This is a genomic window from Pontibacter silvestris (assembly GCF_020907275.1).
GTDB classification, from domain to species: Bacteria; Bacteroidota; Bacteroidia; order Cytophagales; family Hymenobacteraceae; genus Pontibacter; species Pontibacter silvestris.
In genome coordinates this window covers 172,144-216,383 of sequence record NZ_JAJJWI010000008.1, presented here as the reverse complement: position 1 = coordinate 216,383, position 44,240 = coordinate 172,144, and the positions used below count along the sequence as shown (strand labels likewise).

At 43.4% G+C, this 44,240-nt stretch carries 34 protein-coding genes (1 of these 34 running past the window's edge); 22 read left to right on the top strand and 12 right to left on the bottom strand.

Features of this window, described 5'->3' with window-relative positions; genetic code table 11:
* The 9 genes from LN995_RS09680 to recJ form a co-directional block, all read left to right on the top strand.
* Positions 1-887, top strand: an 887-nt coding sequence (locus tag LN995_RS09680; protein ID WP_229960741.1) for a pseudouridine synthase, incomplete at its 5' end; no start/stop codon positions are given.
* A gap of 6 nt (positions 888-893) precedes the next feature.
* Positions 894-1,610: a type III pantothenate kinase gene (locus tag LN995_RS09675; protein WP_229960739.1), complete on the top strand. Its 717-nt coding sequence runs from the start codon at positions 894-896 to the stop codon at positions 1,608-1,610.
* On the top strand, positions 1,603-2,898 hold the full coding sequence (locus LN995_RS09670) for a hypothetical protein (protein ID WP_229960737.1): 1,296 nt from the start codon (positions 1,603-1,605) through the stop codon (positions 2,896-2,898). Before LN995_RS09675 ends, LN995_RS09670 begins: the two co-directional genes overlap by 8 nt.
* Before the next feature lie 169 nt (positions 2,899-3,067).
* Positions 3,068-3,607: an LPS export ABC transporter periplasmic protein LptC gene (gene lptC, locus LN995_RS09665; protein ID WP_229960735.1), complete on the top strand. Its 540-nt coding sequence runs from the start codon at positions 3,068-3,070 to the stop codon at positions 3,605-3,607.
* Entirely contained in the window at positions 3,607-3,777 is a 171-nt protein-coding gene (locus LN995_RS09660; RefSeq protein WP_229960733.1) for a hypothetical protein, read from the top strand. The genes lptC and LN995_RS09660 overlap by 1 nt, the downstream gene beginning before the upstream one ends.
* A gap of 21 nt (positions 3,778-3,798) precedes the next feature.
* Positions 3,799-5,097 (top strand): hemolysin family protein, encoded by a 1,299-nt coding sequence (locus tag LN995_RS09655; protein WP_229960732.1) that lies wholly within the window; start codon positions 3,799-3,801, stop codon positions 5,095-5,097.
* Positions 5,098-5,177: 80 nt separating this feature from the next.
* Entirely contained in the window at positions 5,178-7,289 is a 2,112-nt protein-coding gene (locus LN995_RS09650) for a peptidylprolyl isomerase (protein ID WP_229960730.1), read from the top strand.
* A 153-nt stretch (positions 7,290-7,442) separates the two neighbouring features.
* Positions 7,443-9,266 carry a tetratricopeptide repeat protein gene (locus LN995_RS09645; protein WP_229960728.1) on the top strand — a complete coding sequence of 608 codons (1,824 nt, stop codon included), beginning with the start codon at positions 7,443-7,445 and terminating at the stop codon, positions 9,264-9,266.
* 358 nt (positions 9,267-9,624) lie between these two features.
* The gene (gene recJ / locus LN995_RS09640; protein WP_229960726.1) at positions 9,625-11,331 is read left to right on the top strand and encodes a single-stranded-DNA-specific exonuclease RecJ; all 1,707 of its coding nucleotides are present in this window, start codon (positions 9,625-9,627) and stop codon (positions 11,329-11,331) included.
* A gap of 104 nt (positions 11,332-11,435) precedes the next feature.
* Here the strand turns inward: recJ and LN995_RS09635 are convergent, their stop codons facing one another.
* On the bottom strand, positions 11,436-12,254 hold the full coding sequence (locus tag LN995_RS09635; RefSeq protein ID WP_229960724.1) for a glycoside hydrolase family 25 protein: 819 nt from the start codon (positions 12,252-12,254) through the stop codon (positions 11,436-11,438).
* A 193-nt stretch (positions 12,255-12,447) separates the two neighbouring features.
* On the opposite strand from LN995_RS09635, the gene lptB reads away from it, so the two are divergent.
* A complete protein-coding gene (gene lptB / locus LN995_RS09630) occupies positions 12,448-13,179 on the top strand; it encodes an LPS export ABC transporter ATP-binding protein (RefSeq protein WP_229960722.1) in 732 nt (243 codons plus the stop codon).
* Positions 13,180-13,445: 266 nt separating this feature from the next.
* Positions 13,446-14,933 carry a GH3 auxin-responsive promoter family protein gene (locus LN995_RS09625; protein WP_229960720.1) on the top strand — a complete coding sequence of 496 codons (1,488 nt, stop codon included), beginning with the start codon at positions 13,446-13,448 and terminating at the stop codon, positions 14,931-14,933.
* Positions 14,934-15,055: 122 nt separating this feature from the next.
* Here the strand turns inward: LN995_RS09625 and LN995_RS09620 are convergent, their stop codons facing one another.
* The 4 genes from LN995_RS09620 to LN995_RS09605 form a co-directional block, all read right to left on the bottom strand.
* Positions 15,056-16,228, bottom strand: a complete 1,173-nt coding sequence (locus LN995_RS09620; RefSeq protein ID WP_229960719.1) for an endo-1,4-beta-xylanase — start codon at positions 16,226-16,228, stop codon at positions 15,056-15,058.
* 26 nt (positions 16,229-16,254) lie between these two features.
* Positions 16,255-17,013, bottom strand: a complete 759-nt coding sequence (locus tag LN995_RS09615; protein ID WP_229960717.1) for an SDR family NAD(P)-dependent oxidoreductase — start codon at positions 17,011-17,013, stop codon at positions 16,255-16,257.
* Positions 17,014-17,035: 22 nt separating this feature from the next.
* Entirely contained in the window at positions 17,036-19,201 is a 2,166-nt protein-coding gene (locus LN995_RS09610; protein WP_229960715.1) for an alpha-glucuronidase family glycosyl hydrolase, read from the bottom strand.
* Positions 19,202-19,277: 76 nt separating this feature from the next.
* Positions 19,278-20,345 carry a LacI family DNA-binding transcriptional regulator gene (locus LN995_RS09605; RefSeq protein ID WP_229960713.1) on the bottom strand — a complete coding sequence of 356 codons (1,068 nt, stop codon included), beginning with the start codon at positions 20,343-20,345 and terminating at the stop codon, positions 19,278-19,280.
* Between the two features lie 498 nt (positions 20,346-20,843).
* On the opposite strand from LN995_RS09605, the gene LN995_RS09600 reads away from it, so the two are divergent.
* The 7 genes from LN995_RS09600 (at position 20,844) to LN995_RS09570 (ending at position 33,660) form a co-directional block, all read left to right on the top strand.
* A complete protein-coding gene (locus LN995_RS09600; RefSeq protein WP_229960711.1) occupies positions 20,844-23,978 on the top strand; it encodes a SusC/RagA family TonB-linked outer membrane protein in 3,135 nt (1,044 codons plus the stop codon).
* Positions 23,979-23,989: 11 nt separating this feature from the next.
* Complete coding sequence (locus LN995_RS09595) at positions 23,990-25,936, top strand: RagB/SusD family nutrient uptake outer membrane protein (RefSeq protein WP_229960709.1); 1,947 nt, start codon at positions 23,990-23,992, stop codon at positions 25,934-25,936.
* 152 nt (positions 25,937-26,088) lie between these two features.
* On the top strand, positions 26,089-27,258 hold the full coding sequence (gene uxuA / locus LN995_RS09590) for a mannonate dehydratase (protein ID WP_229960707.1): 1,170 nt from the start codon (positions 26,089-26,091) through the stop codon (positions 27,256-27,258).
* 35 nt (positions 27,259-27,293) lie between these two features.
* On the top strand, positions 27,294-28,616 hold the full coding sequence (locus tag LN995_RS09585) for an MFS transporter (RefSeq protein WP_229960706.1): 1,323 nt from the start codon (positions 27,294-27,296) through the stop codon (positions 28,614-28,616).
* Between the two features lie 156 nt (positions 28,617-28,772).
* Positions 28,773-31,628, top strand: coding sequence for a glycosyl hydrolase 115 family protein (locus LN995_RS09580; protein WP_229960705.1), 2,856 nt, complete (start codon positions 28,773-28,775; stop codon positions 31,626-31,628).
* 39 nt (positions 31,629-31,667) lie between these two features.
* Entirely contained in the window at positions 31,668-32,393 is a 726-nt protein-coding gene (locus tag LN995_RS09575; protein ID WP_229960703.1) for a sialate O-acetylesterase, read from the top strand.
* Positions 32,302-33,660 carry a sialate O-acetylesterase gene (locus LN995_RS09570; protein ID WP_229960747.1) on the top strand — a complete coding sequence of 453 codons (1,359 nt, stop codon included), beginning with the start codon at positions 32,302-32,304 and terminating at the stop codon, positions 33,658-33,660. The genes LN995_RS09575 and LN995_RS09570 overlap by 92 nt, the downstream gene beginning before the upstream one ends.
* 38 nt (positions 33,661-33,698) lie before the next feature.
* On the opposite strand, the gene LN995_RS09565 is transcribed toward LN995_RS09570, so the two are convergent.
* From LN995_RS09565 to gltX, 3 genes are all read right to left on the bottom strand, one after another.
* Complete coding sequence (locus LN995_RS09565) at positions 33,699-34,466, bottom strand: TIGR00266 family protein (RefSeq protein ID WP_229960701.1); 768 nt, start codon at positions 34,464-34,466, stop codon at positions 33,699-33,701.
* A gap of 127 nt (positions 34,467-34,593) precedes the next feature.
* Positions 34,594-34,953, bottom strand: coding sequence for a hypothetical protein (locus LN995_RS09560; RefSeq protein WP_229960699.1), 360 nt, complete (start codon positions 34,951-34,953; stop codon positions 34,594-34,596).
* 219 nt (positions 34,954-35,172) lie between these two features.
* Positions 35,173-36,714 (bottom strand): glutamate--tRNA ligase, encoded by a 1,542-nt coding sequence (gene gltX, locus LN995_RS09555; protein WP_229960698.1) that lies wholly within the window; start codon positions 36,712-36,714, stop codon positions 35,173-35,175.
* 192 nt (positions 36,715-36,906) lie between these two features.
* Here gltX and LN995_RS09550 point away from each other — a divergent pair, with 192 nt between their 5' ends.
* Positions 36,907-37,920, top strand: coding sequence for a YihY/virulence factor BrkB family protein (locus LN995_RS09550; protein ID WP_229960697.1), 1,014 nt, complete (start codon positions 36,907-36,909; stop codon positions 37,918-37,920).
* Between the two features lie 77 nt (positions 37,921-37,997).
* On the opposite strand, the gene LN995_RS09545 is transcribed toward LN995_RS09550, so the two are convergent.
* The 4 genes from LN995_RS09545 to LN995_RS09530 all read right to left on the bottom strand — a co-directional run bounded on the left by LN995_RS09545 (position 37,998) and on the right by LN995_RS09530 (position 42,573).
* Entirely contained in the window at positions 37,998-38,378 is a 381-nt protein-coding gene (locus tag LN995_RS09545; protein WP_229960696.1) for a RidA family protein, read from the bottom strand.
* 146 nt (positions 38,379-38,524) lie between these two features.
* The gene (gene glmS, locus LN995_RS09540; protein WP_229960695.1) at positions 38,525-40,360 is read right to left on the bottom strand and encodes a glutamine--fructose-6-phosphate transaminase (isomerizing); all 1,836 of its coding nucleotides are present in this window, start codon (positions 40,358-40,360) and stop codon (positions 38,525-38,527) included.
* A 67-nt stretch (positions 40,361-40,427) separates the two neighbouring features.
* Positions 40,428-41,780, bottom strand: coding sequence for a DUF4270 family protein (locus tag LN995_RS09535; RefSeq protein ID WP_229960693.1), 1,353 nt, complete (start codon positions 41,778-41,780; stop codon positions 40,428-40,430).
* A complete protein-coding gene (locus LN995_RS09530) occupies positions 41,764-42,573 on the bottom strand; it encodes a glycogen/starch synthase (RefSeq protein WP_229960691.1) in 810 nt (269 codons plus the stop codon). The genes LN995_RS09535 and LN995_RS09530 overlap by 17 nt, the downstream gene beginning before the upstream one ends.
* Before the next feature lie 133 nt (positions 42,574-42,706).
* Here LN995_RS09530 and panC point away from each other — a divergent pair, with 133 nt between their 5' ends.
* The 3 genes from panC to LN995_RS09515 all read left to right on the top strand — a co-directional run.
* A complete protein-coding gene (panC, locus tag LN995_RS09525; RefSeq protein ID WP_229960690.1) occupies positions 42,707-43,561 on the top strand; it encodes a pantoate--beta-alanine ligase in 855 nt (284 codons plus the stop codon).
* Positions 43,562-43,656: 95 nt separating this feature from the next.
* Entirely contained in the window at positions 43,657-44,004 is a 348-nt protein-coding gene (panD, locus tag LN995_RS09520; RefSeq protein WP_229960688.1) for an aspartate 1-decarboxylase, read from the top strand.
* A 9-nt stretch (positions 44,005-44,013) separates the two neighbouring features.
* On the top strand, positions 44,014-44,240 hold the beginning of the coding sequence (locus LN995_RS09515; protein ID WP_229960686.1) for a lysylphosphatidylglycerol synthase transmembrane domain-containing protein. It continues 823 nt past the right edge of the window; the window shows 227 of its 1,050 coding nt (coding positions 1-227); it begins with the start codon at positions 44,014-44,016; its stop codon lies off the right edge, out of view.

Here is a 44,240-nt window from a genome sequence, read left to right as displayed (position 1 = left end):
AGAAACGCAGTTTTGGTGGCGATAGAAAGCCTTTTAACTCTAACCGTAGCGATAAATTTAGCAAAGGTTCAGATAATAGTAGCTCTGGAATTGATCCCAAAACGCCAGATTATAACTTGAGCCGCTATAAGGATAACCCACGCATCAAGAAAACCAACCGTAAAGACGACGAAGACGATGGTACTATCCGTTTGAACCGTTTTATTGCCAATGCCGGAGTTTGCTCCCGCCGCGAAGCCGACAGCCTTATCGAAGCTGGCGAAATCAGGGTCAATGGTGATGTGGTAACGGAGATGGGCTTTAAGGTGAAACCAGAGGATACGATACAGTATGGCAAAAAAGTACTAAACCGTGAGAAGCTGGTGTATGTGCTGCTGAACAAACCAAAAGACTTCATCACAACTACAGACGATCCGGAAGGAAGAAAAACAGTTATGAGCCTGGTGGAAAAAGCTTCAACAGAGCGCATCTTCCCGGTAGGCCGCCTGGACCGTAACACGACTGGTTTACTTCTTTTTACAAACGATGGCGAACTGGCCCAAAAGCTAACTCACCCATCTAACAATGTGAAAAAAATTTATCAGGTAGAATTAGATAAACCTATCACAAAAGAAGACTTTAAAAAAGTTGCAGAAGGCGTAGAACTGGAAGACGGTAAAGCGGAAGTAGATGATGTCGCCTTGATCGGTGAATCTAACAAGTTCCTGGGGTTAGAGATACATATTGGGCGTAACCGCATTGTGCGCCGTATTTTTGAACACTTAGGCTACGAGGTAGTAACGCTGGACAGAGTACAGTACGCTGGTTTAACCAAAAAAGACATTCCACGTAGCGACTGGCGTTACTTGTCAGAAAAAGAAGTTATCAGACTGAAGTTCTTTATGTAATTGCACATGCGGAGCGTCGCCATTGATATAGGTAACACAAGCATAAAGTATGGCATCTTTGAAGATGATGCTTTAGTAAAACAAGGCTTTTTTGCTTCGACGGAGCAATTGCCATCTATTTTGCTACAGCAGTTCGATCATGCTATTGTTGCCTCAGTGGCTGAAAGTTCTCTGAATATAAAGTCAAGGCTGGATGTAGCTGGAAGCATTTTAGAGCTTTCGGCACAGACAGCCTTGCCTGTTTCTAACTTATATAAAACACCGCAAACGCTGGGTGCTGACAGAATTGCCGGTGCTGTAGGTGCTAATTATCTTCATCCCAGGCACAACTGCCTTATATTTGATGTAGGAACCTGTATTACACACGACTTTATAGATAGCCTTGGCAATTATCATGGCGGCGGTATCTCACCAGGGCTGAATATGAAATTCAGGGCGCTGCATACTTTTACAGAACGTCTGCCGTTAGTACAGCAAATTACCCATGATTTTCCGCTTACAGGACAAACCACACTAGAGTCAATTCAGAGTGGCGTACTGGCTGGTACAGTTGCTGAGTTAAATGGATTTATTCAAGCTTATGCCGAAAAAGCAGCTGATCTGGTGGTTATACTTTGCGGAGGCGACGCAGGATTTTTTGAAAGTAAATTAAAAGGACGCATCTTTGTAATTCCTGAATTGGTCTTGATCGGACTTCACAGAATATTAGCACATAATGTATAAAATACTAAAAGTACTGATGGGCTTTGCCGTACTATGCCTGCTGGTACAAAATGCACAGGCACAAGGTATGGGTAATACTCCATACTCCCGATATGGTTTGGGGGAAATGAACTATAATTTGGGCGGCATTAGGAATGCAGGTATGGGCGGTACAGGCGTGAGCGCTGGTAATAGCTTCCAGATTAACACTGCTAACCCGGCTTTACTGTACTACAATAACATTACTATTTTTGATATGGGCATTGCCGGGCAGGTTAAAACCTTGAACAACGGCAGTAATACACAAACTGACGGAGATGCTAACCTGGCTAATGTAACGTTGGGAGTACCTCTTTCTAAACGTTGGACCTCAGCTATCAGCCTTAGGCCATACAGCGCTATGGACTATGAAATTACAGGTGCTGCTGAATCTCTTCCGGGATCACCAGCGGTCGTGCAAAGGCTTTACTCAGGTGAAGGCGGCTTGTCTGAAATTTACTTTGGACATGGTTTCAGAGTGGCAGGAGGACTTACCATAGGTGCCAGTGCTTCTTATATATTTGGTAATCTAACACAAGAGTCTTCTTCTTATGTGCAGGATACGACATTATCTGGCCTTAGTACAGAGATGCTTGTGTATAGTGAGCGGACGCATTATAGCGATTTCCTGTTCAGGGCCGGAGCGAACTATAGAAAAAAAATAACTGACAAGTTAAACTTAAGTGCAGGCGCAGTTTATAGCTTTCAGAGAGACTGGAGTGCAGAGCATACAAGTTCTTACCAACGCAGATCAATTTATGATGAACCTGTAGGTGATGAAGTGCTGTCAGATAGCACCAGTGGCAGTGTAAATGTGCCGCCGAGCTTACGAGTTGGGGTAAGCATTGACAATGGCTCAAATTTTACTGTTGCTGCAGATTATTATACGCAGAAATGGTCTGAGTTCAGAACCGTTGATGGAAGACAGGACCTTGCTGACAGCCATCGTGCTGCGGTGGGTGCTGAGTTTACACCCAATGCCAATGCCATTGATAGTTACTTTAAGCGCATTACGTACAGAGGCGGCTTATATTATGAGAACACTCCATATCAGATTAATGGAGAACAGGTTAAAGACAAGGGTATAACTGCAGGTTTTACCTTACCTATAGGTATGTCAACTATTTACGACATGTATCAGTTGAACCTTGCTTTTGCTTATGGGCAGCGTGGTAATACTAGTAATGACCTTATCAAAGAAAATTACCTGAAGTTTAATATAGGTGTAACCATAAACAGCAGATGGTTTATTAAACGAAGGTTAGAATAAACTTTTGCATGTTAAAAAGCATTAAATAATAAAAGAAGCCGTTCTTGGAGCGGCTTTTTTTATGGCAGGAATATTGCTTTAAAAATGCTTAGTTTAAAGTGTAAAGTCTTTAAGGTTAGGCTTTTAAATTATATTGTTATCTTCAACAACTGAAAACAAAAATTGTTCTATGCGCAAAGCGTGGATAGTAGGAATAATAACAATACTTGCCTTTACTGGTTTTGGGTGCGAGAAAGAGTTAAAGGATCCTGATAAAGAGATCAAGTATTCAGGGCCGCTGATGGAGAATAAAGATGTTGTTACGCTGTATAGCGATTCAGCTAAGCTGCTCATGAAATTACAGGCACCTGTACAGCAACAGTTTGAAAATGGGAATATCATATTTCCGGATGGCTTGTATATAGAGTTCTATGATAAACCAGGCCAGCTTACTTCAACCTTGCGTGCAAACTATGGAGAACAGCAGCAGAACAAGAACTTTTATATTGTTCGGGGCAACGTGATAATGGATAATCTGGAAAGAAAACAAAAGCTCGAAACAGAGGAACTGTTTTGGGACAGAAATAAAGATAGGCTTTATACAGAAAAGTTTGTGACAGTTACCACGCCTGAAAAGGTAGTGATGGGACATGGCTTAGAGACTAACCAGCAGTTCTTCCCTTATACCTTCCATAAGGTTACAGGTTCCTTTTATCTTGACGAAGAATAATGAATCAAAAATTACTTAACACAGTTTTATTATCGTTGGCGTTTGTTGCCATGGTTATTGGTATCCACAGAAGCATTGAAGAACAGGATGTGGCCGGTAACTACTGGATCTTTATGATTATGCTTATACTGTGTATTATCTACTGGTATCGCAAAAAGAGGAGCGCCTAAACTTATAGTATCAATCAATACATGATAGACCCCAGTCAAATACTGTTGTTATTGGTAGCTTTGCTGTTTTCAGCTTTTTTTTCTGGCATAGAGATGGCTTTTCTAGCGGCCAACAAATTACAAATTGAGCTGAGTGAGAAGAACGGAGAATTGTCGGGGAGAATCTTAATGCACCTACTGCAACGGCCTTCCCGCCTGATGGGTACCGCGTTAATAGGAAATATTCTGGCGCTGGTGCTGTATGGTTTCGCCATAGCCAGCGTGTTACATGCTTTGCTGACACATAACCTACCACCTACATTGCAGTTTAGCCCTGGTATATTGGCAATTCAGGTTGTTATTGCCTCCGTAGTAGTTTTGTTCACTGCCGAATTCCTTCCACGTAGTCTCTTTACCATTAATCCCAACCGCATGCTGCAGGTATTGGCAGTGCCCATTCTGCTGATTTATTACCTGCTGTACCCTGTGGTGTACATGATGGTACAACTCAGCAAATGGATGGCAGAGAAAGTATTTAAAATTGAGTTTTCGGAGCAAAAGCCTGTATTTGGCTTTACAGATCTTAATGCCTTTCTGAAAAACCGTCTGTATCATCCGGAGCGGGAAGATGTGCCGGAGGTAGATCCTGAGATTTTTCATAATGTGCTGGAGTTTAAAAACGTGAAAGTACGGGAATGTATGGTGCCGCGAACAGAAATTGAGGCTGTAGAGGTAGAGGAATCGGTAGAAACACTCAGAAAAGCATTTGTAGAAACAGGGCACTCAAAAATATTAGTTTACAGAGAATCAATTGATAACATAATTGGTTATTGTCATCAGTTAGCTATGTTTAAGCAGCCCAAGGCTATAGAAGATATCCTGGCACCTGTTAGTCTGGTGCCAGAAAGTATGTTGGCTAGTGAACTGTTTGTTAAATTTGTTTCGGAACACCGGAGCGTAGCCGTGGTGATAGACGAGTTCGGAGGTACATCAGGTATTGTTACAGTGGAGGACGTTATTGAGGAAATATTTGGTGAAATTGAAGATGAGTATGATGTTAATGATACATTGCTAGAGCAGGTAATACCTGATAAAGGTATCTACTATCTGAGCGGTCGCCATGAGATTGATTACTTAAACGAAAAATATGAACTAAATCTTCCGGAAGGAGATTATGAAACTTTGGGAGGTTTGGTACTATCAGTTTTTGGGGAAATTCCTCTGCCTGGTGATGAGGTAGAAGTGTCTCCTTATAACATAACAGTACTCACCATGGATGAGAATAGAATTAATGCGGTGAAGCTTGTTAAAATCCCAGATTTTCAGGCAGATGCTGATTAATAAACTCAATCACACAAAATTTTGAATTTTAGCACGATTAACCTTATTTTGCACAATCCTTTTATAAGTTAAAATAGATAATGGCATTAATTAACAAGATTAGAGAGAAGTCTGGTTGGGCAGTAGGCGCCATTGCCATTGGGCTTGGTATATTTGTAGTGGGTGGAGACCTGCTTGGGCCAAACTCAAGGCTTTTAGGCAACGACGCAAACACAATAGGCGAGATTGCCGGTGAAGAGATAGATTATCAGGAGTTTGATCAGGTATTCCAGCAAATAAGAGCTAATTACGAAGGACAAACTGGCCGTTCCGCTACTGAAAACGAACTGGCTATGCTTCGGGAGCAGGCCTGGAACCAGCTAATCTTTAAAATTGCCTTACAAAAGGAGTATGATCGCCTTGGCATTAAAGTAACCGAAGAAGAGCTGGTTGATATGGTGCAGGGCAATAATATTCACCCGGCGGTAAAACAAGCGTTCACCAACCCGGAAACAGGGGAGTTCGATCGTAACCAAGTGGTGCAGTACCTGCAGAACATGGACCAGATGGGACCAAATGCGCGTCCGATGTGGGCAAACTTTCAGGCAGGTATTCTGTCAGACAGGCTTCAGACAAAATATGCAAACCTGCTTAGTAAGTCTGTTTATGTAACTGACGCAGAGGCTAAAAGTTACTACAATGCTCAGAATGCCACAGCTTCTGTAAACCTGTTGTACGTTCCATATTACGCCATACCTGATTCTTCTGTACAGGTCACCGATGCTCAGTTAAAAGATTATTATCAGCGTAATAAAGAACTTTATAAAGTAGAAGAAGGTCGTTCTATTGAGTTTGTAACCATCCCGGTTGCTGCTTCAAAAGAAGACAGCACTTTCTATCAGCAGGAAGTAGCTACTGTTGCACAACAGTTTGCTAATGCAACCAACGACTCTGCTTTCGTAAATATTAACTCTGACGAGCCTTTCGATGGTTCTTACCGTACTCCGGGCGAGTTGCCAGAGCAACTGCGTTCACAACTTCCATTGGAGGAAGGTAAAGTATACGGGCCTTATACAAATAACGGCACTTTTGCGGTTTATAAAGTAATGGATGCTAAAGAAGGTGATGCAAGCGTAAGAGCAAGCCATATTCTGATCAGACCTGAAAATGATACACCGGAGGCAAAAACCGCTGCAAGGGAAAAAGCACAGGATGTATTATCACAAATTAAAAGTGGTGCTGATTTTGCTCAAATGGCAGCTCAATATGGTTCTGACGGTACTGCATCCAACGGTGGTGACCTTGGGTGGTTCTCAAAAGGCCGTATGGTTCCAGCGTTTGAAAATGCCATTTTTGGAGCATCCACTGTTGGTTTGTTACCAAACCTGGTAGAGACAGAATATGGTTTCCATATTGTAAAAATAACGGCTCCTAAAACAAACCAGTCTTATAAAGTTGCTGCTGTGCAACGTGCCATCGAGCCAAGCGAGACTACTCGTGATGTTGCTTATGGAACTGCCGATGAGTTGTCTGGTACAAGTGATGATTTGGAAGGATTCAGAGCAAATGTAGAGCAGAATAAAGCATTAGCAAGACAGGAAGCTGCTAACATTGGTAAAAATAACATCTTAGTAAATAACCTGAATAATGCCCGTGAACTTGTGCGTTGGGCTTATGCTAAAGATACTGATGTTGGTGATGTTTCTCCTGTATTCGAAATAGAAGATCAGTTTGTTGTAGCAGCTCTTACTGGTAAACGTGAGAAAGGGTATGCAGCTATCGAAGATATCAAAGAAGAACTGACTGCTGCTGTTCGTAACGAAGTAAAAGCTCAGCAGATCATTGAAAAACTTAAAGGCACTAAAGGTACTACCTTAGATCAGATTGCATCAAGCTACGGTCCGGAAGCGATGGTAAAAACTGCTGACGATGTAACATTTGCTTCTGCTACAATACCAGGTGTAGGGGTGGAGCCTGTTGCAGTTGGTAAAGCTTTCGGCTTAAAGCAAGGTGGCAGAACTGCTCCATTCGAAGGACAGAGCGGCGTAATGATTGTAGAACTGGCTCAACTGAACCAACCTGTAGAAGCAGCAGACTTAGCGCCTGTGAAGCAACAGTTAGTTAATGCTCGTTCTGGCCGTACTGAGAATAATGCTTTTGAGGCCATCAAAGAGAAAGCTGATATTAAAGATAACCGTGTAAGATTTTTCTAAATCTCCGGAAGAGAAGAGATTTCATAAAAAGGAAGAGCCACTCTGAATTAAGGGTGGCTCTTTTGTTGTTTATAAGTATATTAATCTCCGTTATAAATTCTAAAACGTAATTAAATATCAACTTTGGTGCTGCTTACGTTCTAATCAATACCTATGGCTGTTAAACTACATTATACCTTACTACTCTCTTTTCTGCTATTGTTTGTGGCACCTGCTGTTGCTACTGCACAGGCACAGGACCTGGAACTAGCCCGGGAGTATTTCCGCAAAGGAGACTATACTAAAGCTGAAGACATCTATAGCAAAATTATAGAACGAGAGCGGCTGTTTAATGTCGTATACCCCGATTACCTGAAAACTTTGCTTGCTCAGCGAAATTATAAGGAAGCGGAAAAGCTGGTGAAGAATACTATGAAACGTAACCCTGGTGCAGTTAATTATGCTGTCGACCTGGGGCTGGTGTACCAGGCGGCAGGAGATAAATCTGCTGCAGAAAAACACTTTGATAAGTTACTAAGTCAGATGAAGCCAGAGGAAACGATAATGGTAGCTAGTGCCTTCATACAAAATGAATTATATGACTATGCTGAAAAAGCTTATTTGCGGGGACGGGAGCTTAGTGGAAACCCTTTAGAGTACAACAGGGCACTTATAGCCCTCTATACTTACACACGCAAAAGTAACTGCTTAATTCCTGAGGCCCTGAATATGTTGCAGGAGCGGGAAGAAGAATTGGGTTATGTACGGAACATGTTGCAGAACACGCTACGCGATGAAGATGGATATGATGCTTTAGAAAAAGAGCTTATTCTGAGAGTGCAGGAGCAGCCGGATAAAGTTGCTTTTAATGAGTTGCTGATTTGGCTCTATATACAGCGCAAAGATTTTTACGGAGCCTTAATGCAGGCGCGTGCCGTGGATAAGCGAACGCATAGCGGCGGAGCGCGTGTAATGGAGCTAGGAGCAATAAGTGCTAAGAATAAAGACTATCAGGGAGCTGTTGAGGCTTACGAATATATTGTGAATGAATATCCGGAGGGGCCATATTACCTGGTAGCAAGGCATCGCCTGATAAATGCCCGAGAGGAACAGGTGGAAAATACGTTCCCTGTTGATATGGATAAAATACGTGCTCTGATTGCAGATTACGAGGCCCTGTTGTCAGAAGTAGGCAAGAATGATCAGACAGTGGAAGCTCTGCAGCACATGGCAGATCTTTATGCTTTTCATCTGGATGAAAAAGACAAAGCCATTGAACTACTACAGGAGGCTATTAGTATGCCCCGGGCAAAACCTGATTTGGTGGCGGATGCTAAACTTACGCTTGGTGATATTTACTTGTTGAAAGGCGAACCCTGGGAGAGTACACTGTTATATTCGCAGGTAGAGAAATCTCATAAAGAAACAACTATAGGGCATGAGGCTAAGCTGCGTAATGCGCGGCTAAATTATTACAAAGGAGACTTTGAACTTGCACAGGCATATCTGGATATCCTGAAACTTGCCACCAGCCGCGAAATAGCAAATGATGCTATGGACCTGAGCCTGCTTATTACCGATAATACCGGTTTAGATACTTCAACGGTGGCAATGCAGGAATACGCAGCTATCGATTTACTGGTGTTTCAGAACAAATTAGACGAAGCGTTGACAAAGCTGGATGAAATGCTGCAGAAATTTCCGGGCCATAGCCTGACAGATGAAATTTATTTACAGAAAGCAAGTATTTACGAACGTGTTGGTGATTTTAATCAGTCGGTGGCAAATCTGGAGAAGATCGTAAGCAATCCGCAATATGATATTTTAAGCGATGACGCTTTATATAAAATGGCTTTTATTTACGAGGAAAACCTACAGGATAAGGAGAAAGCACAGCAACTGTATAACGATCTGTTAGTGAAGCACCAGGGAAGTATTTATGTAGCGGAAGCACGCAAACGCTTCAGGAAACTACGTGGAGACGCTGTTGTAAATTAGTTAGTTAACAACAGATAAAGGATTGATAGACTGTTTAAAAGAGTGTTTCTGAAAGCGGAAATATTTAAGGTATTCTTAGGTCTAGGTTCTTCTATGCCTTAAAAAATATCAGCCAAAGAAGACAAACAGCAAAAGAAGAAAAAAGAAAAAGAAGCCGTACATGATTAAGTCCAGCGAATAGTTTCCGTACTTTTCTAGAAGGTCCTTAAGTTTTTTCACGTTCTGGTTTAATTAAGCATTACAAAAATATAAATTTTAAACGAATGGTTGGCTAGGCTTTGTTCCCGTGCCCCAAAATCATCTTAAATTAGCTACCTTTGCAGGAACAAGTAAGATTAGCTTAGTGTAGCAGAAATATATGGAGAAAAGGTGGGTATATAATGAGGAGGCTCCGGCAGAGGTAGTTGAACAACTGGCTCAAAACCTTAAAATTAGTCCAACCCTTGCCGGTATTCTGTGCCAACGTAAGATATGTACTTTTGAAGAAGCAAAAGCTTTTTTTCGTCCTAAGCTAGAAGACCTCCATGATCCTTTCCTGATGAAAGACATGGACCTAGCTGTAAATCGCCTGAATGAAGCGCTGCACAACTCTGAGAAGATACTTGTGTATGGAGATTATGATGTAGATGGCACTACCTCTGTAGCGCTTATGTACAGTTTTCTGCGCAAGTACACCCATCAGGTTGATTTCTATATTCCAGATAGATATAAAGAAGGCTATGGCGTATCACAGCAGGGTATAGACTGGGCTGCCGAACAAGGCTTTTCTCTTATTGTAAGCCTCGACTGTGGTATTAAGTCTGCTGATAAGGTAGCTTACGCATCCAGCCTGGGCATCGACTTTATCATCTGCGACCACCACTTACCGGACGAGGATATCCCTAAGGCAGTGGCTGTGCTTGACCCAAAGCGTCCGGATTGTCTTTATCCATTTAAAGAACTGTCAGGCTGTGGAGTGGGTTTTAAACTGATACAAGCTTTCTGCTTTCAGAATGATATAGATCAGGAAGAAGTGGACCAGCTACTGGATTTATCAGTGGTAAGCATAGCCGCCGACATTGTACCTATTACGAGTGAAAACCGGATTCTGGCCTACTATGGCCTGTGCCAGTTAAACGGCCCACAACCTATGCGCCCTGGTTTAGCAGCGTTAAAAGAACTGGCAGGGTTAAACAGTGAGATGGATATTTCCTGCATTGTGTTTGGCTTCGCACCGCGTATAAATGCGGCGGGCAGAATGGGAGATGCCAAGAACTCTGTGCGCATGCTACTGGCACAGACAAAGGAGCAGGCTTTCCAAATGGCAGACATCATTAATGAGTCTAACAAGGAGCGTCGCACGAAAGACAGCAATATTACTAAAGAGGCACTGCAGATGATAGAGGAAGATGATTTTCTGCGCAGTTCTACTTCTACAGTACTTTATAAAGATACTTGGCATAAGGGTGTAATTGGTATTGTAGCCTCACGCTGCATAGAGAAATACTACAGACCAACTATCATATTAACAGAATCGAACGGGAAAGCTTCTGGTTCCGCACGTTCTGTGCATGGCTTTAATGTGCATAGTGCCATTGAGAGTTGTGCCGATCTGCTCGATCAGTTTGGAGGGCATATGTATGCAGCAGGTCTTACCTTGCCAGTAGAGAATATTCCGGCCTTTCGGGAGCGCTTTGAGAAGGTGGTGGCCAGCACCATTACCGAGGAGCAGAAGATACCTCAGATAGAGATAGATTCTAAAATTAAACTAAGCCAGATTACCCGAAATTTCTATAACATCATTCGGCAGATGGAGCCTTTTGGCCCGGGTAATATGCGCCCTGTATTTGTGTCAGAATGTGTTTATGATACGGGCAGTGTGCGTGTGGTGGGGGATTCGCACCTGAAGCTTCGCCTGACACAAGACGGTTTCTCATCCATAGATGCCATTGGCTTTGGCCTCAGTGATTTCTATAAGCCTATTTCCAAGGGTATTCCTTTTGATGTTTGCTACACAGTAGAAGAAAACGTCTACAGAGGCGTTATTACACTGCAGTTACGGATAAAAGATATCAGGATAAATTAAAGAGTACTTACCTGTAGGCTTTGAGCCTGCGAAGTAGTATTTCTCTTCTTGTAGTTGTTGGTGTGTTATTCTTTTCAGAATAATTAGTAGCGCAGATATCAATACTAATAAGGTAAAGGCTGCATATGCTTAAGCTGCTTAAGCGGGCTTACTTCCTCTGAAGAAAAAACCATTTCAGGCATACAAAGCTGGCTTAAAGAGTCCCAGTCACCGACAAAGAAATTCATATCTACAGCCGTGTTAATGCCTGGTATAGTGCCTCTGTCGGAGTACTGCCAAAACATCCACTTTTCATTATGGTGTACCTCCGGAGCTACATCGCTGTAGCGGGCAATCCAGAAGTGGAAGTCCTGAAAGTGGCCCTGAAGCCAGCGCCGGTAAAAATTCTGATTGGTGTAAATAATTGGCTTTACGCCATAATGCTGCTGTATCGTCTCCAGCCAAAGGCGCATGTTCTGGCGCAGCTGCTCGCCTGTCATCAAAGGGTCAGCTGTTTCTACATCAAGCACAGGAGGTAAATCGCCAGCCTCCAGTGTAACAGTGCTTTTAAAAATCTCTATCTGCCCTTGTATGGGAGCGCTTGGAATAAAGAAATGATAAGCGCCGCGTTTTATGCCGACACGCTTGGTGGCTTCCCAGTTAGCAGGAAAATAAGGATCTAACCTAAAATCAGCCTGGGTGGCTTTTACAAAAGCAAAAGTTATGTCTGCTTCCTTAACACGGTGCCAGTCTACCTCTTTCTGCCACCGCGATACGTCTACACCTTTTAGCACAGAAGATGCAACTGCCGTGTTACCGCCGTTGTTGTTTGTACTACTACCTCCTTCAGGCTGACTAATAAAAGAACTTGCCACACTCATATAGAGTAGCAGGCTTAGTTTGGCAAGATGTTGGTAAGAAGATATAAGTAAATGAAACGCCATAAAATTGTGTGCTCGGAAACTCTTACAAACTATGCATAGAATCGTTTAAAAACAAGAGCCTGTAGTAACATTTATATATTTTGTTTCTCAAATTAAATTACAAATTGCAGGCAACAGCCTGGCAATATTTTATATAAAAATGAGGCTGTGTTGTTAATTGTAGCACGTACCTTTAATGCGTAAATTAGCCCCGATGATACTGCGAGCAGAACACTTATTTAAAAAGTATAAATCGCGCACTGTTGTAAATGACGTGAGCGTGGAAGTGAACCAGGGAGAGATAGTAGGTTTGTTAGGCCCAAACGGTGCCGGTAAAACTACGTCTTTTTATATGATAGTAGGCTTGGTTAAGCCCAATAGCGGCAAAATATTTCTTGATAAAGAAAATATTACAGACCTGCCTATGTACAGACGCGCCAAGCGGGGAGTAGGTTATCTGGCACAGGAGGCATCTGTATTCCGGCAGTTAACTGTAGAAGAGAACATATTAGCCGTGCTGGAGATGACAAATCTGCCTAAAAAAGCACAGATAGAAAAAGTAGAAGAGTTGCTGGAAGAGTTTTCGCTCACGCATGTGCGTAAAAATAAAGGTATAGTACTCTCTGGTGGTGAGCGCCGCCGTACCGAAATAGCCCGTGCACTTGCTGTAGATCCGAAGTTTGTGCTGTTAGATGAGCCTTTTGCCGGCGTAGACCCTATTGCTGTAGAGGAAATTCAGGGTATAGTTGCGCAGCTTAAAAATAAGAACATCGGAATTCTAATTACCGACCATAACGTAAATGAAACACTTTCCATTACCGATCGGGCTTATCTTTTGTTTGAGGGAAAAATTCTGAAAGCAGGTACTGCCGAAGAACTGGCTGCCGACGAACAAGTGCGACGTGTGTACCTTGGTAAGCATTTTGAGTTGAAACGGAAGATTTAAGTGTTTTGCCTGCCAACTTAATCCTCACTTGTTAAACGTGTAAAGGGTAGTTGTAGTATAAATGTTTTCTAAGAACCTGCCTGAAAATAATGGCTAGTTTATGTAGATAAAAGACAACCAAATTTTACCTAAAATAAGCTGCATCACGTATTTAGGGAGCTGAAAAGTTTACGAAGGTAAAATTAGCTTCATTCAATTCACAAACATTAGTTTAACAGTTTAGCTACCAAGCTTTGGAGATAATAAATTCAATAGTAACGTGGGTAATGAAGAAGCGGATCCACCAGATTGATCTGTTTAAAAAGTACCCGCACGAGGTGCAGGAGGAGTTGTTTCATAACCTGATCGAAACAGCGAAAAATACAGAATGGGGTAAAGCTTATGGTTATAAAGACATAAGCTCTGTTAAAAATTTTCAGGAGCGTGTGCCTGTCAGCACTTACGAAGACCTGTTTCCCTACATAGAGAGGGTGCTGAAAGGGGAGCAAAATATACTGTGGCCAAGTAAGGTAGAGTGGTTTGCGAAATCATCAGGTACAACTAATGCACGAAGCAAATTCATTCCTGTAACACCTGAATCGCTGGAGGACTGCCATTACAAAGGAGGCAAGGATATGCTCTCTATCTATGTAAATAACTACCCAGATACGAAGCTCTTTTCAGGCAAGGGCCTTTCTATAGGCGGTAGTCACCGGCCCAGTGAATATAACTCCAAGATATCCTGTGGTGATGTGTCGGCAGTGATTATGCAGAACCTGCCTATTTGGGCAGAAGCTATGCGTACTCCTCCCTTAAAAATTGCCTTAATGGATAAATGGGAGGAGAAGATTGAGAAGATGGTAGAGGTAACAGTGTCTGAGAATGTTACCAGCTTTAGTGGCGTGCCAACATGGACGTATGTTCTGCTTAAGCGCATACTGGAGGTTACAGGTAAAAGCAACGTGTTGGAAGTGTGGCCAAATCTGGAGCTGTTTACGCATGGCGCAGTGGCTTTTGGGCCTTACCGGCAGTTGTTCAGGGAGATCATTCCATCAGACAGGATGAATTACCTGGAGGTATATAATGCATCGGAAGGCTTCTTTGGCATACAAGACCAACGTGACACAGAAGATGAAATGCTCCTGATGCTGGATTACGGTATTTACTATGAGTTTATTCCTGTAGATCAGTTTGAGGTGGAGTATCCAAAAACGCTGACACTGGATCAGGTGGAGCTGGGAAAAAATTATGCGCTCCTTATTTCTACTAACGCAGGCTTATGGCGCTATAAAATTGGTGATACCATCCGGTTTACCAGCCTGAGTCCTTTCCGTATCAAGATATCCGGACGTACTAAGCATTTTATTAATGCTTTCGGAGAGGAAGTGATTGTAGAGAACGCGGAAGTAGCCATCACGAAAGCTTGTAATGCAACAGGGGCTATAATCTCTAACTTTACAGCGGCGCCTATATATATAGAGAGTGGAAAGCGTGGGGGGCATGAATGGCTGATAGAGTTTGAGAAAGAGCCGGATAGCCTACAGCGTTTTACTCATGTGCTTGATGATACACTTCGGGAGATTAACTCTGACTATGATGCCAAGCGACAGAACGATATAGCTTTACAGGAACCAGTTGTGCATGCTGTTCCACAAGGAACCTTTATGAAGTGGCTTAAGCAGAAGGGTAAATTGGGCGGTCAGAATAAAATTCCTCGTCTTTCTAATACACGGGAGTATCTGGAGGAAATAAAGAAAGTGAGCTGTATTAAATAGTTTTTATACTGGAGTAGAGGAAACTACGTGTGCATGCATAAACTTATTTTATGATGTACATAACAAAACAGGCGAGCATAAAATGCCGCCTGTTTTGTTAGAGGATAATTTGCTTCAGGAGTTTATTGCTGCTTTTTAGCAGCAGTGTTTATAACCGCATTAAAAGCAGGCTTAGGCTGGTAATTCCGGTCAAACAGCATCGGATAGCTTGTACGACCCTTAATAGGCCAGTCGTTCAGCCAGGAATCATTGTCTGTTACACCCCAGAAAGTTATTCTGCTTATTTTATCGCTGTGCTTGCGGAACAAATCAAATATATCGGTATAGCGCTGCGTCAGTTTTTGCTGTACAGAGTCAGGTAAACCAGTGGTGTAAAGGTTATACCTTTCATCAAATTCAAAAGTAGCATCAATGTCAGCGCCTTGGCGGTTGCTTGGGTTTGGCAGTACATCTATATCCAGCTCTGTAATCATTACTTTAACGCCTGCTTGGGCTATTGCCTCAATGCTTGCCTCAATCTGCTCAATAGAAGGGTTCTCAAGCCCCCAGTGGCCCTGCATACCAATGCCGTCTACTTTTATGCCTTTATTCTGAAGGTTGCGCACGATGCGGATAGCGCCATCTCTTTTTTCAGGCTTCCACATGTTGTAGTCGTTGTAGTACAGTTCTGCATCCGGAGCAGCCTCGTGTGCAAACTGGAACGCCTTTTCCAGAAACTCCTCACCAATAATGTTAAGCCACTTGCTCTGGCGTAGTGTACCATCATCGTTAAGGGCTTCATTTACCACATCCCAACCGTTTATTTTTCCTCTGTAGCGTCCGGCTACTGTGTCAATGTGTTCTTGCATGCGTTGCAGCAAAACCTCTTTACTTACAGCGTTTCCCTGTTCATCTTCAAACACCCACGTAGGCGTTTGGTTATGCCACACCAGTGTGTGCCCCACTACAAACATATTGTTTTGCTGCCCTAGAGCTACGTATTTATCAGCGGGCTCGAAATTAAAGATTCCTGGCTTTGGGTGTACCGACTCCCACTTAAGCAGATTCTCAGGGCTAACAGTATTAAACTGCTCTTTTATGATTTCAGTAGCCTGAGGGGCATTCCCATTCGCTTGCCTGTAGTTTAAAGCTGCTCCAACATAAAAGTCATCCTCAAATGCTTCTTTTAAAGTTTGAGGAGATGTTTCTGCTGCCTGATTTGTAGCACTCTGGTTTGTGGAATCAGAGTCTGTGCAGGAGACGGTTAAACACGCCACTGCCAGAAAAGAAGCAATAAATGCCTTATGTATTTTCATCCTTAGAGTTTAGTTCTGATTTATTATTAAAAGCCTATAGAATTACCGCCATCCACAGGAAGCACGGTGCCTGTTACATATTTGGCTGCATCGGTGGCGTAGAAATAAACAGCTTCAGCAACATCGGCAGGTACACCTAACTTGCCCATTGGCGTTCTGGAGAGCACTTTGTTTTTTCGCTCTGGGTCGTTATTTAAAGCTTTGGCCGACATATCAGTGGCAATAAACCCAGGAGCAACGCAGTTTACCCGAATTCCTTCTGGAGACAAATCTACGGCCATAGCTCTAGTCATACCCTCAATAGCAGACTTAGAGGCCGTATAAGCTATAACTTTCGGGAGACCATATTGTGATGCCATAGAACTGATATTGATGATGGAGCCTTGTTGCTGTGGTAGCATCACGTTTACCACTTCTCTGCTTAAAGAAAACACAGCGTTTACGTTGGTAAGAATGATCCGTTGGAATTCATCGTCAGTAACCTCAGTAAAAGGCTTCTTCATGTTAATTCCAGCATTGTTTACCAAAATGTCTATTTTGCCATACTCCTTTACAATATCATTTACCAAGTTAGGTATTTGTTCCAGTTTATTAAGGTCGAAAGAGATGCAGGAGCAAAGCTCTCCGAAAGCGTTCTTGGCTTTCTTTAGTTTTTCTTCATCTCTGCCAATAATAATGGTACGGATGTTATTCTGCACAAACTTCTCAACAATGGCATAACCTAATCCTGATGCTCCTCCTGTTACAATAGCTATCTTAGATTCTGAGGTAAGGTATTCGTTCATATATAAATTTGTTTAGTTTTGATTAAATGCCTGGCACAAACTGAGGGTCTAACTGCATGTAGTAGTCTAACGATTCGGCTGGCTTTTCTAAATCTTGTGGTATTGGTCGTTTAGAGAATGTCTGGAAGTAAAGCAGACAGGCATCGCGCCACCACTTTGCTTCTTTCTCCTGAATTTTGAGAAAAGATTGTACCTGATCAAATCTTTCCTGGTCAATAAGTCCTTGTACAGTGTTCCATGTTTGCTGCATCTGTCGCACAGAGTCTACACCACCACTGTACCTATGGCATAGCTCATCCCATAGTATTCTGCCTGAGTCCATCTTACGGTTCCACTTTACATGATGAAACCACAGCAAGTATTTTTCAGGACATTTCTTAATGACCCTGAATTGCTTTTGCACTGGCGGAAAGTACTGCGCTATGGCGTTGCTACCTGTAGCGGTGCGGTCAAAGCCTATACCTTCTTCATCTGCACGATGATAGTAAACGGATGTCCAGTCAGCGCGGTGCTTATCTTTAATCCAGGGGCCGGGGCCGTAGTGGTGGCTCCATCCCATAATGTGGTGCAGGCCAAGTGGAGTCATATAGTTAACAAGTGCCTCATGTGAGCCTAACATCATATTTTTGACAGGAGCTACAAACTGGTTGTTATTCGTGAAAGTCATTTTAAGCCACTCGTCTGCTATAGCTTCAGAAGAAAGGGTGTGGTCCCATGCCAGGCGGCCAAAGGAGTACCAGTTAGCTTGCCCGAATTGGTGGCCTGTCCAGTTTCGGTCGTTGCCAATGTTGCTTACACCGGCAATACCCGTTAAGGTATGATTATCTAAAGTACCGTCTATTACTTTGGCTACTGTAGAGCCTTTGCCTTTGGCGTAAGTATCTGAAGTTAAAACCTCCTTAAACAAAGGGGAAAGATAAGCCAGGTGAGTACCCTGCCCCAGATACTCCTGCGTTATCTGGAACTCCATCATAATCGGAGTCTGTGGCATAGCCCCAAACAGTGGGTGAAACGGTTCTCTAGGCTGAAAATCAATCGCACCGTTTTTAACTTGTACCAGCACGTTTTTCCTGAACGTGCCATCCAGAGGCTTAAACTCATTGTAGGCTTGCTTGGCCCGGTCGTCTGGCTCTTTGTCATCATACACGAAGGCGCGCCACATGACAATACCACCTCTTGGGGCGACAGCGTCTGCCAGCATGTTTGCTCCGTCGGCATGGTTTCTGCCGTAGTTTTGCGGACCGGGCTGTCCTTCAGAATTGGCTTTCACTAAAAAGCCTCCAAAATCAGGTACATAGCTATAGATTTCTTCTGTTTTATCTTTCCACCAGGCCTGTACCTGCGGGTCCAGTGGGTCTGCCGTTTTCAGACCGCCTAGCTCTATCGGAGCGCTAAACCGGGCTGTAAGGTATACTCTTAATCCATAAGGGCGGAAAGCATCTGCCAGGGCTGCTACTTTCACAAGATATTCTTTTGTCAGAACCAAAGCATTGGCATTTACATTTGTAAGTACGGTACCATTGATGCCTATGGAGGCGTTTGCTCTTGCATAATCAATATAGCGCTGGTCTATGTAATCCGGGAGCTTGTGCCAGTCCCAAAGCGAAAAGCCTGCATAGCCACGTTCTACTGTTCTGTCGAGGTTATCCCAATGGTTCAGCACCCGATGCTTAATTTTAGGAGCACTGGCTATAGAGAGATTGCTTATGCTTTGTTGTGTCTGAAGAAGCCTTAAAAAGTGAAATGAACCATATAGCACACCAATGTCGGTATTGGCGGCAATTACAGTACTCTTTTTACCGTTAGTGTTTGCTGTAAGAATCAGGTAACCTTCATCTCCCAGGCTATTTAACCTTTCAGCCAGATTGAGAGAGGCAATAAGTGCAGAGTTAGCTGGCGTTCCTGCCACTACTGCACTTTGCTGCGTTAACCGTTGAGAAACAGGTACAGCTTTACCGAGTAAACCAGTAAGGCCAACGGTCAGTTCTTTTTGAGCTACAGAAAGAGTAGGAGAGTTACCTTCGATGACAAGCTCAGAGACAGATTGCTGGTAATTCTTTAGCTTTTCTGCATCCTGGACTTTATCGTACCGTTGCCACAGCCTATAACCATCATCTCCATACGAATAGTTGTTTGTTAAAATAAGCAAAAGTAGGATCAGCAAAAGATTAAGACTCTTTCTTTCCATAGTTTATAATATTACCTAATAATTTTTTTAAGCTTCTCAGGTGAGCAGATAAGCTATACTGTGGCTAAAAACTTGGTTACTTTGTTTCTGGTAGCAGGGCTAAAGCTTTGCCTTTGTTGTTCTCTTTTCCTTTCCTTAAAGATGAACTTCTTATAATTAACTCTGATCTTAAAGTAATACGGGTAACACTGGTATCAGCTAACCCACTTAAATAGTGTATGAGGCTCCTTACAGCAACCTCACCCATCTCATAGCCAGGATAATCTATTGAGCTCAGGCTTGGCTCAACAACTCTGCAAATAGGGTCATTATTAAAGCCAACTACGGCAATCTCATCCGGAATGGAGATACCTGCATGAGTTAGTGTTTTCATACAATGTACAGCACACGTGTCATTAGACACAAATAAGCCATCCGGTCTGGAGTCCATCTGCAAAATTTGTTGGGCAGCTTCTACTCCTGCGTCTTCACTAAGGTTATTGATGATGACAGAAGCATCTGAAAAAGGCAAATCGTTGTCTAAAAGAGCATACTTGAAACCTTTTAGCCTGTCGGCGTACACATTTCGGCGGAGGTTACCCGTAATATGGATTATATTCTGACAGCCTTGCTCTATCAGGTGAGTCGTAGCTTCGTAGGAAGCTTGTACGTTATCAATTACAACACCAGCAAACTGTTTATGGTCTGACACTCGATCATAAAAAATAACAGGGATATCTTTGCTAATGAAAGGTTCAAAGTGATCCATGTTCTCTGTGTCGAAAGCCAAAGAAACCAACAAACCATCTACCCGGCTGTTAAACATGGTTTTTGCATTAGCAATTTCTTTCTCAACAGTTTCAAGAGACTGGCTTATAATCAGGTTGTAGTCAGCCTCATTGGCAACTTTCTCCATGCCAGCAATTACAGAAGACATAAAATTACTGTTCAGCTTAGGCACAATCACGCCAATAGTATTCGTGCGTTGCCTTCGAAGGTTACTTGCGAACATGTTAGACCGATAGCCAAGCTGGCTTGCCATACTGTAAATCTTCTGCTTGGTGTTTTTGTTTACGGCAGGATGATCGTTTAAGGCCCTGCTAACCGTAGTAGGGGACAGATCTAACTCCTTAGCTATGTCATAAATAGTTATGTCCTTGTCCATGTTGATTGTATGATGTATGAAACAAATTAATGAAATCGGTTTCAATTTTGAAAGCCTTTTTAACATTATAATATAAGATAGGGATAAATATTAAAAATATCTCTTTGATCGCTTATAATGCATTGTATCCAGTTATATTATTGTATTATTTAGTATAGAGTGTATATAAGGGCTCTCTGTTTACCTAACTGCTATTTTTTACAGGGCTAACTAATATAATAATAGCAAGTCTATATTTTGTTTTATCAAAGAACTTTTGAAAAAAATATGCAATCGGTTGTAATTGTCAAAATATCTTCTCATGTTTATGCTTGCAAACAGTTGTTAGTGTCTGGTTGCTGTTTGTGACTGCGTCAAGTTGGTCATATTTAGTACTATAAAACCCACAGAGGAAATGCATTTAATATAGTCTTGGCTTCATAATAGCAGTTGTAAAAGGCTAATACTGAATCTTTTATATCTAAATAAAGCAATACATAAATCCAAACATTCGCTCTTATGAAATGTGATTTTACGCAAAGTCCAAAACCGACGAAGACAGCCGTACGCGTGCCCGATGTCTTCAAACTGGCTGTGCTTTTTGCTTATCTCCTGATAAGTATACAAGCAGTAGCCCAAACCGGAGCAACTACAGTGACTGGTCGTGTTACAGACGCAGAAACAGGAACAGGCTTGCCTGGGGTAACGGTGGTTCTGAAAGGTACTACAACGGCAGCCCCAACAGGTGCAGATGGTAACTATACGATTAATGTGTCGGATGGCACTGGCACGCTAGTGTTCTCTTACATTGGCTACGAAAGTCAGGAAGTGCCTATAAACAACCGCTCTACTATTGATGTGCAGTTAGGCACAGATGCTAAAGCCCTAGAAGAGGTAGTAGTAATAGGTTACGGTGCCCAGCGGGCTGAAGCTGTAACAGGCTCAGTTGCTTCAATAGGTGCAGAAGAGATTGCCGAAGTGCCGACAGGTAATATCACGCAGGCTCTGCAAGGGCGTTTGCCAGGAGTAGAATTTACGCAGTCATCCTCTCAACCAGGAGCCTCCATGCAAATCAGGATTCGTGGTACGCGCTCTATCAGTGGTAGCAATGATCCACTGGTGGTGCTGGACGGTATTCCCTTTCCCGGGGCTATCTCCGATATTAACCCGAATGATATTAAGAGCATTGATATTTTAAAGGATGCCTCAGCAACTGCCATTTATGGTTCACGTGGCGCCAACGGTGTTATATTGGTTACTACCAAAACAGGAAAAGCGGGGCAAAAGCCACAAATAAGCTACAATGGCTTTCATGGTATAAAAAATGTATTTGCCAGGTATAACATGATGAGCGGGCCAGAACTTTATGCGCTGCGTCAGGCAGCTGGCCCCGGACAGTTTGCAGGCCAGATGGGACCAGATGAAGCTGAGGGTGTAGACACAGATTGGCAGGACCTGTTATACAAAACCGGTATCACAACAAACCATAATGTAGGTGTTTCTGGAGGTGCCGAAAAGGGTAGCTACAACTTTAGTGCAGGCTACTACAAGGATGAAGGTGTCATTCCTACGCAGCAATACACCCGTTACTCCCTGCGTGGTAGTCTTGACCAGGGAATAGGTGAGCACATTCGTGTCGGCTTCTCTACATACAACAACTACAGCCTTACGGAAGGCTCCAACGTAGGCTTGTACAACATTCTAAGTTTGTCACCTCTTGCCAGTCCCTATAATGCAGATGGCACTTTAAAGAGAACCATCCGGATGCCGTTGGATGAAACGTGGTTATATACAAGAGACATGTTAGAAGATGGTGGTTTAGATGATCAATGGCTGAACCAAAACAGAGCGTTTGCCACCTACAACACCCTCTACGGCGAAGTAAAGATTCCTGGAGTGGAGGGCTTGAAGTACCGTGCCAACCTTGGCTTAAACTACCGCCAGAGTCAGGAAGGTGCCTACACGGCAGCAGGTATAAACGCTGTTGAACCAACCACTTTTTCTAATGCTTCTGTAGATAACAGGATTACTACTAACTGGACCATTGAAAACCTGCTGACTTACGACCGCACCTTTGCAGGAAAACATAATGTGAATATAGTAGGCTTGTATTCTGCCTCGCAAGAGCAATATAACAGATCTTTCATTGAGGGAAGAGATATTCCTTCTGACGCCTTTCAATTTTACAACATAGGACGAGCTGCCGAAGAAATCATAGTTAACCCTAACAACCAGGACTATAGACAGTGGGGCTTGTTGTCGTGGATGGGACGCGCCATGTACTCCTACGACGACCGCTATATGCTGAGCGTTACCCTGCGCTCCGATGGCTCCTCAAGGCTGGCACCGGGGCATAAATGGCATACTTATCCTGCCGTGTCTGCTGGTTGGAACATCGCCAGAGAGTCGTTTATGGAAAATATTGACCTTATAAACATGATGAAACTGCGTGTAGGCTATGGACAAACCTCTAACCAGGGTATCCCTCCCTATTCTACACTTGGGCTTTTACAAACCAGGCCTTACAACTTTGGCCCTGATAACTATGCAACCGCATATTATGTACAGGAACTGCCTAACCAAGATCTGGGATGGGAGTATTCGAAGACATGGAATTATGGATTGGATTTTTCTATCCTGAACGATCGCTTATCAGGTACAGTAGAGTACTATGTAACAAATACAGAAGATGTTCTGCTGAATCTTGATCTGCCTCAGACATCAGGTGCGGACAGCTACACAGCGAATATAGGATCCATACAAAATAAAGGTCTTGAATTCTCTCTCAACGGGTTAATCCTGGACGACGTGAATGGCTGGACATGGGAAGCTGGTGTTAACATATATGGTAACCGCAATAAAATTACATCGCTTGCTTCTGGACAACCGGACGATGAAATCAACTGGTTGTTTATGGGCCATCCTGTTAATGTCATCTACGATTATGAGAGATTAGGCCTTTGGCAAGAGGGAGATCCATACCTAAGCATTCTGGAGCCAGGCGGCAACGTAGGTATGATTAAAGTGAGATACACCGGAGATTATAATGACGATGGCACACCTGTAAGACAAATTGGACCTGAGGATAGACAAGTTCTGAATGCGAATCCTGATTTTCAGGGAGGCTTCAACACTCGTGTAGGGTATAAAGGTTTTGACCTGACCGCTGTGGCAGCCTTTCAGCACGGCGGAATTCTTAACAGCACGCTTTACGGGGCGCAAGGCTACCTTAATATGTTAAGCGGACGCAGGGGGAACGTTGATGTGGACTATTGGACACCAGAGAACACCGACGCCAGGTATCCAGACCCGGCAGGCTTAAGAAGTGGCGACAACCCTAAATATGCCAGCACCCTAGGTTATTTTGATGCCTCGTACCTGAAGATACGCACCATTACACTTGGTTATAACTTCAACAACAGCAACTGGCTAGAAAAAGCTGGCATCAGCAATCTGCGGCTTTATGCTACCGCGCAGAATCCATTTGTGCTGTTTTCGCCTTACCACCGGGAATCAGGTATGGACCCTGAAACTAACTCATATGCCGACCAAAATGTGGCGGTAGCTGGTGAAACTCCGACCCGTCTGCTGACGATTGGCACTAACGCACCCTCCACGAGAAACTACCTGGTTGGTCTTAATGTCACATTCTAAAAAAGAGAAAGATGAAATTTATAAAAAATAAAGCTTTTATAGGAACAGCCTTAATGATGGCGCTTTCCCTATCGTCTTGTGAGGATATCCTGGAAGAGCAGCCGCGTGCTACTTATACACCCGAATTTTTTCAAACTGAGCGAGGTGTTCAGGGTGGAATAACGTCGATGTACGCCCACCTGCGCTACATATACGGGCAGGCCTATTACTATAATACCACCGAAACCGGTACAGATGAAGTAACCTATGCGCAGAGTGCAGACCAAAACTTTCTGGTTATGGATATTTCAGGCCGAGGTGAAATTACTCCCCAGGACAGTCGTGCCGATGTGTTGTGGGGAGCTGCATTCTCTAATATTAACACCGCCAGTGGTGTTATTGAAAATGCTGCCGCTGTAGGAACTATTTCAGATGCGTTAATTGCTGAAGCAAGGTTCTTCCGTGCGTTCGACTACTTTCAATTAGTCCAAACGTTTGGCGGCGTACCTTTAGATCTAGGCGCAGGAGAGCTGAAATTTAATATAACTCCTTCAAGAACTTCTGTGCGCAACACAGTACCGGAAGTTTATACCAGAGCCATATTTCCGGATCTGCTCAGAGCGGTAGAAGATTTGCCGGCAATGCCCCGTGTAACCGGAGGCGCAACTAAAACACTAGCACGTTTGTACTTGGCAAAAGCTTACCTGACCTACGGGTGGTGGCTGGAGAACCCTAATAATATTCCTACATATCCGGAGACTACGCGAACCAATCCTGACGGACATGATGCGCAGTGGTATTTCCAGCAGGCATACGATGTGGCATTAGCTGGCATAGACAATCCAGGTCCCTTCCGTTTACAGGAGACATATTATGATGTTAACCTAGGATCCAACGACCGCAATAATGAAATTATGCTGTACGCTGACCACACCGAAACAAGTGAGTTTTATAATGCATCCAGCCTTACCTATAGCAACGGTGCCGCCCCTGAAAACTTTGCCGGTTGGATGATGACGTGGAATTATACCAATATCAGAAGCGCCTTAGATCCGAACTGGGAAGAAAATGTTAGCTCTGTTCAGCGTGAAGCATCACAAGACCTGGGCCGCCCTTGGACACGTATGGCTCCTACGATCGGTGCGATAACAAATACCTTTGCTGATAAAACGAACGACTCCCGCTACGATGGCACCTTTACAACTGTTTACCGTGGTAACTGGCCTAAAGGAGGTGTAAGTGCAGATGTGTTGTATAATGCAAATAGCCTACCAGTTACTCCAGGCGATGCCATTCTAACTTTCCTGAACGAAGAACCAGCTACGCCTATCACTTATCCTAATGGGGCAGGTAAAAGTAATATAGGTGCAGGAGAACTGCCTGAAAGATCAGATTTTGTAATATCACCGCGTGGAATAAGCAGAATAGTATATCCGGGGCTTTGGAAGCTTGGTCCTTACCGTACTGACAATGGCGATGGATTGGGACAACCGAATGCTGCCAGTACCCGTCCTTTCAATATTGCCAAATTCTCGGAGTTGTACTTTGTAGCCGCCGAAGCAGCTGTCAAGGGAGCAACAGGAGGTAGAAGCGCCAGAGAGTTGATCAATGTTATTCGTGCACGGGCCGGCGTATGGCGTTGGGACAATAATGGCAACACCTCCAAAGTAGAAGACCATAGCGCAGAGATGATCGCAGCTACACCAGCTACAATCGATATCAACTATATTCTGGCAGAGCGTTCACGTGAATATTATGGCGAAGGTTACCGTTGGTTCGATTTAACACGTACTCAAAAATGGGAAGAACTTGCTGGCACGTATGAAATAGCTGGGAATGAGTTCGGACAACATACACCTCAAACAGTAACACGTAACATTCAGCCATATCACTATCTGCGTCCTATTCCACAAAGACAGCTTGATGCTATGGAAATGACCGCAGCAGAGAAAGCTGAATATCAAAACCCAGGCTATTAATTTATTCTAAGCATCATGATTAGAAGATTGGCTGCTCATTAGGGGCAGCCAATCTATCTTTTTTATGTGCAGTGGGATTTTATAACTCGCCACTTAATACATTAAATTTTTTAAACATACATAACAAACACATCTTTTAAGAAGCACTATATATGTCACTATTGCAAAGTTGGAGATGGTACGGCCCTAATGACCCTGTTACGTTACAGGATGTAAAACAGGCTGGTGCTACCGGTATTGTAAGTGCATTACACCATATTCCTCACGGAGCCGTTTGGCCTTTGGAAGAAATTCAGGAACGTAAACGCATTATTGAAGAAGCTGGATTAAAGTGGGCTGTAGTAGAGAGTGTACCTGTTCACGAAGCCATCAAAACCAGAAGTGCCGAATGCGAGAAATACCTTGAAAATTATCGTCAGTCGTTGCGTAACCTGGCAGCTTGTGGCTTAACTACCGTATGCTACAACTTTATGCCCGTGCTGGACTGGACCAGAACAAACCTGGCATTGGAGATGTGGAATGGTGCCAAAGCTTTATATTTTGACTGGGCTGACCTGGCTGTGTTTGACATCTTCATCCTTAAAAGAAAAGGAGCTGAGCAAGACTATACTGATGAGGTGGTGCAACAGGCAAAGGAAAGGCACTCTTCTTTCTCACAGCAGCAGTTAGACGAACTAAGCGAAATTATTCGAATGGGCGTTCCGATGGAAGGCTTTATCACCTTAGAGCACCTGACTGCAAGCATTGAAATCTATAAAAGCATTGGGCATGAAGGCTTACGTGATAATCTGGCGTACTTCCTGGGGTCTATTATGGATGTTTGTGAGGAGACCGGTATTAAAATGACAATCCACCCGGATGATCCGCCTTACCCAATTTTGGGGTTGCCCCGCATTGCCTCCAATAAAGAAGATCTGTTATACATAATTGAAAGGGTAGATCGTGCTCCTAATGGTATTTGTTTCTGCACTGGTTCTTTGGGTGCCGGTCCACATAACAATCCAGTGGAAATTTTGAAGGCAGTAGGGCACCGTGTATATTTTGCCCACCTACGAAATGTGAAAAAAGACCAATCAGGGAACTTTTATGAGTCTGATCACCTGGCTGGAGACGTAGATATGTATGGTGTAATGAGAGAGTTAGTGGCTATTAACCGTGAAAGAAAAGAACCAATCCCTTTCCGGCCAGACCACGGCCATCAGATGCTGGACGACCTAAATAAAGTTACCAATCCTGGCTATTCTGCTATAGGCAGGCTGCGTGGCCTGGCAGAGCTAAGAGGCCTGGAAATGGGTATCGAAAAGTCTGTTTACAGCAGCTAGAATAGTTTATAATAATTAAGAAATAATCATCTGCCATGATGAAACCTACCATGACTGAACCTGAAAGCACCTCCAAGGTTAAAATCGGGACATACCGCTGGACAGTTTGCGCACTACTTTTTGCTGCCACCACCATTAATTACCTGGACAGGCAGATAATAGGTCTGTTAAAGCCAGTGCTGGAACAGCAGTTTAACTGGTCAGAATCAGATTATGGTAACATTGTAATGGCCTTTACCGCTTCTTATGCCATTGGCCTGCTCTTCTTTGGGCGGTTTATTGATAAGATCGGGACAAAAGTAGGCTATTCTCTTTCCATCATTATCTGGAGTGTGGCGGCAATGGCACATGCTGTTGCCAAAAGCACATTAGGCTTTGGTGTAGCCAGAGCGGCCTTAGGTTTAGGTGAAGCAGGTAACTTCCCGGCTGCTATTAAAACTGTTGCCGAATGGTTTCCTAAAAAGGAAAGAGCACTGGCAACAGGCGTTTTCAACTCTGGGGCAAACATTGGGGCTGTTGTTGCTCCTATTGCTGTGCCTTGGATTTTAGGCGTGTACGGTTGGCAAGAAGCTTTCATTATAACAGGAGCCGTAGGTTTTATATGGCTCGTGTTCTGGTGGATCTTTTATGAGATTCCTTCAAAGCAAAAGCGCCTTAAACAGCCAGAATATGAATATATCCATAGTGATAATGTAGCTTCTGACGGAGAGGAAAACGTTAAGGCGGTTAAATGGTCGAAACTACTGTCAGTTCGCCAGACCTGGGCATTTATGTTAGGTAAATTTCTGACAGACCCAATCTGGTGGTTCTTCCTGTTCTGGCTACCGTCTTACTTTAGCAGCGTGTTTAGCCTTGATTTATCTAAGCCTAGCCTGCCATTAGCAGTTGTTTATACTGCTACTACCATTGGCAGCGTTGGCGGGGGCTTTTTGTCATCTTACTTTATACGCAGAGGCTGGCCAGTGTTCAAAGCACGTAAAACAGCTATGTTTATTATTGCTTTATGTGTGGTGCCTATTATGGCAGCCCGTTACACAACGGATATTTGGGTTGCAGTTGGCTTAATTAGTCTTGCAGCGGCGGCCCACCAAGCCTGGAGCGCCAACATTTTCACAACAGCCTCTGACATGTTTCCAAAGCGGGCTGTTAGCTCAGTAGTGGGTATAGGCAGTATGGCTGGTTCTTTGGGAGGTACACTTTTCCCACTGCTGATTGGGTTCCTGCTGGATTATTATAAAAGCATCGGCAACCTTACAGGTGGCTATAATGTCATCTTTACTATTTGTGGTTGTGCTTATCTGCTGGCATGGGTGGTGATGCACTTCCTTACTCCACACATGGAAGAAGTGGAACTATAGTTGCTTAAATAAAATGTACAGGGGCATGTCCTGATAAATAACAGTATAATGAAACAAATTACTACTAACCCTGCCTTTTTTAAGGTTAATCAATTGCTTTGTCTTTCATCGTTAAATCGGTGGGCAAAGCTTTTTTGCTTATTAGTACTCTTGGCTATGGCTGGCGTACAACCTGCCTTAGCAATAGACAGTACGTCCTATATCACCTCCACTAAAGGGAAAGATTACTTTGCACTGTCTGCAGCTGGCAAGTCTGCTCATATGTTTATCAGTTCAGATGACTATCCGGGTGTAATTCGAGCCCTTAAAGATTTAAAGGCAGATGTAAACCGGGTAACAAAGGCCGAGCCAAAGCTATATATAGATAAGAAAGCTCCTAAGCTAAAGGAGATGGTGCTGGTGGGAACATTGGGCAAAAGCCCGGTTATTGATAAACTGGTAAAAAGTAAAAAGCTGGATGTATCTGGGGTGGCAGGTAAATGGGAAACATACCTGGTGCAGGTGGTGAAAAAGCCAATGCCTGGTGTAGACCAGGCGCTTGTAATAGTAGGTAGTGATAAACGCGGTACTATTTTCGGTATTTATGATGTATCGGCACAAATAGGGGTTTCTCCGTGGTACTATTGGGCCGATGTGCCAGTAAGGCAGCAGCAGAACCTTTACGTAATGCCAGGTCGCCATACACAGGGTGAGCCAGCCATAAAGTACAGAGGCATATTTATCAATGATGAAGCTCCTGCACTGGCAGGCTGGGCTGAAGAAAAGTTCGGCGGGTTTAACCATAAGTTTTATGCAAATGTATTCGAGCTGATTCTGCGCATGAAAGGCAACTACTTATGGCCAGCTATGTGGGGCAGAGCTTTTTATGTGGATGATCCTGTAAACCCGAAGCTGGCAGATGAATATGGAGTGGTGATCGGTACCTCTCACCATGAGCCACTGATGCGTGCCCACGCCGAGTGGAGCAAGTTTGGAGAAGGTGCCTGGAACTATGATACCAACAAAGATAACTTGCAGGAGTTTTGGAAAGAAGGCATTAAGCGAATGGGCTCTAATGAAAGCATCGTAACCATAGGCATGCGCGGCGACGGCGATGAGCCCATGAGTGAGGAAAGTAACATAGCCTTACTTGAAAGAATCGTAGAAGATCAACGGAAAATTATAGCCGATGTAACAGGTAAGGCTCCTGCTGAAACACCACAAATGTGGGCGCTTTACAAAGAAGTGCAGGAGTATTATGACAAAGGTATGCGAGTGCCCGACGATGTTACGCTGCTTCTTTGCGATGATAACTGGGGAAATATCAGAAAGCTGCCTAAAGCAGGAGAGAAGCAGCATGCTGGCGGTTACGGCATTTACTATCACTACGACTATGTAGGCGGACCAAGAAACTATAAATGGCTCAATACAAACCCAATTCCAAGAATATGGGAGCAGATGCACTTGGCTTATGAGTATGGTGCAGATCGTGTCTGGATAGTGAATGTAGGCGACATCAAGCCAATGGAGTTCCCGACAGAGTTCTTCCTAGATTATGCCTGGAACCCGGAAAAATGGCCGGCAGAGCGTCTGGACGAGTATACCGAGCTATGGGCTGCCCACCAGTTTGGTGAAGAACATGCTTCAGCCGTTGCAGATATGCTTGCTAAGTATGCTAAGTATAACTCACGTCGTAAGCCAGAGCTGCTATCGCCGGAAACATATAGCCTTACAAATTACAGGGAGGCTGAAAGGATAGTTACGGCTTATAACGAATTGGCCAAGCAGGCAGAGCAGCTTTACAAAGATATTCCTGCTGAAGCCAAAGATGCTTATTACCAACTGGTACTTTATCCTATATTGGCTTGTGCTAACCTAAACGAGCTGCACGTAACCGTAGCTAAGAATCACCTATATGCTAAACAAGGTCGTGCAGCCACCAACGACATGGCTGAAAAAGTACAACTGCTGTTTAATAGGGATAAAGAGCTTTCTGGCTACTATAACGATACAATGGCAGGTGGCAAGTGGAGCCACATGATGGACCAGACGCACATTAGTTACACTTATTGGCAGCAACCAGAGAAAGATGTAATGCCAGAAGTAGAGAAAATTAATATAAAATCTACTTCAGATATGGGAGTGGCAGTAGAGGGTTCTGCAAATTGGTGGCCTGAAGCAAAAGTTGAGGCAGTTTTGCCTGAACTTACTCCGTACGGGCAACAGGCTTATTACATAGAACTGTTTAACCGTGGTCAGGCTCCTTTTGAGTATACCGTGCAATCTGGGGCGCCTTGGCTGAAAATTGATCAGAAGCAGGGCCGTGTAGATAAAGAGCAGCGCTTGTTTGTAAGTGCAGACTGGCAGCAGATACCTAAAGGTACTCAGCGCGTTCCGGTAACTATAACTGGGCCTAAAGGCAAGAAGGTAGTAGTGCAGGCTGTAGTAAATAATCCTGTTAATTTCAAGCCCGACCAATTAACGGGTTTTGTAGAGAGTAATGGCTATATAGCAATCGAAGCGGAGCATTATACACGTGCAGTTGACGGAGGAGGAGCTACCTGGAAGCTTATTCCTGATTTAGGCCGTACGGCGTCTGCCATGACTCCTTTTCCGGTTACGGCTCCGAGCCAGACACCGGGTGGCGATAGTCCGCACCTGGAGTACCGTATTAACCTGTTAAATGGCGGCGACATAAATGTAAGCGCATTCCTGTCGCCTACTCTTAACTTCCACGACACACAAGGCTTACGCTATGCTGTTTCTATTGATGATGAGGAGCCTCAAGTCATTAACATGCATGAAAATAACTCACAAAAAGCGTGGGAGGAATGGGTTGCAAACAACATCAATATAAAAGAATCGAAGCATAGTGTTAAACAGCCGGGGGAGCATGTACTAAAATTCTGGATGATTGACCCGGGAGTGGTGTTGCAGAAAATAGTGGTAGACACCGGCAATCTTAAGCCGAGTTATTTAGGCCCACCAGAAAGCTATTATCAGCCTGAAAAAAAAGAGGCGCAGGTACGTTAACAGAAATAAATATAAGTTGTTTTAAAGGGTTTACGATACATGCATATAAAGTCTAAGTTAATCAATCTGACCTTCATACTATCTCTGCTTATTCCTGCTACAGTTGTGGGGCAGGTAAGGCTGCCTAAGCTTGTCTCGGATGGCATGGTACTACAAAGAGAGGCAGATGTTAAAATATGGAGCTGGGCTGCTGTTGGTGAAAAAGTGACAGTTAATTTTCTAAACAAGAATTACAAATCCGTTGCAGATAGTGCAGGTGTTTGGGCTATCCGCCTAAAAGGCATGAAAGCTGGCGGCCCTTATACCATGACTATGAAGGCCAGTAATACCGTAACGCTTCAGGATATTCTGATTGGGGATGTGTGGCTTTGTTCGGGTCAGTCTAACATGGAACTGCCTATGCGCCGTGTTAAACCTTTGTATGAGCAGGAAATTGCCAACTCTGAAAATGACTTGATCCGTTATTTTGATGTTCCTCAGGAGTACGATTTTAATAAGCAGCGGGAGGATGTTAGTAATGGGCAATGGCAAAAGACAAATCCAGACAACGTGCTTAACTTTTCGGCAGTAGCTTATTTTTTTGGCAATGAGTTGTACAATAAATACCAGGTTCCGATAGGGTTGATTGATACTAGCCTTGGTGGATCTCCTGCCGAAGCATGGATGAGTGAAGATGCTCTTAAAGCGTTTCCTGAGCATTATCAGGAGGCACAAAAATTTAAAGACGCTAACCTGCCTGATCAGGCAAATAGAGCAGCAGGATAACGGACGTATAAGGGCCTGGTATAAAGAACTGAATCAAAAAGATAAAGGCTACGCGGCCTCTCAAGCTAAGTGGTACGACCCGGCTTTGAATACATCAGACTGGGCAAAAATGGAAATACCCGGATATTGGGCTGACACAGAATTAGGTGCTGTAAATGGGGTAGTGTGGTTTAGGAAGAAAGTAGAGGTCCCGACAAGTATGGCTGGGCAGCCTGCAAAGCTTAATATGGGTAGAATTGTAGATGCTGATTCTGTTTTTGTGAATGGGCAGTTTATTGGTTCTACCGGTTATCAATACCCGCCACGCTGGTACAACATTCCTGAAGGTGTGTTACGGGCAGGAGACAACACAATAGCCATCAGAGTTATTAACGAAAGAGGCAGAGGCGGCTTTATACTGGATAAGCCTTACAAGCTGGAGATAGGCAACTTGGTTATTGATTTAAAAGGTCAGTGGCAGTATCGGTTAGGAGCAAGTATGGAACCATTGGGAGGGCAGACTTTTGTCAGATGGAAACCTGAAGGTCTGTACAATGCCATGATTGCTCCGCTTACCAACTACAGGATCAAAGGAGTGATATGGTACCAGGGAGAGTCTAACACTGACAGAGCATCAGAGTACCAGAAGCTGTTCCCGGCCTTGATACAAAACTGGCGAAACAAATGGGAACAGGGAAGCTTCCCGTTCTTATTTGTGCAACTGGCAAACTTTATGGAACCGAATGAGCAGCCATCGGAAAGTAATTGGGCTCAGCTAAGGGAAGCGCAACAAAAAGCCCTAGCCTTACCTAATACGGGTATGGCTGTGGCTATTGACCTGGGTGAGTGGAATGATATCCATCCGCTTAATAAAAAAGAAGTAGGCAAAAGATTGGCACTAGCAGCTCAAAAAGTAGCTTATGGCGAATCGATTGTTTATGCAGGTCCGCAGTACCAGTCTATGAAAAGGAATGGGAACAAGATCATTTTGTCTTTTAGAAACACAGGTAGCGGCCTTGAAGCTAAAGGAGGGGATATCTTGAAGCACTTTGCCATTGCGGGACCTGACAAAAAATTTGTATGGGCCAATGCCAGAATTGAGAATAATAAGGTAATAGTATGGAGCGATAAAGTTCCTAATCCTGTTGCGGTAAGATATGCTTGGGCCGATAATCCAGAAGGGGCTAACCTTTACAATAAAGAAGGGTTACCAGCAGCGCCTTTCAAAACAGACTGGTTTTTGCATACAAGCCTAGAGAATAATAAAGAACCGGGGCCGCCAACTTAAGATTGGCGGCCCCGGTTCTTTATTTAAGGCTAACGGAGTTATTCCATAAAGCTACTGAAGAAGCCCCCTTCTTTGTTCGCGTTTTCGCCGCGAGGCATAAGGGCTTCAATAAGTTTCTTCACAGGCATAGACTGTAGCCATACACGTCCTGTGCCGCGCAAAGTTGCTAAGAAAATGCCCTCACCTCCGAATATCATAGACTTTAGCCCGCCGGCCCGCTGAATACTGAAATCAATTCCTTCTTCAAAGGCTACCACACAACCTGTGTCAACGCGTAGTGTTTCGTTGTTTAGCTGCTTTTCAACTATAGTACCGCCCGCATGTACAAAAGCCATTCCGTCGCCTTGCATACGCTGCAGAATAAAACCCTCGCCACCAAAAATGCCACTGCCTAAGCGTTGGTTAAAATGAATGCTGAGCTTTGTACCCAAGGCAGCAGCCAGGAAAGCGTCTTTTTGAGTAATCAGGCTGTGGTTACGCATCTGGCTTAAGTCAATTGGTAGAATAGTGCCAGGATAAGGAGCTGAAAAAGCAACGCGGCTTTTGCCATGCCCACGGTGTGTGAAGTGCGTCATAAACAGCGATTCACCAGTAATCATGCGGGAACCTGCCGATACTAACTTGCCCAAAAAGCCCTGGCTAGGGTTAGAACCGTCTCCCATTTTTGTCTGAAAGTCGATGCCCTCTTCCATGTACACCATGGCACCAGCTTCGGCTATTACTGTTTCGTTAGGGTCAAGCTCAATTTCAAGTACCTGAATGTCATTTCCAAAAATCTTGTAATCGACTTCGTGTGAGTTCCTCATAGTTTTGGTTAGTGATTATAGATGCAATATAAAATTTTATCATCTGATAATCTATAGTGCAAAACTCAATGGTAAAGAACTTTAAACACTGGGTTTATATTACTTTATAATGCAGGCTAACCTCATGTTAATCTGCATTATCTTCCTCGTCATCATCAATATCGTCTTTCCGGCGGCGGGTGGGTAATTCATCTTCTGTGTCACTTTGTAGGTTGGTGTTGCGCACAAAGTCTTCGTCTGTCTCTTCCACTTCTTCTCCTTCTTCTATGTGATACTGCTCTTCTTCTTCACGCTTTGCACGTTCAGCAGCATCTCGTTTCAGTAGTTTCTTGTCGTCAACGTTCTGGTTAAGAAACTCATTAATTTTGTCGATGCTGTAGTTGGAGATGATTTCTCCATGTTCGTTTACTTTTATTTCGAAACCTTCCAGGTCTTTATGCACCTTAGACTTTTTCTTGCTCTTATTTTCTTTCTTATTTCTGGCCATGATATTTCTCTAGTTAGTACTTTGTTGTATAAGCATAGAAGAGATAATTTGTTGCAAAGCATGAGAAAGTAAAAGAATCAAATCCTCTTGCCTAAGCTAAGAGAGGAGAAATGCCTTCTTTAGCCTCTGCTTAAAGCCTTTCTTATGCAGCTGCCCTTATAAACAGAAAAAGCGAACCCTTAGGGTTCGCTTTTTCTGTTTATAAAAGTTATCGTGTGTTTATGCAGCAGCGTATTGGCTAAGTTTAGATATAGCCGTTTCAATACGTGTGATGGTTTCTTCGCGGCCAATTACTTCTATTATCTGCATCAGGTCAGGGCCAGCTTCTGCGCCTGTTACAGCTAAACGCAAGGCCTGCATCACCTGACCGATCTTCATGCCGTAGCGTTCCAGAATACTTATCAATAGCTCTTTTACAGTATCAGCATTGAAGTTCTCCAGCGATGACAGCTCATTTTTAAAATCTTCGAAAACGGCTACAGATTGGCTGTTCCACTTTTTAGAAGCTACTTTTTCGTTGTATGTTGTAGGAGCTACAAAAAAGTAAGACGCCTCGCGCCAGAAATCCTGTGGGAAACTAACGCGTTCTTTCATTAGCCCTGCAATTTGTTCTGCTTTTTCATGAGAACAGGAAATGTTATGTTCTTTCAGCGCCTCCAGCAGATAATAGGCAAGTTCGGCATCTGGTTTAGCTCTTAAATATTGCTCGTTAAACCAGCGAGCTTTCTGAATATCGAAGCGAGTACCTGACTTACCGATACGCTCAATAGAAAACTCATTAGCCAATTCTTCCATAGAGAAAATTTCCTGCTGTGTACCAGGGTTCCAGCCCAGAAAAGCCAGGAAGTTTACAAAAGCCTCCGGAATGTAGCCACTCTCACGGTAGCCGCTGGATATTTCTCCAGAAACAGGATCAGTCCAGCGTAACGGGAACACAGGGAAGCCCAGCTTATCGCCATCGCGCTTGCTTAACTTACCGTTTCCATCAGGCTTCAGTAGTAATGGCAGGTGCGCAAATTCAGGCATTGTGTCTTCCCATCCTAAATAACGGTACAGCAACACGTGCAGCGGAGCAGAAGGCAACCATTCCTCCCCACGTATTACGTGCGTAATATTCATCAGGTGGTCATCTACTATGTTTGCCAAGTGGTATGTTGGCATACCGTCAGACTTCATCAGTACTTTATCATCAATGGCAGAAGAGTGTACCATTACCCAACCGCGGATAAGGTCTTTAAGGCGAACTTCCTCTTTGCGTGGCACTTTCAGGCGTATTACATATTGCTCTCCAGATTCCAGACGACGCTTTACTTCGTCTTCTGGCAGTGTAAGAGAGTTCTTCATCGTCATACGTGTGATGGCATTATACTGAGGTGTTGCCACTTTTGCGGCTTTCAGTCGCTCACGCATGGCATCCAGCTCTTCTGCTGTATCGAAAGCATAGTATGCATGGCCGGCCTCTACCAGTTGCAGCGCATATTGCATGTACATTGGTTTGCGTTCCGACTGGCGATATGGAGCAAAGTCTCCACCAGCCCATGGGCTCTCATCCAGCTTAATACCGCACCACTCCAAAGACTCATTAATATAGTCTTCAGCACCAGGCACAAAGCGTGTCTGGTCTGTATCCTCTATGCGCAGAATCATTTTTCCGCCCATCTTTTTGGCAAATAGATAATTATATAAGGCCGTGCGAACACCACCTATATGGAGAGGCCCTGTCGGGCTTGGGGCAAAGCGTACTCTAACTTCTCTTTCCATTTATGGTTATATCAATACAAGTCTTGTCTAAAACTGCTGCAAAGGTACAAAATAATGTTTCGTTTCGTAACGCTTGTTTTAGGTATTGCCGGTAAGGTATAATTGTTATGCTGTACGTATTTAAAACAGAGGGAGCACAAACATAATCAGGTATTTGCGTATTTGCTTATTAAACAGTAAAGCTATATAACAATGTTGCTGAAGCGGCTAAAGAGAGTATGGTGTCTTTTAAAAGAAACCTGGCTGGAGTTTATAGATAATAATTCTTTTCAGAAGGGAGCTGCGCTGGCTTATTACACCATCTTTGCACTGCCCCCAATGCTAATTATTATTATTAGTGCTGTCGGTTATTTCTTTGGGGAGCAGGCTGTGTCAGGAGAGATTTACTATCGTATTAAAGAACTGGTAGGCTCAGAGGGAGCTTACTCGGTACAAAAAATGGTAGAAAACATCAATGCTTTCTCTGACCTTAACCTGGCTGCTTTGCTTGGCACTATCACTCTGTTTGCTGCTGCAACAGGTGTTTTCATCTCGCTACAAAACTCGCTGAACGACATCTGGTTTGTGAAGCCTGTGCCTAAGAACGAGTTCCTGAAGCTGTTACTGGACCGTGTGCTTTCTTTCGGAATGATTCTGGCGGTAGCTATTGTGCTGCTGGTTTCTCTTCTGGCAAATACAGTTTTAGTAGCCGTTGGTAATTTTCTTACAACTCGCTTTTCTGGCTGGACGATTTATATACTGCATGTTGTCAACTTTATATCAAGCTTGGCACTTATGTCGTTCCTCTTCGCATGCATCTATAAGTTTTTGCCGGATGCTAAAATCAGGTGGCGCGATGTGTGGGTTGGAGCAGTGGTAACGGCCTTAGTGTTTTCTATCAGCCGTGGCCTTATTGGGCTGTACTTAGGTACCAGCGATGTCGGCTCTATTTATGGGGCAGCAGGCTCTATTATTGTTATACTTACCTGGGTCTTTATTACCTCACAAATTATTTTCTTTGGAGCCGTCTTTACCTTCGTTTATTCGCGAAAGTATGGTTTTAATATTTATCCATCAAACTATGCTGTGCGTGTAGTACGGCAGGAGATAGAAGTTGGGAATTCGGCGGTAAACGCTGAGCCAGGAAAATTTGTAAGCGAGGTATATAATGAAAGTGGAGAGAAAATAAAGCCGGATGAGAATGCTTGGTTTGGTGAGAATATTTAGCGGCTCCTGATAGGGAAATAAGGGAGAAAAGCCTATGAGAGATAAAGCCCTTTCTCCTTTATCTGGAATGTTGTTCACTATTTAGTTGCAATGCAGGAAATTTCCACGTTTACATCTTTAGGCAGGCGGCTTACTTCTACTGTCTCACGGGCAGGAGGGTTGCTGGTAAAATAGCTTCCGTACGTGTCGTTAATGCGGCCAAAGTTGTTAAGGTCTTTTACAAAGATGGTACACTTAAGCACGTTACTGAAATTCATGCCTGCTTCCTCTAAAATGGCGCCCAGGTTTTTCATTACCTGGTGTGTTTCACTCTCTATGTTTTCGTTTACGAGGTTTCCTGTTTGCTGGTCCAGTGCAATCTGGCCGGAAACATAAAGTATCCCGTTTGCCATAGTAGCCTGGCTATAAGGGCCTATAGGAGCTGGAGCCTTAGAAGAGTTGATGATAGTATGTGCCATAGTATTATGCTTGATGTTTTATGTTATTTCTCAAAAGTACATAATTCTGCCTTTTGTTGTTTTGCCTGAATATATAACTGTTGTAGTACATAAAAAAGAAAGAGGAAGGCAGTTCAGCCTCCCTCTTTCTTTTTTATGAAGTGATTTTATTCTACTGTAACTGATTTTGCCAGGTTACGAGGTTGGTCTACGTTACAACCGCGCATAACAGCAATGTGGTAAGACAATAGCTGTAGCGGAATAACTGAAAGCAGTGGCATCAGGTGCTCATTTGTTTCCGGAACTTCCACAACATAATCTGCCATAGACGGAATAACGTTATCACCTTCTGTTACAACAGCAATAACCTTTCCTTTACGGGCTCTTACCTCCTGCACATTTGAAACAATCTTCTCATAAGAGCTGTCTTTTGTAGCAATCACCACAACTGGCATGTGCTCATCAATAAGAGCGATAGGGCCATGTTTCATTTCCGCAGCCGGGTAACCCTCTGCATGGATGTAAGAAATTTCCTTCAGCTTGAGAGCTCCTTCTAAGGCTACCGGAAAGTTATAGCCACGGCCTAAGTAAAGGAAGCTGGAGGCATCTTTGAACACAGCAGAAATCTTCTGGATTTGCTCGTCTAACTGCAGTGCCTGTTCTACTTTGCCAGGTATGCTTTCTAACTCTACCATTAGCTGGTTTAGCTTAGTGGTTTCTATAGTGCCACGTCTTCTACCCATAATCATGGCAATCAGTGTTAGTACAGTAACCTGAGCAGTAAATGCTTTTGTGCTGGCAACGCCAATTTCAGGACCGGCATGTGTATAAGCGCCTGCATCTGTAGCACGTGCAATAGATGAACCAACCACATTGCAGATACCAAAGATAGTAGCCCCTTTAGACTTTGCTAACTCTATGGCTGCTAAAGTGTCTGCTGTTTCACCAGACTGTGATATAGCAATTACAATGTCATTCTCGTTTATGATAGGGTTGCGATAGCGGAATTCAGAAGCATATTCTACCTCTACCGGAACTCTGGCTAAATCTTCGATCAAGTATTCTGCAACCAGGCCAGCATGATAAGAAGTCCCACAGGCAACGATAAGGATTCGATTAGCCTTTGCAAACTTATTCTCATACTCAAAGAAGCCGCTCATCATTAGGTGGCCTTTTTCCGGAATCATGCGCCCACGCAGGCAGTCTAAGATAGAACGGGGCTGCTCAAATATCTCTTTCAGCATGAAGTGCTCATAACCGCCTTTTTCAATAGATTCCAATGCCAGCTCAAGGCGCTGTATATAAGGCGTTTGTTTTACATCTTCTTTTGAACGAATATCTAGCTCACCATCTTTAATTACGACAATTTCCTGATCATTTATATATACTACATCGCTTGTATATTCAATAATAGGAGTAGCATCGGAAGCCAGGAAGTGTTCACCTTCTCCTATGCCAACTACAAGCGGGCTACCTTTTCTGGCTGCCACTAACTGATTTGGGTCATCTTTAGAAAGCACAACAATGGCATAGGCTCCTACTACTTCATGAAGTGCCAGGCGCACAGCTTCAACAAGTGTACACTTGCTGTTTATTTTGATGTCTTCAATCAAGTTAATAAACACTTCTGAGTCTGTGTCTGACTGAAAGGTATGGCCTTTTTCTATCAGAAGCGTCTTAAGAGTAGCGTAGTTTTCAATAATACCATTGTGAATAATGGCTAGCTTACCAGAGCTTGAGTAATGTGGGTGTGCATTTCTGTCGTTTGGTTCTCCGTGGGTAGCCCAACGTGTATGCCCCATTCCAATGTTGCCATGTGTATCTTTGTCAGTAAGGTAATTTTCCAATTTACTTACCTTGCCTTTTTTCTTGTACACATTAAGATCGCCATTCATCAGTGCAACTCCGGCACTGTCATAGCCTCTGTACTCCAGTCGTTTAAGCCCTTTTATAATGATAGAGCAGGCTTCTCTATGCCCTACGTATGCGACAATTCCACACATAATCTAACTTGAAATAAATAGGTACCCGCAAAGGTACCTATTTATGATTGTGATAAACAAAAATTAACTAGTTGAGTTTTGAGTAGTAAATTAACAGTTTAACTTTATCTGAATCTGTATTGTTAATAACAGCTCTGTAAGGAGACGTGTCATCCTGAATGGCTGTTGCCCCTGTTTGCTGACTTGTAATAACAACTTTGGCCGGTGCTAACAATAAACCGTTATTAGGGCGGTTACCTAACAGCATAGCCTGAAAATAAGAAGTTATGTTGATAGAATACTGTTCTTTTTCGGCGTTATAGCTTACTGCTGCCGGAAAAGAAGTAGTGTTAAGTGCAAAGGCTCTGTCTTGCTGTAGAGGTGTTAAAGCTCTGTTAGAACTGTTGGTTTGATAAGCTGCTAATTGCGGTGGCGGGGCAAGAGAACTTGTGGAAGAGCTTTTAACTGGTATAATTACCTCCGCTCTGTTTATAATGATGTTATCGGTTGCCTGCTTAAACTGATCCAGGTAAGGGAATGTGAGCTTTGTCAGGAGTTGCGTATTAGCCTGTATATAACTTTCGCCACCCGTTTGCGCAGCTGGCAGGTATTCCCCTTTTTCAGTTAATTCAGCTACTGCTGTACCGCTACGATCTCCGGTTACACCTGTAAAATAGTTCTCAGCAGATGTTATGATGAATGATTGAGTCTTCTGCGTTTCACCGTTTTTATAGTACAAGGTCATTTTGGTTCTGGAAGAAAGCAGGTTTAACCCGACAATGTTACTTCCCTCTGGCGAAACTAAAGCTAATCCTTTAAAGAACTCATTAAAGTTACTCTGCGTTTGTAGCGGCCCCTGGCCAGACTGCGCAACCAAGGCTTCAGCAAGCTGTTGGTCCAGCCTGATGTTTACGGCTACCGCTGAGTCAACAGGGGCTGTTTCTGTTCCAGAGTTAAGAATTTGTGGTGTGAAAGTTTTACTGCCTAAAGGAGTCTCCTCGTAGGCCAGTTGAGAATTTGTAAAGTACGATGCTCTCTCTTGGAACCTCTCCGTTAACTGATGCACATTAACAGTGAGTTCACTGCTCTTGTCTCCATATATCATCGTATAATCCAGTGCAAGCACTAGAGAGTCTGCTACCGGGTTGTCACCAAGTGATACATTAGTCGAAGAAAGGCCCATTTCGGTAAAAGTTGTTGCTTTTACAGTGCCCAATACCGGATCCGCATACTGCCCCACAAGCGCAGGCGAGACTTTAAATGACCTGATAGAGTCATTTAAAAGAACAGTGCCTGTGTTTATTGTAAGTGTATCTGTATAGTCAGTGCCTATCTGGTTCTCGTCTTGTAGTTCGAGCCCCACTTCATTAGGGTCGTCGCAGGCTGTAAGGACAGCAACAGAAAAGAAGAAAAGAAGAAATCTTCTAACGGCTAAGTTCATTATATAGATTGTAGTATGAGTCTAAAAGGGTATCGTCAGGACTTACAGTACTAATGTTCTTCGTTACAAATTCGCTGAACAGCGCATTTATATTATCACTGAAGTTTTCATTTGTTTTAATGACTGAGTCAGCATACTCCATGCCTATTTTTATAAAGGCGTCTATATCAGCAGATTGTAGGTTGGCTAACATGCTGTCTTCAATATCTAACATTTTTACTTTTTCAAGTAAATCATCGCTAAATTTATGCGTATAGTTATGGTTATAAACTGTAAACATAGATTTTGCATCCTTAAAGATCGGATCCTTTTTATAGGTCGTCTTTAAGTACATAGGTATCAGGCCTGTCATCCAATCGTTGCAATGTACAATATCAGGAGACCATCCTAGCTTTTTCACTGTTTCCAGTACACCTTTGCAGAAGAAAATAGCACGTTCGTCATTGTCCTGATGAAATTTATTGTTTTTATCTACGAAAACAGACTTTCTGTGAAAATAGTCTTCGTTGTCAATAAAATAAACCTGTAATTTGGCATTCGGAATAGAGGCTACCTTAATTACAAGTGGTTTTTCATCATCACCAATGGCGATATTGATGCCTGAAAGGCGTACTACCTCATGTAAACGATTTTTACGCTCGTTAATAAGGCCGAACCTTGGTACAAATATACGGATCTCCATGCCTCGCTCTTGCATCCCTTGTGGCAGCGTTTGAAGAAATTCTGCTACTTTAGTGGTTTGTAAGAAAGGATTGATCTCGGTGGCGGCGTATAAGATTCGCAATTTTGACATGATATGATATTAAAAATTAAAGGGCAACAGTAATGGGACGTGCAAAATTAGTATTTTTTATTCTAATTTTCAATTTTATAAGCTATAACTTACTTTTACCGGCTTTTAGTATCCGCTAAATTGTAATAATAACATGCAAATTATAGAGCAGGTAAGCACCATCCGGCAAACGGTGCAGGAGCTTCGCTGCAAAGGCAAGCGTATTGGTCTGGTGCCAACCATGGGAGCCCTGCACGAGGGGCACTTACAGTTGCTGCGTACTTCTGTACAAGAGAACGATATTACGATCTGTAGCATCTTTGTAAATCCCACTCAATTTAACAACCCAGACGATTACAAGCTTTACCCCCGTATGCTGGAGCAAGATATTGCGCTGCTTAAGACTGTCGGCTGTGACTATCTTTTTGCTCCCACTGCACAAGAGGTATACCCACAACAGCAATATCTTCAGTTTAGTTTCGGAAAATTAGAGGCTGTTATGGAAGGAGAGCACCGGCCAGGGCATTTCAATGGTGTTGCCACTATCGTTGGTAAGCTTTTTAACTTTGTACAGCCACATAAGGCTTATTTCGGGCAAAAGGATTTGCAGCAGGTAGCTATTGTACGGCAGCTGGTGCATGGGTTGAGTTTTGATCTGGAACTTGTGTGCTACCCGATTATAAGAGAGGAAGACGGACTGGCTATGTCTTCCAGAAACAAGCGGCTAAATGAAAAGCAGCGTATGTTAGCCCCTAATCTATATAAAGCACTCCAATTAGCGCAGAGTCAGCTACAGGCAAAGCCATTGCAACAGATAAAGGAAGAGGTGGCAGCATTTCTAGAGCCATTGGAAGAAGTGGAGCTGGAGTATTTTGAGTTTGCTGACTCATACACTATGCAGCCGGTGCAAAGCCTGCAGGAGGGACAGGAGCTGGCCCTGTGTATTGCAGCCTATGTAGGCCCTGTTCGCTTAATTGATAACCTTATAGTGAATTTAAACGAAAGCTAGAATGTTTGGCTTTTATACAGCAAAGTAGAAGTCAGGCCCTGGTAGTTAATCTCCTGCCAATTATCTAACTTTGCGCTTTATTTCAACTATAAACCATGTATATCGAGGTTTTAAAATCAAAAATCCACCGCTGTAAGGTAACTCAGGCAGAACTGCACTATGTAGGTAGCATCACCATAGATGAAGACCTGATGGATGCCGCTAATATTGTGGAAAACGAGAAAGTGCAAATCGTTAATGTTAATAACGGAGAGCGATTTGAGACTTATGTTATAAAAGGCGAGCGCAGAACTGGTACTGTGTGTTTAAATGGCCCTGCGGCACGTAAAGTGCAGGTGGGCGATGTTGTAATTATAATTTCTTACTGCAGCATCAAATTTGAAGATGCTAAAAGCCATACCCCCACACTTGTATTCCCTGATCAGCACAACCGCCTGGTGTAGCCCCTCTGAATGAAGAAACTGCTCTCGTTTTTAAAGTACGCTCTGTTATTAGCTGTGTCGGCTTTGCTGATGTGGTACGCACTAAAGGAGCTGGACTTTAAAAAAGTGTGGGAGGAACTTCATAATGCAGATTATGTGTGGGTAGGTGTCTCTCTCGTGATGGGCGCGGCTGCTTACTTTAGCCGCGCCCATCGTTGGAAGATGCAGATTGACCCGACAGGTTATCATCCGTCTTT

Excerpts from the sequence above, each read along its gene's own strand:
- LN995_RS09675 (WP_229960739.1), top strand. The coding sequence starts at position 894 with ATGCGGAGCGTCGCCATTGATATAGGTAACACAAGCATAAAGTATGGC.
- LN995_RS09670 (WP_229960737.1), top strand. The coding sequence starts at position 1,603 with ATGTATAAAATACTAAAAGTACTGATGGGCTTTGCCGTACTATGCCTG.
- lptC (WP_229960735.1), top strand. The coding sequence starts at position 3,068 with ATGCGCAAAGCGTGGATAGTAGGAATAATAACAATACTTGCCTTTACT.
- LN995_RS09660 (WP_229960733.1), top strand. The coding sequence starts at position 3,607 with ATGAATCAAAAATTACTTAACACAGTTTTATTATCGTTGGCGTTTGTT.
- LN995_RS09655 (WP_229960732.1), top strand. The coding sequence starts at position 3,799 with ATGATAGACCCCAGTCAAATACTGTTGTTATTGGTAGCTTTGCTGTTT.
- LN995_RS09650 (WP_229960730.1), top strand. The coding sequence starts at position 5,178 with ATGGCATTAATTAACAAGATTAGAGAGAAGTCTGGTTGGGCAGTAGGC.
- LN995_RS09645 (WP_229960728.1), top strand. The coding sequence starts at position 7,443 with ATGGCTGTTAAACTACATTATACCTTACTACTCTCTTTTCTGCTATTG.
- recJ (WP_229960726.1), top strand. The coding sequence starts at position 9,625 with ATGGAGAAAAGGTGGGTATATAATGAGGAGGCTCCGGCAGAGGTAGTT.
- LN995_RS09635 (WP_229960724.1), bottom strand. The coding sequence starts at position 12,254 with ATGGCGTTTCATTTACTTATATCTTCTTACCAACATCTTGCCAAACTA.
- lptB (WP_229960722.1), top strand. The coding sequence starts at position 12,448 with ATGATACTGCGAGCAGAACACTTATTTAAAAAGTATAAATCGCGCACT.
- LN995_RS09625 (WP_229960720.1), top strand. The coding sequence starts at position 13,446 with ATGAAGAAGCGGATCCACCAGATTGATCTGTTTAAAAAGTACCCGCAC.
- LN995_RS09620 (WP_229960719.1), bottom strand. The coding sequence starts at position 16,228 with ATGAAAATACATAAGGCATTTATTGCTTCTTTTCTGGCAGTGGCGTGT.
- LN995_RS09615 (WP_229960717.1), bottom strand. The coding sequence starts at position 17,013 with ATGAACGAATACCTTACCTCAGAATCTAAGATAGCTATTGTAACAGGA.
- LN995_RS09610 (WP_229960715.1), bottom strand. The coding sequence starts at position 19,201 with ATGGAAAGAAAGAGTCTTAATCTTTTGCTGATCCTACTTTTGCTTATT.
- LN995_RS09605 (WP_229960713.1), bottom strand. The coding sequence starts at position 20,345 with ATGGACAAGGACATAACTATTTATGACATAGCTAAGGAGTTAGATCTG.
- LN995_RS09600 (WP_229960711.1), top strand. The coding sequence starts at position 20,844 with ATGAAATGTGATTTTACGCAAAGTCCAAAACCGACGAAGACAGCCGTA.
- LN995_RS09595 (WP_229960709.1), top strand. The coding sequence starts at position 23,990 with ATGAAATTTATAAAAAATAAAGCTTTTATAGGAACAGCCTTAATGATG.
- uxuA (WP_229960707.1), top strand. The coding sequence starts at position 26,089 with ATGTCACTATTGCAAAGTTGGAGATGGTACGGCCCTAATGACCCTGTT.
- LN995_RS09585 (WP_229960706.1), top strand. The coding sequence starts at position 27,294 with ATGATGAAACCTACCATGACTGAACCTGAAAGCACCTCCAAGGTTAAA.
- LN995_RS09580 (WP_229960705.1), top strand. The coding sequence starts at position 28,773 with ATGGCTGGCGTACAACCTGCCTTAGCAATAGACAGTACGTCCTATATC.
- LN995_RS09575 (WP_229960703.1), top strand. The coding sequence starts at position 31,668 with ATGCATATAAAGTCTAAGTTAATCAATCTGACCTTCATACTATCTCTG.
- LN995_RS09570 (WP_229960747.1), top strand. The coding sequence starts at position 32,302 with ATGCTCTTAAAGCGTTTCCTGAGCATTATCAGGAGGCACAAAAATTTA.
- LN995_RS09565 (WP_229960701.1), bottom strand. The coding sequence starts at position 34,466 with ATGAGGAACTCACACGAAGTCGATTACAAGATTTTTGGAAATGACATT.
- LN995_RS09560 (WP_229960699.1), bottom strand. The coding sequence starts at position 34,953 with ATGGCCAGAAATAAGAAAGAAAATAAGAGCAAGAAAAAGTCTAAGGTG.
- gltX (WP_229960698.1), bottom strand. The coding sequence starts at position 36,714 with ATGGAAAGAGAAGTTAGAGTACGCTTTGCCCCAAGCCCGACAGGGCCT.
- LN995_RS09550 (WP_229960697.1), top strand. The coding sequence starts at position 36,907 with ATGTTGCTGAAGCGGCTAAAGAGAGTATGGTGTCTTTTAAAAGAAACC.
- LN995_RS09545 (WP_229960696.1), bottom strand. The coding sequence starts at position 38,378 with ATGGCACATACTATCATCAACTCTTCTAAGGCTCCAGCTCCTATAGGC.
- glmS (WP_229960695.1), bottom strand. The coding sequence starts at position 40,360 with ATGTGTGGAATTGTCGCATACGTAGGGCATAGAGAAGCCTGCTCTATC.
- LN995_RS09535 (WP_229960693.1), bottom strand. The coding sequence starts at position 41,780 with ATGAACTTAGCCGTTAGAAGATTTCTTCTTTTCTTCTTTTCTGTTGCT.
- LN995_RS09530 (WP_229960691.1), bottom strand. The coding sequence starts at position 42,573 with ATGTCAAAATTGCGAATCTTATACGCCGCCACCGAGATCAATCCTTTC.
- panC (WP_229960690.1), top strand. The coding sequence starts at position 42,707 with ATGCAAATTATAGAGCAGGTAAGCACCATCCGGCAAACGGTGCAGGAG.
- panD (WP_229960688.1), top strand. The coding sequence starts at position 43,657 with ATGTATATCGAGGTTTTAAAATCAAAAATCCACCGCTGTAAGGTAACT.